The following is a 43,425-nucleotide window of genomic DNA, read 5'->3' as shown; positions in this document are numbered from 1 at the left end:
TCAACCTAAAGTTATTTCCGATTTTTTTCTTGAGCTAATTTTGGGCTCCGAAAAAATCAGAATAACTTTAGTTACACACTTTATGGGATACTACTTTACCTGGATTGTTATACTATTTTAACAAACTTCTCTTCAGCTTTTTTAATTCTTCTCAATGAAGCACCTCTGAAACTTTCAGATAACTCGTTGATGAGAGGATTATATTTTTTTAGTCTTATCAGTTGTTCCCAATCTTTATTTTTCTCTAATCTACTACTCAAAGAGGGAATGAAGTTCTTGTGTAATGGATATTCAAACTTAAAGTGTTTTTTAACAATGTTTTGACAGTTTAAGGCTTCTAGAGCTTTGTCCAAAATTTGAAATGATTCTTCAGTATTGAGTTCCTTTCCTTTGAATTCATCAATTTTCATTTTGTTTTCTAAGATGGTTTGGAAAGCTACATTCTCTTTACCCTTAAGTCCAATTGGTATATATACTTCTCCATACCAAGATTGGTTGTAGTCATCGTATCCCAAACTTCCCCAAGCAAAGGTTTTGCCATAGTGCCATTGAGATAATGATTTGTTTAACCTTTGGTTGCCTTTGGGAGTGTATCCAAGTTGCTTCCCTGATTGTGTATAAACAGCTACTGCATATCTATCATGTCGGTTGTCTTCTGTCTTAACATATCCTATAAAGTTTCCTAGATCACTTTTATTTACATTGTCTCTAAAATAGGTGCCAACAATGTTAAATGATTTTAGTCCTGGGTTTTTATAAGTTTCAATGGGAGCTGATTTTGGTGTGGTGTTATGGAAATTATGTTTGCTTTGGTGAGATGATTCTGATTCATATGTGATTTCGACTGAATCGTTAGTGCCGGATTTTATCATTGACCTAATCAAGATAATAACCAATATTCCAGTAATAATTAAAGTAATAGTCATTTTAAAGAGGTTTGAATTTTATTTAACCAAATTTACAAACATTGAATAAGTATTCAAAGAATTGTTAAATAAATTTGGAATGTGTAAAATAACAGCACGAGAGGATTTATTAGGTAGTAAAGTGTATTAATCCTTCTGCAATTGTTGGGCTTTAATGTTTTCAATCAATAATTCTAATGGATTGATAAATTCTATTACAGTTTATTGGGATAAATATTTTGTTTGGTAATAATTGTTGTTAAATTCGAGATGGTGTTTTTATTACAAGAGGTATGAACTTGTATGAGAGAAAAAGTTCTTGCAAAAAATAAAAGTTCTTTAGATATAATTTTAAAGGATAAGTGATTAATTAATAATGCAATAGAAAGACTGATAGAAAAGGTGGGTAAAGTGCATTACACTTTATCCAAATGTTACCTGCAAGCAAAAAAACAGCAACCATAAACAAAAACAATAATAGTAAATGCATATTTCAAATATCAAATTATGGAATTTTAGAAAATTTGGTAGTTCAGGAGAAATTGACCTATCCAAACCAAATCTAAACTTAAATTTAACAAAGGGATTAAATGTTTTAATTGGGCAAAATGATTCTGGTAAAACAGCAATAATTGATTCAATAAAATTAGTATTGAAAACACATAGTTATGATTGGATAAAAGTTAATAATGAAGATTTTTATAATGAATCAGAAAGATTTAGAATAGAAATAATTATTGAAAATTTCACAGATAATGAGGCTAAGAATTTCACAGAATGGCTTGGCTGGAAAGAAAATGATGATAATATAAAGCCTTTTTTACGTTTAATTTATGATGTTAATCGTAATTTAGATGATAAATATATATACCCCGCAGATGTAAAAGCAGGTGTTGACGAAAGTGGATATCAATTAACTGCTGAGGCAAGAGAATATTTAAAAACTACATACCTGAAACCTTTACGTGATGCAAAATCAGAACTGATACCACGTAAAAATTCTAGATTAGCACAGATACTACAAGGACATGAAGCTTTTAAGGGACACAATAAATCCCATATTCTTGTAGATCATTTTAGTGAATTTAATACGACCATCGAAAATTATTTTAAAGGAGTAGATAAAGACGAAAATCCATTACAAGGAGAAGATGCACTAAAAGGAAAAGAACTAAAAGAAGAGATTGATAAGTATATAAAAGCTTTTTATTCTGATTCTAAAGAATCTAATTTTAGCGTTAATGGAGGTAATCTAAAAAACGTACTTGAAAAACTAGAATTAGCAATAAAAGACGAACCAAATTTAGGTTTAGGGACATTAAATCGTCTTTGCATGGCTTCTGAGTTGTTGCATCTTCAAAAGAAAAATTGGAATGGAATACGACTAGGTTTAATTGAGGAATTAGAAGCTCATCTACATCCTCAAGCTCAAATGCATGTAGTAGAATCACTACAGCAACAAAGCGATATACAGCTAATACTAACTACTCATAGTCCAAATTTAGCTTCAAAGATAAAACTTGAGAATTTAATAATATGTAATGAAAATAATGCCTTTCCAATGGGTAGTAGTTACACCAAGTTTAAAGCAGATGAATATATTTTTCTCGAAAAATTCTTAGATGTTACAAAAGCAAATTTGTTTTTTGCTAAAGGACTTATATTAGTTGAAGGTTGGGCAGAGGAAATATTAATTCCAAGTTTAGCAAAAAGGATAGGTTATGATTTAACTGAAAAAGGCGTTTCTGTAATAAATATAGGAAATGTGGGATTTGATAATTATTCAAAAATATTTTTGAGAAAGGAAGAACCTAATATGACAATTCCTGTTGCTGTTGTTACAGATTGTGATATAAGAGAATATACTGCAAAATCATATAAGGATACTGATGATGATGGCAAGGAGAATAAAAAAACAGTAGTTACTAAAAAAGACACAACTATATTTACAAGGGAAACAACTTCAAAAGTGATTGAAATTGAGGCGAAATCAGAGAATAATGTGAGGTACTTTGTAGCGCCTCTCTGGACATTAGAATATAGCCTGTATAAATCCTCTACAGTATCTGATGATTTTCAGGAAGTAACAAAAGGTATTCACTCAAAAACAAAATGGTCAGACGGATTTGAAAAAATATTAGCAAGGAAACTAATTGACAAATCACTTAAGAAAACTGAGATAGCGTACAGACTCGCAAATAAGCTAGAAAAAGGTATAGGTGCAAGTTTTGACCAAAGTGAAGAGAATATAAAATATTTAGTTGATGCTATTAAATATGCTTGCAATGATTAAGGTAACCGATGATGATATAAAATACGCAGAACAAATATTGCTCGGAAAAAACAAGCATTTTGATGAAGAGCGAGTAGATTTTATTAAGGATTTTGATACGCTTGATTTACAGGCAGTCCCTGGTAGTGGTAAGACTACAGCATTACTTGCAAAACTCTTAATTCTTGAGAAATATTTACCTATAAAAGATAATGGAGGAGTACTTGTTATTTCACATACAAATACAGCTGTTGATGAAATAAAAGAACGTATAGGGAAATATTGTCCTAAGTTATTCTCTTATCCAAATTTTGTAGGAACAATTCAGAGTTTTGTAGATGTGTTTTTAGCAATTCCTTGCTATATGAATCAATTCAAGTCGAAACCATATCGAATAGATAATGAAATCTATGACGAGCAAGTTGAAAAATTCTATGCAAATACTCCGAATCGTGGCTTAAAAGGATTTCTTGATAAACAAATAGATGGTTTGAAATTCTTAAAATCAATTCGTCTAACAAGAGATATGAAGTTGAAATCTTATATTGATGGTAAGTCTGAGACATTTAAGTTAAAAGATCCCAATAAGCCAACTTATAAATCCTTAAGGGAATTTAAGATTAAATTATTGAGTAATGGTTACTTGCATTTTGATGATGCGTATTTTTTAGCAGAGGTGTACACAAATAAAATACCAAATATTAAAAATATCATCCAGAACAGATTTCAATATGTTTTTGTTGATGAAATGCAAGATATGGATACTCATCAGTATCAATTATTAGAAGATTTATTTTATGATAGTGGAAAGTCTTTATCTTCAATACAAAGAATTGGAGATATTAACCAAGCCATCTTTAATGAAAATTCCAATTCTTTAAATATTTGGACTAAAAGAGCGAATATTAAATATTTAAAGGGTAGCTATAGACTAAATCCCAATATTGCTAGTATTGTTGAAAAGCTAGCTCTGAGCCCAAATGATATCGAAGGTAGGTTATTAAACATAGATATTAAGCCCACAATATTATTGTTCACTGATAAAAATCGCAGCAAAGTTCTAGAGAAATATTCAGAACTAATTTCACAATATCAAGCATGTAATAAAATATCTAAAGATGCTAAAAATACCTATACAGCAATTGCATGGAGGAAAGAGCATGACGATTTAGATAAAATTGGATTAAAAGACTACTGGGGGGAATACAATAGCGAACCAATAAAAACAAAAATAGATTATAAATGCCTTGAAGACTATTTGTTAAACTATGATAAAGAAAATCGCACTTTTGAATCTATTCGAAAAAACATACTCAATTCCTTTCTAAGGATTTTAAGAATTGAAAATATTGTAGATGAAAATCAAAAATATTTTACAAAGAGAAAACTATTTAATTATATAAAAGCTTTTGGAGCAAAAGAATATGAAGATTTTAAATTAAATCTTTATAATTGGTCGTTTGGGATAATAAAGAATGATAACGATGTAATTAATAAAATACGTATTTACATTCCATCACTCTTAGGTATTTTTGGTAAAAGTATTATTCTTTCAAATGGTTTTATATCTAATAATGCATCTACCAATATTATTAAAAAACAAACAACAAAAGTTGCTAATAAATTTCAATATAATGGTTTTCAAATTGATGTAGGAACTGTTCATTCAGTGAAAGGTCAAACACATACTGCAACACTTTATCTGGAAACATTTTTTTATAAATATGAATCAGAATATTTGAAAGAAATATTTTTGAATAAATCAATAAATAGCAAAAGTTCTCGTATTATAAAAGCTATGAAAACAAGTTATGTTGGTTTTTCAAGACCTACTCATCTGCTTTGTGTTGCTATATATGAAGATAGATTTAACAAGCATTTATCTCAAATTGATAGAAGCACATGGGATATTGTTAATGTGTAAAATGCCAGCAGGTAACACGGATTTATTAACTAGAAATTATTATTGGTTATGGACGAAAAAAAAGAAATGAACAACAAAAACAACATTTTGTGGTTTGAAAATGAGTCAATGAAAGGTTTATTTGATGAACTTCAATCTTGGCAGCTGAACAACAAAAAACGTTTTCTGTCGACAGAAATTCAGAGAGACAATGGAAAATTTTGTTGTATCGCACTAACTAACCCTACTGAAGTAACACTAGTAGACGATGAGGGGTATAATCTAAGTGGGTATTCAGCAAATCCAATAAAGGTAAAAATTGGAAATTAGAACTTTTCATTCCAAGAATTCACTAAATATGGTTATCCCTTGCTGTCGCACGAAACGAATTTCGATAAAATCAATCCTTTCGTGTGGCTTTGTAGTTTGTTGGATAGTTTGTAATGATCTGTAATTTAGGGTAAAATAAATACATTAAAAAAAGTACTGATGTTGTTTAAACACACTTGTGTTAATATTTTATTTTTGGTGAGAAGAGCATGTATTGCATGGTAGCGTAAGCACAAAACAAAATCACTAATTTTACCACCAAATCACAACAAAATAGCTTCAGCAGAGAAGCTATACAGAAGAAAACAAATATCATATGAACGAAATAATTTGCCCCAATTGTAAGAAAGCCTTTAAGGTAGATGAAGCTGGATTTGCGGATATCCTAAAGCAAGTTCGAGACAGTCAGTTTGAGGAGGAGTTGAAGAAGAGGTTGTTGTTGGCAGATCAGGAAAAAGAGAATGCCATAAAATTGGCTGAGGCAAACATTAAGAATGTCTTGCAAAAAGAGCTGGCCGAAAAGGATAGGAAGTTAGCAGAACTGAAGGCGCAAAGCGATTCGCAACTTTCGGAGAAATTGGCTGAGAAGGAGAGTGAAATTTCTGCCATGAAATCGAAGATTGAAAAGGCTGAAAGTGAGAAGATGCTGGCGGTATCGGAGGCTACCAAGCAGATTGAAAAAGAACGCGATGATTTGGTTGGCAGCCTAAAAAGCAAGGAAGCTGAAAAGGAAAATGCGGTGAAACTGGCTGAGGCCAATGTGAAAAGTACATTGGAAAAGGAGTTGGCCGAAAAGGACAGGAAACTGACTGAGCAAAAGGCCCAAAGTGAAACTGAATTATCGCAGAAATTGGCTGCCAAAGAGGGCGAAATTGTAGAGATGAAATCGAAAATTGAGCAGGCAGAGACGGAGAAGAAATTGGCCGTAACAGAGGCAACCAAGCTGATTGAAAAGCAGAGAGATGATTTGGTGAATGATCTGAAAATAAAAGAGACAGAGAAGGAGTTGCTTGAAAAATCGATAAAGGAACAATTTACCAACCAATTGATTGCCAAAGATGAAACCATTAAAATGAAGGATGATGAGATTGTTCGTTTGAAGGATTTTAAGCAGAAACTTTCTACCAAGATGGTGGGGGAAACTTTGGAGCAGCATTGCGAATCGGAATTTAACAAGCTGCGTGCAACGGCTTTCCAGAGAGCCTATTTCGAGAAGGATAACGATGCAAGAGGTGGGAGTAAAGGTGATTTTATTTACCGGGAAGTGGATGAGGCAGGAAATGAGGTGATCTCTATCATGTTCGAAATGAAGAATGAGAACGATGAAACGGCTACCAAAAAGAGAAACGAGGATTTCTTTGCCAAACTGGATAAGGATCGTAAGGACAAGGAGTGTGAATATGCTGTATTGGTTTCGCTTTTGGAATCAGATAGTGAATTCTACAATACGGGTATTGTTGATGTATCGCACAAGTACGAAAAAATGTATGTGGTGCGTCCGCAATTTTTCATTCCGATGATTACCTTGCTTCGAAATGCTGCCATGAATTCAATGCAATACAAGGCCGAGCTGAACATGATGAGGAATCAGAATGTGGATATCACCAAGTTCGAAGAAAAGATTGATGCTTTTAGAAAAGGTTTTGCCTACAATTACGAATTGGCCAGCAGGAAATTTAAAACGGCAATCGACGAGATCGATAAAACCATTACTCATCTTCAGAAAACAAAGGATGCGCTTTTGTCATCAGAGAATAATTTGCGCTTGGCCAATAACAAGGCCGATGATTTGACCATTAAAAAGTTGACCTATGGTAATCCAACCATGAAGGCGAAGTTTGAAGATTTGAAATAAACCATAGATCACACCTATTTAAACCACAGATTACACAAATTTTCACGAATTATTGTGTATTGTAATATTTATTGGAGGTGAAAGTTTTCAACCACAGAGGTCACAGAGTGGCACAGAGGTGAAAGATGGAGACTTCTCTGTGTGTCTTCGTGTTCTCTGTGGTTCATTTAATTTGGGAATGAAAAGAATAAGTAATAATATTAAATACTAGTTGATTTTTCCATTTTCTCAAAACGCTGATAATGTGTGGATTGATTTTGAATGTCGTGTAAGTGTCGTGCTTTTGTAGTTGGAAAGTTACCCTAATCAGTCAGACATTTGACTCAAAATCAAAAGCGAAATGAAAATGGAAACAGGAAAACTTATCAAAGAACTAAGGGTAAAAAAAGGTTTAACCCAGGAAGACTTGGCTGAGAAGACTGAGCTTAGTGCAAGAACCATACAGCGGATTGAGAATGGAGAGGTTGACCCACGGGCTTATACACTTCAGATGATTGCAAAGGCATTAGATGTTGATTTCAGCTTATTTGTAGAGGAGACGAATGATGATAAGAAGGATCAGGAAGTGAATCACAACACTTGGCTTGGATTTTTGCATTTAAGTGGATTGTTGCCTCTTTTCTTTCCTAGCTTGATTCTTTGGCGTCAGAGAAAAAATAAAACGAAAGATATGACACATCATTTTCATGCTGTTTTGGGTATGCAACTGTGTATATTGGGAATCAGTTTGGGAGGCTTGTGGGTTTATTGGAAAGTGAATCAGTTGACACCCTTTGTTGTAGGATTACTTGTTGGTGCTTTGGTGTCAATCTTTAATGCAATTAATGTAATGAATGGAAAAGCCTTTATCAATCCATTTGTTAAGCGTGAAGAGAAAGTGAAGTGCTTTGCACAAGAAAATGTATTAAAGATTGTAGGTACATGCTCATACTGTCTACCGTTTAATACATGGCTCATTAAATATTACATTTGGTATTATTGGGAAGCAGCATATCTGAATGATCTTGATTATGAGGTGAAATTTATTAAACACAGAGCTCACAGACTAACACAGAGATGAGAAATAGTTATTTCTCTGTGCGTCTTCGTGTTCTTTGTGGAGTTTGTTAATATAGTATCCTGAAAAATAGCCATATTTAGTTATCACCGACTGAACGGTTTTAAAAAAAATATTTATGAAAGAGATTCGAGAAATAGAAGCCAACATATTGCAGTACGTATTTGCAGAAAGTGAAGATGATCCGGATATGGAGGTCAACTTAACAGTTTTATTAAGTGCTGATAAAGCATTGCTAATAGATACAGGATTTCCTTTGCATGCCAGGCAAGTAAAAAATGATCTGCTAAAAAAGAACATTGAGGTGGAAAAGGTAATTCTGACACACTATCATCCTGATCATGCAGCAGGCGCATGTGAGTTCGAAAATATTGAGCTTGCCTGTAGTTCTCATTACAAAGAAAATTATAAAAAATGCGCTGAAGTTTGGGATCCTGAAAACAGATATAAAGAAGCTGATACTGTAATCCAAAATCATACAGGCTGTCATTTTGGAGAATTCAAATTGACTTTTATTGAAGCTCCAGGTCATAGCAAATGCAGCTTAATCATCCTGATTAATGACACAATAGCACATGTTGGCGATTTGCTAATGTCGAATGCTGAAAACAAATTAATTACGCCTTACATATCAGAAGGTGGCAACTTTAAAGAGCATATAAACAGTTTGGAAAAAATCAGGGCTTTGAATGTTGAGAGATTAATTCTTTCGCATGGTAATACCATTTCCGGCAGAACTGAAATTGAAAGAGAAATCGATAAAAGAGCGTATTACTTGCAATCGGTTATCGATAGTGAGGGAAAGATTGATGTTGAGAGTGCATTAACGGGTGGAGTCAGTAATTGGAGCTATGTAGAATGGCATGATAAGAATCTGGAAAGACTAAATTAGGGCTGTAATCACTGGCACACTTTGCTCCGATATGAGTGGCACAGTTCGAGCGATTTATCCGCAGATTCTACTTTGTTATTCTTTAAGTAGCTTTGTTCCAGCTTAATTGTTTTTAAAAAAAATCCCGATCTAATTAAAGATCGGGATTTTTTATCGTTGAAAACACGATATTTTATTCTTGTATCACAATCTGAGTTGATTCCGATTGTTCAAGAGCTTCTTTGTCAATCCATTTTATCAAAACGGTGAAGCTTAAACTGACATCTGGATTCTCTTTTAAGAAAGGGCTGTAATCCAAAACCAAAGAATGATCATCACCAAGCTCAATCACTTTTGAAGGATCGATGTACTGTCCTCGCTCCATTTTAACGCCATCAATATTCCAAAAGATACGTATTTCTTTAATTGAAGAAATCTTACCCATTTTTGCCCAACGCGGACCAACCCGTTTCACATCTGTTTCAATAGCTGCCATAATATCAAAAGTTTCCTTAGCATCAACAGCAGTTCTAAACTGGATGGTATTGCTGCGGCTTACTTTTCCAAGAGGATCCTTGGCTTCAATATAAAAGCTGTAGTCTGTATCCGACTCCAGATGTGTTAATAAAATTGGGTTGTCATTTGTGTTTACACCACTCTCAATCTGCCCGGTTCCTCTTGTATTTCCACCATAGTTGATGTTCGTTTTTAGAGCTGTACCATTCATATAGTAGGTATAAACCAAATTAGAATTTTCAACATCAGTAGCAAAATTATTCTCCAACTCTAGGAAACTAAAGCCTGTTTGCTTTATTCTCAAATCGCTACTCCAAGCAGGAGCCTGATTTTCAGGTGTTGTAAAATCAGCTCTTTTTTCCAAAGCAATGCTTCCATCAGCGTATTTTATTATCAGTTGAAAATCGTAATGTGTTTGTTCCTCCAAATTCGTTACAATTTTAGATGTTACCCCTTTTCCCCATGATTCTTTTACTCCATTCCAATAGGCTTCGTAGGTCATTTCACTGAAATCATCAAATCGATCTCTGTTCTTTTCTTGAAAATCATTTAAATTGATCTCAACTCTATTGTAGGATTTTGGGTTAATTACCATATCAAAATCCAAGGCTTCAGGATAGGCTAAAGTTTTTACTTCGATTTCTTTCTGATAGGTTTTGCCCGCACGTTTACCAAGAACTTTTAACTTGTAGCTGGTGTTCGATTGCAGATCGCTGAAGGTATAAGTTAGAAAATAACCCGTTTTTATCGACTTGCCATCCAGAAAAAGTTCATAGCTGTCGTAAGATGGACTTTCCGTTAACTTCCAGTTTAATTCAAAGGATCGAATCCCAATATTTGCAACACCAAGTTGTACTTCCGGAACAGCTTCCGCTTTTGTTGTAAAACCAATCGTCTGTTCGTGAGTCGTATTGTTTTGAGATTTGGCTACAATTTTGGCTGTGTAATTGGTCTCGGCTTTCAAATTCTTAAAAACAAAAGCATTCCCGCTTGCGTTGGATGTATAAGCTATGTCATTCAAATAAGCCTCGTAGGTAATTTCACCTCCTGATGGCAATTCAGAATTGGTCCAGCTCACTTTTGCCTGTGATGCTGTAATATCCTGAACCTTTAATTCAAATTCACCAGGTACTTCGTATGCTTTGGTCGTAAATGAGATGGTTTGAGTGCGAGGCAATATTACCTTCTCACTTCGGGCTTCAACTTTGTAGGTATACTCCTGACCAGCCCGAAGCCCAGTGGCCTGATACTGTCTTTCCTCCAGTCCTCTTTTGGCGATCGATCCACTTCCATAATATACATCGTAGGTAACTTTGCTGCCATCACTGGCCACACATTCGGTCCAAGTTAAAAGGGCAGAGGTTTGTTCAACATCCTGCGAACTGATGGTAAAATCAGACAAGCTTACTGCTTCAAGAGTCTTGAACTCAGTGGTCTTTTCCAATGTTTTATTGTAGGCATTTCTCGCCTCGATCTTCAACTTATAAACTTTCCCGGCTTCCAATTGGTCTACTAAAAGCTGATTGTCGCTAAAAGCTTCGCCTTTAAAAAATCCATTGACAAATACTTTGTAACCAATCACTTCATCTTTATCACCTGTTGTTTCCCAACTAATAAGAGCCGATTCCTGACTAATATTTTCAATAAAGATCATAAAATCAGCAGGTCCTCCAGCTTCCAAAGTTTTAAATTCAATTTGCTTGCTCTTGGTTTTACCATGCTCATTTGTAGCCTCAACTGTTGCAGTATATTGCGTATTATAAGTCAAAGATTTGAATTCATATTCCAAAACTTTAAGATCTTTAGCATGTTCAACAGCATTCAGGAGAACTCGGTAAGTCAAGTTTTCAGATTCCGAAGATCCCCAAACGATTTTTGCTTCATCACCTGTCACACTTTCTACTGAAAGGGCAAAATCGCTGGGATCTGCATAGTCATTTGTAGTAAGATCAAGCTTACTTTCAACTGTTTTATTAAACTCATTTGTTCCAATTAGCTTAATATGATACAACTTATTTCCTTCCAAATCGGAAAAGGTAAAAGTCGACACTGTTAAATTTTCGGCTTTTAATTCATCGTCCAAATAGATTGCATAAAACAAGCTTTGTGTCGGATCAGAGTTTTCCCAGGAAACTGTTATTTGATCGGTGGATAATTCATCCATTTTAAGAGCTATTGCCCCAGGACTTGGGGTATCCTTTGTCGTTATAGCATACGAAACAACCACTTGAGTTTCATAAGTACTTTTTGCAATTACCTCTAGATTGTATGTTGTTACCGCTTCCAATTCTTTAAATTGATAACTTAAATTCTCCAAATTCTTAGCTTTCAGTTCATCATTCAGGTAAACATCATACACGATTTTCGATTCATCTGCAATTAACGAAGCTGTCCACTGAATTTCTGCAGAATTGTAAGTAAGATCTTTTACTGAGATATTAAAGTTCGAAGGACTCAATTTAATTTCTGCTTCAGGACCTGTCTTATCCTTGCTACAACTTACAACCACACCTAAGGCCATTACCATCAGCCATGCAAACATCAATTTTACTCGCATAATTCAATAATTTTTATTCTATAGTATACAGGACAAGTCAATTCGTACAAACACGTACTAACACATAAATTCTTTTTAAGCATTGCTTGATAAGATGACTTCTGTTTAACAATTGACAAGAATTATATTTTTAAAAAAGGATGCAAAGGAAAGTAAATTTTAATTAAGAAGCAAAGTTCTCCAATTGGGTAGTTTTTTTGTTTGAAAAAGCTTAAGTAGATTTGATCTAAATAAAAGTTTTTTAATATATTTGAATTAATATTTAAGTATGCTTAAATCTTTTATTAAAATGTCGGCATCAACAGAGAATTTTTTAAAAACCATTTACTGCTTTCAGAAGCTAGAGGCAAGAGATACCAAACCTGGCTCTATTGCAAAGGCTTTGGGCATAAGTAATGCTGCTGCTACCGACATGGCTCGCAAGTTGTCGGAGAAGGATTTGCTTGAATATCGAAAGTACCAGGCTTTACAGTTAACTCCAAAAGGAGAAAGCTTGGCGCTTCAGGTTATTCGAAAGCATCGTTTATGGGAGACATTTCTGTATCGAACTTTTGACATGAGTTTGCTGGAAATACATAACGAAGCTGAATTGTTAGAGCATGCTACATCGGATAGAATGGCGGAGATTTTATGGAATTATTTGGAGAAGCCAAGTTTCGATCCCCATGGAGACCCCATTCCCAATGTTTATGGCTTTGTTGATTTTGAAAAAGACAGCAAAGTGCTTTTTAAGACGGAGGAAGATCGGGAGTATCGAATTATTAGGCTGGTGAGCAATGATGAAGAATTTTACAGTTTCTGTTGCGATAACAAGATTGAAATTGGCAATGAAATTAAAGTGGTAAAACAGTATAGTAAAAATCAATTGACAGAAATTTCGATTCATGGAAGACAAATCGTCATTCCGAAAGAATTTTCGAACAATATATATGTGACAAAGGTTAATGAACAATGATCAGTTAACAATTAGCAATGATCAATTAATAATGAATAATAAAGAAAATAATAATATCATGAAGATGATAAGACACTTATTTGTAATCCTCTGTTTGTTGGGGATTAGTGAAACTCTTTTGGCGCAGAAAACGGATGCGAATGTTTTTGGAGATGTAAAATCGGAACAAAGTGGTGAACACATTCCTTTTGTAAGTATTTATTTGGAAGGTACCACCTTAGGAATCACGACCGATCATACAGGTCACTATTTGTTGGTGAACTTGCCTGCAGGAGAGCATACCCTTGTAGCCAAATCGATGGGTTATGAAATGGCGAAACAAAAAATAAAAGTAGAAAGTGGCAAAACCATTGAAGTGAACTTCGTATTGAAGGAGCTGGTGATGTCGCTTGACGATGTTGTGGTTACCGGTACAAAAACATTCAAGAGAAAGACCGAATCGCCGGTAATTGTAAATGTTTTGGAGAGTAAGGCCTTGGATCAGGTGCAGGCTTGTAATATTTCTGAGGGATTGCGCTTTCAGCCAGGATTACGTGTAGAAACCGATTGCCAGACTTGTAATTATACACAACTTAGAATGAATGGTCTTGGGGGTGGTTATTCGCAAATCTTGATCAATGGTCGTCCTATTTTTAGTCCATTAACAGGATTGTATGGAATGGAGCAGATTCCTGCCAATATGGTGGAAAGAATAGAGGTAGTTCGTGGTGGTGGATCGGCATTGTATGGCTCGAGTGCCATTGGTGGAACCGTGAACGTGATTACCAAGATTCCAAGTCAGCCAAGCTACGATTTTGGTGTGACTACCCAATTTATTGATGGAAAAGAATCGGATGTGATTATGAATGGAAACATCAGCATGCTGAATCAGAAGAGAAATGCAGGAGCATCCATTTATGTGAATCGAAGAACGCGTAATGCCTACGATGCCAATGGTGATAATTATTCGGAGTTGCCTGAATTGAAGAACAATTCCTTTGGTGCCAACCTGTTTTATAAGCCTAGCGAGAATCAGAAGTTGGAATTGAGCTTTACCAGTTTGCATGAGTATCGATATGGGGGCGAAATTGTTGATAGAGCAGCCCATTTGGCAAAACAATCAGAAGAAAGAACTCATGATGTATTAATGGCTGGCTTGGATTATCAAATTAATTTTAATGAAGATAATTCTTCCTTTATTGCTTATGCAGCAGGCCAGTACACCGAAAGAGATCATTATACAGGTATCTATCCTGATGATCAGGAGGAGATAGATTTGCATTTGAGCAATCCTCCTTATGGAGATACTGAGAATACGACTTTGCAGTTTGGAACTCAGATCAACCATAGGTTGAATGATTTCCTGGGAGGCAAAAATGTATTGACTGTTGGAACGGAGTATGTTTATGATGATGTTTTGGATTCGATTCCTCGTTATAGTTATGGCACAGATCAGACCACAAAAAACTTTGGAGGATTTTTCCAGTCGGATTGGGAAGTACGTAAAAATTTAAATTTCCTTGCTGGTTTGCGTGTTGATAAGCACAATTTGGTTGATAATGCCATTTTAAGCCCGCGTTTGTCATTGTTGTACAAGTACAAAACCAATACGCAGTTGCGATTAACATGGGGTACTGGCTTTAGAGCTCCTCAGGCATTCGACTCGGATATGCATATTGCCTTTGCAGGTGGAGGAATTTCCAGAATTGTTTTGGCAAATGATTTAAAAGAAGAGAGATCGAACTCCTTGAGTGGATCGATTAATTACGATAAGGCAACAGAAAAGTGGATTGCAGGATTTACTTTGGAAGGATTCTATACCAAGTTGGATGATGCTTTTTATTTGGAGCCATTGGCTGCGGATGAATTTGGCGAGAGATTCGAAAAGAGAAATGGTTCGGGAGCGAAAGTACAAGGAGCCACTTTGGAGTTAAGAGCAAATTACAATAGAGTAGCACAGTTTGAAGCGGGTTTCACCTTGCAGTCAAGCAAGTTCGATGAGGCGGTAGAGAACATTGAAGGTTTGGAAGCCAAACGTGAGTTTCTAAGAACTCCAGAAAAGTATGGATATGCGAGCTTGTCGTTTACGCCATCTTCAAAATTTAATGCTACCATTAGCAGTGTTTATACAGGGCCTATGTTGTTGGCTCATTTTGGAGGCGCACCAGAACAATCTATTGATGAGTACAAAAAATCTGATTCGTTTACTGAATTGAACCTGAAACTATCGTATGCCTTTAAGTTGAAGCAGGTAGATTCCGGTTTGGAGCTGTTCGGAGGAATTAAAAATATAACCAATGCTTATCAGGATGATTTTGATAGTGGAAAGAATCGTGATAGCAACTATGTATATGGACCTGGATCACCAAGAACATTTTATATTGGAGTGAGACTGAAAAGCTGGTAAGATTAGAAATTTATGGTTCTATATGGAACACAATAGGTAATTTACCCAATTACAAATAAAATGAATCATTTTATAATTCCTTACATTAGCTTTGTTATGCTCAAGCCGCAAGGCTCATCCTTTTCCCATCGATGGAAAAGGATGCAAAAAATCTAGGGCGTATAAGCAGCTTGATCTTCCAATGCCCGTTAAAATAGCTCAAATAAACTAAAGGTAATTATAAAAGAGTATCCACTATAAACATACAGAGCTAAATTTATTAAGAGAAATGGCAATGATTCGCAATGTATTATTGCCATTACTTTTTTGTGAATTCTATGGTGGCAATTGTACAATTATTATTAATTTTGATTACACCAATCTGATTGAACCCCTATGAAATCGAAACTAGATCAACACATATTAGACGAAATGCACAAGGACCTGGGAAATTGGTATGGACCATTTTATTGTAACCGAAAGGATCCTCGATTAATCGTTCCCAAATATGATCCGATGTTAGGATACACTTTCAATTTTGCCAGTAAATATTCTCTGCTGGCGGCAGTGTTCATTATACTGTTGATTATAGGGTACAAATTTTTCCTTTAGTAAAATATTGGGTAGGATACATCAAAGCTTGAATAAAAATTAAATTCAAATTCTATTTTTGTAAGCTGTATCATTCATTATAGTCTGACTTAAATGAAATTCTTAATCGTTATGCATATGCTGTGTAAGCGACTTATTGTCACGTGCGTATTATTCTTCTCAACTATTCTGATTTGTTTTGGTCAGTCGGGTGGTAAAACTGTGGATCAATTGTTCACGGAAAAGACTGTTTCGGAAGAAATAAAAAGGTTGACAGATGAATGTTGGCGATTGAGAGAAGTGAATTCAGATTCGGCACTTGTACTGGGAAAAAGAGCTTTGGGTTTGGCCATTAAAAACAATATCCAAAATGAGTTACCGAGAATTTATGGCTTTCTGGGCGTAATTCAATTGCATTACCTTTATCAAACCAAAGCATCCATTCCTAATCTTCAAAATGCATTGAAGTATAGTTTGCAGCAAAAGGATTCAGTAGAGTTGGCTTATTCTTACAACAATCTGGGTGATTTGTACCTAATGACAGGTAATGTTCCTTTGTCATTAAGATATTCCGAATATGCGGTGGCCATGTTTGAACAGTTAAATCATCCGACAGGTAAATCTTATTCATATGCCAACATTGGTTTGGTATATCGTGAGAAAAAGGAGTTTGATTTGGCTCTCAGTTATTTTAATAAAGCGGTGGATTTATGGGATGAATTGGGAGAACAAGTTGGTATTGGATCGGTTTACCGGGAAATTGCTCGTACCTATGCAATGAAAGGTGATTTGGATTCAGCAATGAATTATTATCAAAAATCGTATAGCATGGGTGTTAATGCAGAAAATGGCAGATATGCTGCTTTCTGTTTGAATGGGATGGCCAATATTTATTATCAACGCAAAGAGTATGACAAGGCGAGGGAGTATTACACAAATGCAATTGAGCTGAATAGAAAGCATAATCATGATTTCGGACTTGTAGATAACTACACGGGAATTGCTTTGGTAAACGCTCAGAAAGGAAAGCAAAAGGAGGGAGAAGAATATCTTCAACTTGCAATGAATACAGCCCTTGAGCTGGGTGTTACCAAGCAAATTATTGAGGTTTCAAAAATTTACATTGATTTTTATAAAATACTTGGAAATTTCGAGCTGGCTACTTTAAGTTTCCAGAAGTTTCATATTCTGTATGATTCAGTATTAACTGTTCAACAGTTCGAGATCATTAAAGAAATGGAGCGGAGTTTTGAGGTTCAGTCCAATTTGACTGTAACTGAACAAGAGTTAAAAAATCAACAACTATCCGAACAAAATCTTTTGATTATCATTCTATTGATGGTTGTGATCATAGCAGTAATGGTTTGGCGATACAGATACAATCAAAAAATGAACCGGAAGCTTGAAGAGATGAACCAAACCAAGGATAAATTGTTTTCGGTAATTTCACATGATTTAAGAAACCCATTTAATTCATTGATAGGATTCAGTGAGCTTCTTATCACCGAGATAGAGCAAAAAGATTGTGTGAAGTCAAAAAAATATGCAAAATTTATAAACCAAGCGGCTGTTGAAGGCTTGAAATTGCTTACTAGCTTGTTGTATTGGTCCATGTCTCAGTCTGGTAAAATTCATTTTCAACCAGAAGATGTACAGTTGGATGAAGTTATCAGTGAACTAAAAGAGTTTTACGCTGCGGATTTGAATAAAAATCAGATCGATTTGCAAATACAAAATAAAGTTGAAAAGGTTTTTATTGATTCAAACATTGTAAGAATTGTACTGATGAATCTCATTTCAAATGCATTGAAATATACTGAAACCAATGGTACAATAACCTTATGTGCCTTTAAGAATACCTCTGCTATTCATATTAAGGTGAAAGATTCAGGAATTGGGATGTCCGAATCATTAATCAACAAGTTGTTTAATGAAAAGAGCTTTACACAAAGTAAGACAGGACTAAGAGGAGAGCAAGGTACAGGACTTGGTTTGAGTGTGGTACAAGAATTGGTGCAGATTCACAAGGGCAAGATTAAAGTAGAAAGCCAGGAAGGACAGGGAACCACTTTCGAATTAGAGTTTCCCTGTAATCATTCAGGTGAATAGAATCCCTATTGCATAATTGTTGAATAGAATTCCGGTGCTCTTCTGTGCATGGTTTTTTGTTCGTACGAATAGGCCAACTGAATTAATTTTTCTTCAGAAAAAGCTTCTGCAAAAAATGATAGCCCAATTGGAAGACTGTGAACAAATCCTGCAGGAACAGTAATATTTGGATAACCAGATACCGCTGCAGGTTGACTGCTTCCTCCGCCGAAGTGATCACCATTTACAAGATCGATATTCCATGCAGGACCATTGGTAGGAGCCATTAGAGCATCTACATTGTATTTCTTTAGTGTGTAATCAATGCCAAATTCACCCGATAATTTTTTACTCTTTGCCAATGCTTCCAGGTACTCTTTTTCATTCAAATCACCCTTTTGGTTGGCCATTTCTAATATTTCCTGACCAAACCAAGGCATTTCACGATCCTTATATTGCTCGTTGAATTTGATAATATCATCAAGACTTTTCACAATAGGGAATTTACATTTACTCAGGTATTCGTTTAAGTCATGTTTGAATTCGTAGAGCAATACTTCATATTCCTCATCGCCATATTGGTTGAGGTTTTCAAGTTCAACATCAATTACTTCTGCTCCTGCCGATTTGATATCTTCAATGGCCTGTTCTATAATTTTATCCACTTCAGAGTGAAATCCCATCAATGCTCGAACAATTCCAATACGTTTTCCTTTTAAGGCATCTTTTTTTAGGTTTGCACTGTAATTTAATGCCTGGTTCTTATCGTTTAGTGTGATTTTATCATTTTGATCTGCTCCGCACATTATTTCCAAGAGAATAGCAGCATCGCTTACAGATTTCGCCATAGGGCCGGCAGTATCTTGTGAATGAGCAATAGGAATAATGCCAGTTCTGCTTAGCATTCCCAAAGTAGGTTTGATGCCAACAATGCCATTATGTCCGGAAGGACAGACAACAGAACCATCGGTTTCTGTTCCTACGGCTGCGACGCATAAGTTGGCAGCAACGGCAACTCCTGATCCGGAACTTGAACCACAAGGCGATCGATCGATCACATAAGGATTGTGAGTTTGTCCACCTCGTCCACTCCATCCACTCGACGAACGTGTGCTCCTAAAGTTGGCCCATTCGCTTAAATTGGTTTTGCCCAATATTAAAGCACCTGATTTTCTAAGTTGTTTTACAATAAAAGCATCTTCATCAGCAAAATTTCCCTCTAAGGCAAGGGAACCTGCAGTTGTCATCATTTTATCTGCAGTTTCAATATTATCTTTTAGTAGGATGGGAATTCCATGTAATGCACCACGCAGATGACCGCTTTTTCTTTCTTCATCAAGCTGCCTGGCAAGTGGTAAAGCATCGGGATTGATATCAATAACCGAATTTAAACCAGGGCCATTTTTATCAATTTTATCAATTCTATCCAGGTATTCAATTACCAACTCTTCACAAGATAATTTCTCTGCAGCCATCAGTTCTAGAATTTCTGAGATGCTTTTCTCGTTGTATTTAAAATTGTTAAAATTTGGATATTCTGCAGCTTCATTACTCGAAGAGGTAGTATTGCAGGAAGAAATTCCTAGTCCGGTTAACATTGGCGCGGCAAATGCGGATAGTGATATAAAGTGGCGACGTTTCATAGTTAAATAGGTCTTAGGAGCTTACAAGTATAAAGAATCATCAATGGGTGAAGGATCATTCAATTTATTGCTCGCTTGGTGTGTTGTTTCTTGATTAGAACAATAAATGTATTAAAAAAAGAATAATTTCAAGATTTGTGAGATTAAAATCTTTATGAATAAAAATGAATGTTTGTCATGAGATTATTGCCCTATTATTAGGTGGTTAAGAGGGAAATTTGGATACACAGAACAAAAGAATATTTAATTCATAGAAGTGCTAAAAGCCTAAAAAAGATAGCTCGAATGATATTTTTTATAACTTGCATGGGAGCAAATCATTTAAAAAGCCTATACACAGTGCTGGAAATTGCTCAAACCTTAAGACCAGAAAAATGGAAAATAACAATAAATTTACATTCCCTTCTCTCTTTGAAAATTCAGTTCAAAAGTTTGGTGATTGTAATGCAATGGCTTTAGTCGGACAAAAACCTTTTACCTATAAGGAGGTTGATGCTACGATTAAATCATTAATGGCATTTTATGAGAAACTTGGAATAGAGCCGGGAGATAAAGTAGCACTTTTAAGTACCAATATGCCCAATTGGGGGATGGCCTATTATGCAACGGTTTTTATGGGAGCTGTTGTAGTGCCTATGTTGCCTGATTTTAGTATTGGTGAAATTGAAAATATTCTGAAGCACTCAGAGGCAAAAGCCGTATTGGTTTCCAAGGGACTTCTTCCAAAATTGGGAAAAATAGAAGCAGAGAATCTACAATATAAAATTGCAATTGAGGATTATTCATTGATTGGGGAAGATGTGGTAGATTTTAAATTTGATGCTAATATTCAAATTGAAAGGGAATATGCAGTTGAAGAAAATGATTTGGCTGCCATTATTTATACTTCGGGAACAACAGGTAACTCCAAAGGGGTAATGTTATCGCATAAGAACATTTGTTCGAATGCCGCTCGATCTAAAACCATTCATCCTATTGATGAAACGGATCGATTTCTGTCAATACTTCCTTTATCGCATACCTATGAAAATACTTTGGGCTATGTAATTCCAATGATTGCTGGAGCATGTATCTATTATTTGGGAAAAACGCCAGTTCCTTCTTTGCTAATTTCGGCACTTAAGGAAGTTAAGCCTACTGTGATGTTTTCAGTTCCATTGATTATTGAGAAGATTTACCAGGGTAAAGTGCTTCCATTTATCAATTCGAAAGCCATTACAAGGGTTTTGTATAAAGTTCCTTTCTTTAGAAAGAGATTGAATGCCATTGCAGGTAAAAAGTTAATGCAAACTTTTGGTGGGGAATTAACTTTTTTTGGAATTGGTGGAGCCAAGTTGAATTCGAATGTGGAAAGATTCTTGCGTGAGGCCAAATTTCCTTATGCAATTGGTTATGGATTAACGGAAACGGCTCCTTTGTTGGCTGGGATTGGTCCATCGAAGACCAAATACCAATCTACAGGACCAGCATTAATGGGGGTAGAGCTGAAAATTCACAATCCAGATCCTGTAACTCAAATTGGTGAAGTTTGGGCTAAAGGAGATAATGTAATGATGGGATATTACAAAGAACCAGAGAAAACCAAAGAGGTTTTGACCGAAGATGGTTGGTTTAAAACTGGTGACTTGGCTAAAATGGATAAGGACAACTACTTATACATAGAAGGTAGGTTGAAGAATATGATTGTTGGTGCAAGCGGGGAAAATATTTACCCGGAAGAGATTGAATCGGTAATCAACAACTTTAAACATGTTGTTGAGTCGATTGTAGTGGAGAAAAAAGGCAAGTTGGTGGCGATGGTTCACTTTAACTACGAAGAGCTTGAGCAACAATACAGACACCTGAAAAAAGAGGTGGAAGACTATGTAGACCATACTGTTGATGAACTAATAGAAGAATTGCAGGTTTATGTGAATTCACGTGTCAACAAATTCTCACAGGTTCAGATGGTGGTTGCACATGTTGATCCATTTCAAAAAACAGCAACGCACAAGATCAAACGATTTTTATATCATTAGAAATTGATTTCACGCAAAGGACACAAAGAATAATTATAATAAAAGAACGCAAAGTGGTAATGCTTTGCGCTCTTGTTTTTTATACCATTTTTTAAAAATAGAGAGCTATTTTACGCTCTCGAATAGTTTGGGTATAATGCCGATATATAATTTGTTAGGCATTAGAAGTGAAGCGCACTAATGGCTTGTACAAATTAACATTCGGTATTATTTCTTAGCTACATAGAGCAAATCTCTTTCTTCGATCATTTGAAATGGATATAGCGATTTAAATTCTTTTCAATTGACTGTAAATGTTCAGCAGGTTTTGTGTTTGATTCGCGATGTTGAATTCATTTTCCACACCACTTCTACAATCTAAGGAGAGTTGTTTCAGTTGATCCTGATCTCTCAACAAGCTTTTTAAAGCATCGCAAAGTTCTTCTTTACTATTGTTGTCGTAAATGATTCCACCTTTCGATTTGTCAACAATTTCAGGGAATGCTCCCAGCTTGGGTTGCACTACTGGCACACCAGAAGCCATGCTTTCCAGAAGATATAGGCCAAAAGCCTCGCCATTACGTACCGGAACAGAAATCATTTGCACTTTGCTAAAGAAATCGTGACGTCCGCTTCCATCGAAATCTTCATGGAATTCCACATCATTCCAAAGTTTCACATTTTTAAGCTTTTTCTCTGTTTTTTTCAATATGTCTTTATCATCTCCGGTAGATCCACCCGTTAAAATGAGTTGAACATCATCAAACTCTTTGTCTTGTTTCAATAGTATGAATGCGTCAATCATGATGTCGAATCCATTTGCTTCACACATTCTGGAGATGTATCCTATGTTTCTTGCTTTTTCTTCGAATGCTTTTACTTGGTAATCGTTTGGTTCAACACCCAGGTGATTAATGAAGACTTTGCTTTCAGGGATATCCATCTTCTCCAATGAAACTTTTGCGTAAAAATCGGAAACCGCTATAAAGCCATCAATCGCTTGAGCTTTCTCACTCATTAATTTCCAGATTTTCTTTCTGAACGAATCGTTCATGGCATCTACCCATACATCTTCATCCTGTAAGGAACAAACAATAACAGCATCGGGAAATACTTCTCGAAGCTTTGGAGCCAAACCTAGCAACAAAGCATTTGATAAATGCAGTACGTCTGGTTGCAGGTGTTCTGCCATCCAACTTACCATTCGGTGTAGCTCTTCTTTCTGCTTGCCTTCTTCACCCATTAGCATGGATATGGTCATCTCTTCCAATCCTTTCGCACTGGTAGAGCCCGCCATACTCGCAGCCAATTTAAGCATGGGTTTCGAGTTGAGAAGTTTGTCTACCCAGGCAGGAGCTTTCTGGAAAATAGGGTAGAGTTGTTTCAAATAAATGCTGATGGCTCCATAAAAAACAGGAATTTCATTCAGATCATGCTCATCGGAAAACAAGGGAAGGTACATGGGCAATTTGGTTACCTGATGTCCTTGTTTTTTCATTGCCAAATAGAATTTGTCGTCGCGCAAGCAATTGCCGCAATAAAAGCTGCCACCCGAGCCTGGTATAATCTGAAGAATGTTCATAGAGAAAGTTAAAAGTGTTGAAGTCTAAAGTTAAAAGTTTTAAAACAAAAAACAGCGCTAAATTGTTAATTCAATTCAGCGCTGTTTTTCTTGTATCTTACACTTGAAGCTCTTATTTATCAAATTGCTTCGCCTCTTCCCAAATCTCATCCATCTCTTCCAGATTCATCTCTTTTAAGTTTCGCCCCTGTTTAAGTGTCTTACTTTCCAGGTAATTGAATCGTTTCATGAACTTCTGATTGGTTCTTTCCAAAGCATTCTCAGGATTAACCCCATACAAACGTGCAGCATTGATAAGAGAGAAGAACAAATCGCCAAATTCTTGCTCCATTTGATCCTGATCGCCTTTTCGGATTTCGCTTTCCACTTCATTAACTTCCTCTTTTACCTTTTCCCAGACTTGTTCTTTTTCGTCCCAATCGAAACCAACACCGCGCACTTTATCCTGAATGCGGTTTGCTTTTACCAAGGCAGGCAGAGATTGTGGCACTCCTTCGAGTACCGATTTGTTGCCACCTTTTTCTTTTAGCTTCAACTGTTCCCAGTTTTCTTCCACTTCTTTGGCATCGGCAACTTTGGTATCGCTAAAAATATGTGGGTGACGATAAATCAGCTTTTCGCTAATGCCATCGCAAACATCGGCAATGTCGAAATCATTGGTTTCCGAACCAATTTTTGCGTAAAACACGATGTGTAGCAAAATATCGCCCAGTTCCTTTTTAATTTCTTGCTTGTCTCCTTTTAGGATGGAGTCTGCCAACTCGTAGGTTTCTTCAATGGTAAGGGTTCTAAGACTTTCGAATGTTTGTTTTCTATCCCAGGGACAACCTTCGCGAAGTTGATCCATTATATCCAATAAGCGCTCAAAGGCTTTTAGTTTTCTGTCCATACTTGAGTATTTGATAATCGAAATCAAAGGTAAAAAATATAAGTATTTTAAAGTAGATATTTTACCACGAAGTGCACACTAAGGTTTTTCACAAAGTAACCAAAGCTGTTATCCTTAAATACTCCGACTGAGTTTGTGTGATGATGTTAATTTCTAGTTTTATTCTCTTTGTGTGCCTTTATGAAACTTCTTTGTTCTCCTTTGTGGTTAACTCTTCGGAAATTTTAATTCCAATCCCAATTCTACTGCAATTTCTTTTGCCATGGGTTCCAATTTTTCCTGTGTGTCTGATAGCAGAACAATTCTTTCGTGTGGCATCATAAGCAGAAGTTTTTGTACCACATTGGTTTCGTTTCGGGCTATGGAAAGTACTGCCATTCCTTTGGTTTCGCGAGTGTGAATAATTTGAAGGTGCGTGGCTCTCGATAAATCGCACCAAGAACCAAGACGAAAACCCAACAAACCTGTGTATTTTTTGTATCGCTTATTTTCTGCATCTATCAACAAACCCGAATGGGTAAATAAAAAAGGAATGGAGAGAATAATAGCCGCGATTCCTTGGTAAGCTTCACTAATGGTTAAGGCAATTCCGACTAAAAGTAAGGTTATGCCCAGCATAAAAAAGTTAAGGGGAAGGCGTTCGGTTTTGTAGGTTAGTATCATTGGGTAAGGGTTAGTTTAGCTGATCTAAGATATAAAAAGAATAGTTAAAATGTGCTTCCTTAACTTGGGAAAACGCAAATTGAAAAAATAAAGTGCTTTCCCAAGCTGGGGAAGCACTTCTAAAGTAGGGCGGGGTTTCCCCAAGTTGGGGAAGGCCTGAAATGGACTAGTGAAGCCTTCCCCAGAATAACAAATTAGTTATTCAATCTTAAGTTGAATTCCCCGATTAGAATAAATAGCTAATACGAAGGGGAGATTGGTCCTCAAAACAAAACAGGTACTTTCATACAATCGCTTTGTTTTTACTCATTTTCTTTTCTAAGCTCAATGGAGTGTGTGCTTACATTGTATGCAGCAAATATGCCATATCCATTTTCGATGTTGTTGTAAACTGATGTGGCTTCGGCATGAAAATTTTCGTAATTGTTTTTTCTTTGTTCTAGACTTGAGCTTACGTAATCGTAGTACTGTTTGCTTACCGATTGTAAGTGAATGTTTAACAAATCAGGCAAACTAAAATATTGAGAAAAATCAAGTGAGATGGTGTATTCGATACCATTAAAATACTTGTCAGATAGTATGTAGCACCACGTATTAGAAATTATTGATTTGTTATTGTAAATATATTCAATTGAGGGATCAGAACTTCGCATATCCATTCCTCCATCCATAAATTTATTATTACTTTCCGGTCCATGATATGATGTGGTTCTGTAAATAACATAGTAGTTATTTTCTGTCTTTGGATCGGAAAAAGTGATATTGCATCGAAATACTTTGTCTTGTGAATTATTTGTAGTTGTAAGAGTGTCAGAAATGGTAAAGTCAACTTTGGTTGGCATAATATCCGAGGCGGTTATGGTTCTACCATCATGTTTAAACTCCACTTTGTAAGTTTTTCCGCCTTTAGGATTAAAGCCAGGTAAAGTATAGCCTGCAGGGATATAAGTGTAATATTCATCATTAATATGTGCTTCCTGAAATATTAATTCGCCCAAGAATTGGTCATCTTCGTATAATATGCCTTCCATATCTTTTATATTGTGGTAGGTAACAGTATCGAAAATCGAAGCTGTTTTTGAAGTTTCAATAATGAATGGGTGAGCGTTCGAAAAAAATGAATTGATGACGTAATGATCCGTATTAATTTCACCTTCTTCAACACAGGAATTCAATCCCGTAAGAGTAAATAAAATTAAAAGTATATATGTAATACGCATGTTTTTAGAATTTAATGGAGTATGAAACTGATGGTAATCTTTGGAACAAGCTTTCTTTGTAAATTTTGTGATTGTTATAGTAATTTCCATTACCATCTTGAAATTGTATATGATTCAATCTAACCTTGTATGTATTTTCTTGGTTGTATACATTGTATAAGCCAACACTTAACATGTGTGCAAGTTTTCCGATTTGTTTTTTCCAGTTTATTGATAGATCCAATCGATGATAGGCTGGCATACGGTAATCATTTCTTTTTTGTGAAATAATATCAAAAGAATCACTTCTATTACCTAGTTGTATGGTTTGGTGGATGGTTGGATATTTTATCACTCCCAGAGTTTCTGCATTTCCGGTTTTATAAATCCAAATGGCATTTACCGACCAGTGTTTTGTAAGTTTGTAATCCAGAACAATGTTTAGATCGTGACGTCTATCGTACTTGTAGGGAAATTCTTCTCCGCTATTAATATTGTAGAATGTACGTGTACTTTCGGCCAATGTGTAGGCAACCCAACCTGTAAATTTGCCCTTGCTTTTTTCCAACAAAAATTCCAAACCGTAGCTTTTTCCATCGCCTTGTACAACGCGATCTTGCCACGAATTACCTTCGAAATACGAAGAACCTTCGGAGTATTCCAACAAATCACTCATTTGTTTGTAATATCCTTCTACCGAAAAATCCCAGGAAGTATTAATGGCATAATATGCTCCCAACGAAGCTTGCTTCGATTTGGCAGGTGCAATGTTTTTGGTAGTAGGCACCCAAATGTCTGACGACAGATTTATTTTTGAAGAGTTTAAAAGTTGGGAGTATTGTTGCATGATGGCAGTACCCACATTCAATTGTATTTTATTATTTAGATCATATTTTACCGATAAGCGTGGTTCCAAAGAGGAGTAGCTCTTGTTTCCCGTCATGAAAAGGGAGTAATGCATACCAATATTGGCGCTTAGTTTATTGCTGATTTGATAATCGTCTTCAACAAACAGATTGATTTCATCAGCATAAGCTATTTCATTCTCGTTTACTTCTGCGTTTTCGTTACCTGATACAATATATTTTTTCGATTCCATTCCGGTATTGAACTCGTGGTAAAGGTATTTACCTCCGAAGCGAATCTGGTGCTTTAGCCAAGGGTTCCAGTTAAAATTTAAACCTGCAGAAAAGATGTTAATGCCCGACTCTAGTTTTGTAGAGTATTTTTTATTGGTCCAATTGGCATCAGTTCTGAATTGGTTTTTGAAAATTTCATTGCTCATGTAATCGTAGGAGCTGTAGGATAACGTGGAGTTTAAAAACAAATTAGGATTCATTAGCCAGTTCCATCGTAATCCGTAAATTTTGTTTCCCCAGGATAATTCACTTGAATCTTCTGTTTTTAAATTGGTATCTTCATTCCCGCCTTTCGAATCTCCATTGTCACGTCCGGTGTAATAACTAAGGTACAAGCGATGTTTATCGGAAAACTTGTGGTTGATTTTGGCATTAACATCATGAAAAGAGTAGTTGTTTTCATCAAAATCAGATACATCTTTAATCAATTCATTGGTAAAAAAATCAATATAGGTTCTTCGAGCCGATACAAAAAAGGAAGTTTTGTCCTTAACAATGGGGCCTTCCAAATGGAATTTACTAGATATTAAACCAACAGAAATACCACCGCTTAGCTTTTTTGTATTTCCTTCTTTCATGCGCAAATCAACAACCGAAGAAAGACGGCCTCCATATCGAGCAGGGAATCCACCTTTTATCAGTTTCATGTCTTTAATTGCATCGGTGTTAAATACCGAATAAAACCCGTACAAGTGGTTTGGATTGTAAACTGGGATACCATCCAATAAAATCAGGTTTTGATCGGGACTTCCGCCACGAACATGCATGCCACTATTTCCCTCACTTCCTGTCGATATTCCTGGCAATAATTGGGCGGTTTTTAATACATCGGTCTCTCCGTAAATTACAGGCAATTGTTCCACCTTTTTCAATGGAATTTTTATCGTTCCTATGGGATTTTTTTCATCAACCACTTCATCTTTTGAATCAAATACGGTAACCTCTGCCAGTTCTAGTGATGGTTGCAATGCAATATTTAAAATAGTGTCTTTCGAAAAATTTACAGGAATAGTTACCGTTTGGTATCCCACGTAAGAACAAGTCAATTGATTGATTGTTAAGTTTACAGGAATGGAGAAAAAACCGTAACTGTTAGTGCTGGTTCCCTGGTAAGTTTTAGGAGAATAGATATTGGCACCAATCAGGCGTTCGCCTGTTGTGGCATCCTCCAAATAGCCACTAATGGTTATCGATCCTTTTTGCTGTCCTTTTTGAATTGGAAACAAAGAAATGTTTCGCCCAATTAATTTGAAATCGATATTGTAATTCTTGCGAAGCTCCTGTAATAGCTGGTTTACATTTTTGAAATTGCTATTTTTAAGCTTTTGTTTTACATTGATTTGTGATTCGCTATAGGCAAATTTAATTTTGCTTTGCTTGCTTACCATCGATAGAATTTCTTTTATTGTGCAATTATTGCAATTGATTGTGATGCTTTTTTGCAATGGGCTTTCTTGTGCATTTGCTGTACTAAAACAGAATAGTACCATAATAAACAATATCAGCCCGGAGCTTATTTTATTCATTCTTACTTATCGTTAGATTGTTTGACTCAAGATTAATTCGCACTTGGCAACTTAGCTGGATAATCTCGATAATGTCATTTAAGTTTTCGCCGTTAAATTCGGCGGTTAGTTCTCTTAATTTAAGTTCTCTGTCAGCAAAGTGAAAGCTAAAGTGGAAACGTCTTTCCAATAAAGTCATCACTTGCAACAATGATTCGTTTTTAAACAGGTACTTACCCGTTTTCCAACCAATAAAATTTTGTGCCGATACAGTATTTTTTTGCAGACTATTACCATTTTGAATGGCCTGTTCATTTGGCAGTAATTCAACAAAAGAGTTTTGATCGGCTTTATTTGAAACTTTTACTTTTCCACTTGTAACAGTTACCATGCTTTTGTTGACTGAGGCATCTACATCGAAAGAGGTACCTAAAACCTGGACCATAGATATTGGTGTTTCAACCCTAAATGGTTTCGCTTCGTTGCGAGCTACATTAAAAAAGGCATTCCCTTGCAGTTTTATTTTTCGTTCCTTACGGCTAAAATGCTTGGGGTAATGTAAACTCGCCATATAATTTAACGAAACCGTGCTACCATCATCAAGTGTGATGGTCTTTACCTTATTTTTCCATTCATTTTTTACATATTGATACTCTGGTTTAAAAATCGTGTAATCGGAGAACCAGTATACACCAAAGGCTATTACTAAAATGGCCGCAATTCTTAAAGCATATGTAATGGCTTTATTTAGCAATTTTGGTTTACCATTCGCTATACGCAGGATAAGATTCCAATCGTGATCCATGTTTAAATTATGAAGCACTTTGCTTTGCTTAGCAGCCAGCCAAAGACTTACATACTGTTCGTATTCTTTTTCATTGCTTTCCGATTCTGCCAGCCATTTTTCTACTTCGCGATTTTCGCTTTCGTTTAGCTTTTTTTGATGATACTTAATTAAACGATACTGATTATCCATAGTGTTGCCTTTTTTATAAAGATGAATTCAAGTGGGCGAACACATATTCGAAAAACGATTTTTTTTGAAAAAAAAGAATGAGCCTGCGTAAGAATGTAGTTATGAGGCTAGAATAGTAAGTATAAAAATTGAGAGAAGTTGTGATTTTTATCCCGAGACTTGATTAATTCCTGACGAAGATGCTTTAATGCATTGCTAATTTGTAATTCAACAGTTCGTTTAGAGATCTTTAACTGATCGGCAATTTGCTGATTACTTAAGCCTTCAAATCGATTTAATTTAAAGATATTTTTGGTGGCAGGAGGGAGCTTGTCTATTAAACTGAATACGTAGGCTTCAAATTCAGCTTGTTCAATAGGGTCGTTAAAATACCCCAAAACGCTTTGGTCTAATTCCTCTATACTATTTTGTGGTGAGTTTTTTCTAAAGTACTGAATACATTCGTTTCTAACCGATTTAAAAAGATAGGTCCTATAATCTAAAATCCTTTTATTTTCTGATTTCTCAAGCAGGTTTACAAATACAGCCTGAACCAAATCTTTTGCAAGATCTTCGTTTTTCATCCACTTTAAAGCATATAGTATTAGTGAAGGATAATGATCTTTAAATGCATTTGAGATGGCAGAGAAATTGGACATAACAAAAAATTAAGCTACAAAAGTAAAGAAATCTTATTAGCTCAACCTTTCAATAAATAAAAAAAATGAGTATTAGTTGTCATTTGTTTAATTATTGGCTGCCTAGATTGTCCGTTTGCAGTTACACTTCAAACTGTAATTTTTGTTGTTGATCTTTTTCGAAATCAACATTTTGTAGAGGAATCCAGAAGGTAAATTTACTGCCTCTGTTCACTTCCGATTCAACTTTTATTTGTCCGTGTAGCAGGTGTATAATTCCTTTGGTAATGGATAAGCCCAAGCCTGTGCCATCGTAAATGCGAGTGGTTTCCTGTTCGATTTGGGTAAATCGGCTGAATACATTCTCCAGGTCTTTTTCAGGGATTCCAATGCCGGTATCTTCAACATGAAAGTATATTCTATCTGCTGAAAGATGATAGCCAATGGTGATGCTTCCTTCCAATGTAAATTTAAAGGCATTGCTAATTAAATTGGAAAATACCTGTTTTAGTCTTCCTTTGTCGCTGGTAAGAATAATGTTTTCGCTATCGAAGCTTATAGGGGATATTACATTAATATGGAATTTCTCGAACCTGCTTTGTAGAGCTTGAGCCACATCTTGTACTTCGTCGAGTAGAGCGTTTAAATCGAACTGTTCGAGATGCAATTCTACTTTTTCCGATTCTATTTTTGAAATGTCAAGCAAATCGTTAATGATGCCAAGTAAGTCATTTCCCCTCTGATTGATAATCTCGGTGTATTCCTTTAGTTTTTCTTTATTGTTGAACTCGCTTGGAATTAAAGATGAAAAGCCAAGAATGGCATTCATTGGAGTCCTGATTTCGTGACTCATATTTTGCAGGAAAATGGTTTTTAAGCGATCGCTTTCTTCAGCTTTTTCTTTTGCTTTACGCAACTCTTGGTTTTGTATTTTCAATAGCCTTTCGTTTTTACGAATAATTTTCTGCGATTCGATTCTTGCTTTAACCGAGTATAATGTTCTGCGATAAGCCAACCAACCTAGGAGTAGTCCTATGCCCAAAATAAAAATGTGAAAGAAAATTAAACCGGATATTTTCGATTTAATGATTGTTTCATATTTGTCCATTGGTATTGCTACGCTAAGTCCTCCTCGAATGTCGCCCAATTGATATCCTTGATTGGTATGACATTTTAAACATCTTTTCTCGACATGCATAGGGCGCATGTAGCGCAAATATTTTTTGCCATTAATGGTTTCGATGCTACTGTGTTCTTTGGCTCCCGATTCAAACCGTTTTAAAGCATTGGTTTCCCACTCATCGGCCTTGTTTTCAGGACGTATGGGATTCAAGCTGGTAATATGACCAATTTTTCCCGATATTTCCAGTTCCAATTCGTGAGCAAGTCGGGTCATATAGGCTGGATTGATTAAGGTTAATTTTTGGCCATCGGTAGTGGTCACATCTCTATTTGGAATAAAATCCATGTATTCGTTTGGTGTAATTTTGTCAGTTATGGGAACATATACGCCACCATGTAGGGTAGACCATCGCCGAAAAGTTAAATCCTTGTTTTGGTTTCCAATGGCTTCAACTTTTGCTAGTTTATAGGTTGTTCTTTTTTCGTTTTGTATGTTCCAAACCAAAGAGCTGGCAACTAAAAATACAAATCCGATGCTTGCAGTAACAAAAAAATGTTTAATGTGTTGTATGTCTTTATTCATAAGAAGTATAGTAGTACAATGTATTAGAGTTTTAAATCTAATTTACGATATTAATTAAATAATGGAAAATTTTATGATTCCTATAGATTTCTTTACGAATAGAGTTGTTAAAAGTTATGATATGTGTTAAAAATTTATCTTAATGATGTGTTATTTGACTTGTTGATTTGAATAAAATAGTGTGGAGTTGTGATTAAAACTCAAGTATAGAGTCGTGTAGGGGCGTGGTAGGTTGTATCGAAAAGATTTCTCTGAGTGAAAAAATGGAGGTGTGTTGTGTGTTTTTGATGTGTTTTATGTCTTCTAGTCGTCAGATGCTATTGGTGTCTTTCATGCTCCAGGCTTCGGGTTTATTGGCAAACCATTGTTTTACCTGGCTCCAATTGCCACGGAAAAAATCTGATTCTCGATATTTATTTAAAGCTGTTTCAGACTCCCAATGACTCACTGTAAAGAATATGGAAGGATTGTTTTGATCCTGTAAAACTTGCAGGTAGGAACATCCTTCAAAGGCCAAAATATCATTTTTTTCGTTTTCGGTTAGCTTTTTAAAAGCGTTGGTGTGTTTGGGAAGAATTTCAAGTTTCACAAAACGAATAATCATTGGAATTTTATTTGCTAAATTTTCACATATAATCAGTTCACAAATCAGAATTAATAACTAATTTGTGAGCTCAAATGTAATGAATATTGAAGGAACTATATGATAGAAAAGAGTATATCTTTAGGGGTAATTGACCCTCTTGAATTTTATGGAATTAACAATGCAAAGTTTGAAGTTGTAAAAGAGATGTTTCCAAAGCTTAAAATTGTTGGCAGAGGAAATGAAATTATTGCAAGTGGAGAGGAAAAAATACTGGAAGTATTTGAGGATAAAATTAATTTGTTGATTCAGCACTACAACCAATACAATGTTCTTACTCTTTCTAATATAAAAAGAATAATTCTTGAAAATACTCCAGGAATTCAAAACCCAGATGATCCTGAAAGTGTAATAATTTTTGGAAATAACGGGAAAATTATTCGCGCTAAAACAACCAATCAGCGCAAGCTGGTAGAAAAATCAGCCAAAAACGATATGGTGTTTGCTGTAGGTCCGGCAGGATCGGGTAAAACCTACACGGCAATTGCTTTGGCGGTTAAAGCGCTGCGCAATCAGGAAGTAAAACGTATTATTCTGAGTCGTCCGGCGGTTGAGGCAGGAGAAAATCTAGGATTCTTACCTGGCGATTTGAAGGAGAAAATTGATCCGTATTTGCAGCCGCTTTACGATGCTTTGCTCGATATGATTCCACCAAGAAAATTGGCAGATTATTTGGAAGCGGAGGTCATTCAAATTGCTCCTTTGGCCTACATGCGTGGTAGAACTTTAAATGATGCTTTTGTAATATTAGATGAGGCTCAGAACACAACTACCAAGCAGCTGAAGATGTTCTTAACTCGTATGGGTACCAGCGGCAAGTTTATGATTACAGGTGATATTACCCAAATTGATTTGCCACGAAAGCAACAATCAGGTTTGATTCAGGCATTCCGAATTCTTCGAAAGATTAAAGGAATTGCAATGGTTGAGTTCGATAGCTCGGATATCATTCGTCACCGATTGGTAAAAGAAATTGTTGCTGCTTACGAGAAAGAAGATGAAAGGGTAGAACAAAAAATAAAAGAGAAGAAACTGGAGGAGAAGAAGAAGGAAGAGTAGGCAATGATCAATTAACAGTTAACAATTATCAATATAGGTTGGATTGTGTTTTTTGCATCAACTTATTGAAAAATTAGGGTTTTCCCTATTGGGTATATTGAAGGTGATTTTCTGCAACAAATTCAACATTTGTTCTTTTTTACAATTTTACTTTTATCTATCTTCGCAACTAATTGAAATATCTATTGGCTAATGGCTAGCAGCTTTTTGGCTTTTAGCTTAATTTAAACCGTTTTATAAATTATTTGAATTTTTTGGAGCAATGAAAGAAGCTATTGTTAAAACAGATTTTAATTTTCCGAATCAGAAAAATGTTTACAAGGGTAAGGTAAGAGACGTTTATAATATCAACGACGAATATCTTGCAATGGTTGTTTCTGATCGTATTTCGGCATTTGATGTTGTATTGCCTAAGGGAATTCCTTTTAAAGGTCAGGTTTTGAACCAAATTGCAGAGCGCTTCTTGGATGCAACTGCAGATATTGTTCCAAACTGGAAAATTGCTACTCCAGATCCAATGGTTACTGTTGGTCACTTGGCTGAGCCATTCATGGTTGAAATGGTAATTCGTGGCTACCTTACAGGACACGCTTGGAGAGAATACAAAGCTGGAAAAAGAACCTTATGTGGTGTGCCTCTTCCGGAAGGAATGGTTGAAAACCAAAAGTTCGAAAAACCAATTATTACACCTACAACCAAAGCTTTAGAAGGTCACGATGAGGACATCTCAAGAGAAGAGATCCTGGAGCAGGGAATCGTAAGCAAAGAAGATTACGAAGCTCTTGAAAAGTACACAATGGAATTGTTCCAGAGAGGTACTGAAATTGCTGCTGAAAAAGGTTTGATTTTGGTGGATACAAAATATGAGTTCGGTAAGAAAGATGGTAAGATTTACTTGATCGACGAAATTCATACTCCAGATTCATCTCGTTATTTCTACACTGAAGGTTACGAAGAGCGTTTGGCAAATGGCGAAGCTCAAAAGCAATTGTCAAAAGAGTTCGTTCGTGAGTGGTTGATGGAAAATGGATTCCAGGGTAAGGAAGGACAAGAAGTTCCTGAAATGGATGAGGCGAGAATTAATCAAATTTCTGAACGTTACATCGAGTTGTACGAGCAAATTATTGGTGAGAAATTCGTTAAAGCTGAAGCTACTAGCGTTAAAGATAGAATTGAAAAGAATATCGAAGCTTGTTTGAAAGAAATTTAAGCTTTGTAAAATGATATAAGAAAACCCCGAAATCCAAGGATTTCGGGGTTTTTATATTTGCATGATGTACAGACGCACGGCCGTGCGTCTCTTTCAATTTTTCAAATCATCCACCAACACGTTTTGCCTGGTAACCTTCTGATTTTAGGATATCCATAATCTTATCACGGTGATCGCCTTGAATCAAAATTTCTCCATCCTTAACAGAACCACCAACACCACATTTCGATTTTAGCATTTTCCCCAATTCTTTCAGATCATCAGGATCACCCACAAAACCTTCGATTAAGGTAACTGCTTTTCCTTTGCGTTGCTTTTTGTCAAGCATTACCTTTAATTTTTGCTGATTAGGAGGAAGAGTTTCTGCTACAAAATCTTCTTCGTATTCGTAATCGTAGTCTGGGTTCGTGGAATACACGATATTTTTTTTCTTTTTAGCCATAACAAAAAGGATAAAATTTAAAGTAATAAGTATAAAGCTTTCTGGAGGTTTATTCATCTCCGAACTTTATAGCTGCTAACTGCAAAGATATCTATTTTCGGTTTCTATATTTGTATCTATCGTAAAAATAGATAATGGAGCCAATAATCGGTAGGAAGATTACCAGTAGAATCCAAATCAATTTGTCGATTCCCAATAATTTTCTCTTGAGGATGTCTATTATTGCAACAATTGGCAGAAGAATGGCTACTATTTTAAGTAGCAGCCAAATATTAAATAGAACTGAAGTTATCATGTATTATTTTCTAATCTTTTGTTTCAGTCCAAATATAAAATAAAGTATTGGACCAAAAAATGGGAGTAGCAGTACTACCAGAACCCAGATTAGTTTATTGTTATTTGTGAATTCACTTCTTAAAATATCAATTATTGCAATTAAAGGAAGAAGGAGTGCCAATAGGCTAAATAGAATGATGATTAATTGCCAAACACCAATAATACCACAAATTTTGATCATAGTAGATTTGTTTTATAAGAATTTAATATTAAAAATAATTAAATATAATCAAAGTTATATACTTGTACAACGAATACGCTTTTTACTTTTGGGCTTAATCATGATTCTACCCATTGGAATTTCAGTGCTACATTTAATACAGGTTGCAAATTTTGGATCATATAGATTTATCACACGAATCTAAAAAGAAGTTTCATCGCTCAATGATGAAGAGGATAGGGCGTTTTTTAATAAACACTTCCGATGATTTGTTTTATTTTTTTTGTCTTTTGTTTTGAAGAAAAGTGTATAAACCATTTTGATAAAAATCTTTTAATGAATACGGCGATAAAGAAGGTTGTTTTTTGCTTTCTAATCTCGATTTATTCTTGATTGGAGATAAGGAATGGAATTACCTCCTTATTTTTTGCATAAGTAGTTGTAATGCTATATTTTACAAATTCATTAGATGCAAGAAGAGGTGATTGTCAAAAACGCTGAGAATCTAAGGGTTTAATTACATTTATCCTAAAGTAAAAAACTGTTTAAAAATACTTTTTTAGTTTAGGTAGGTATGCCACTTCTTTTTACATTTGGAATAGAAATAAGTACTGATTATTAAGCTTGGAAACGATTGCGAATAAGCTAGTTCCATTTATTAATAAAACAGTTTTTGTTTTGTTTTTTCATTCATTTATTAAAAAACGTAATGAACAAGATCGTTGAAAAAGAAAATTTTTCAGAAAAAGTAGTAAAACTTGTAGTTGAAGCTCCTTTAATTGCTAAAGCACGCAAACCAGGTAACTTTGTTATTGTAAGAGTTGGTGAAAAAGGAGAGCGAATCCCTCTGACCATTGCAGGTGCAGACGTTAAGAAAGGAACCATTACCATGATCGTACAGAAAATGGGGGTTTCTTCGAAAAAGTTATGTGCTCTTGAAGTGGGTGACTGCGTAACGGATTTGGTTGGTCCACTAGGTAAACCAACCGAGATTCACAATGTAGGTACTGTACTTTGTTGCGGTGGTGGTGTAGGAGTTGCTCCACTATTACCAATTGTAGAAGGATATAAGAAAGCGGGAAATAAGGTAATTACTGTTCTTGCTGCGCGTAATAAAGATCTTTTGATTTTAGAAGATGAAATGCGCAAACATTCCGATGAGGTAATCATCATGACTGATGACGGATCATACGGAAACAAAGGTTTGATTACAGAAGGTATGGAAGAGGTAATACAACGTGAAAAAATTAACGAGTGTATTACAATTGGTCCAGCTATTATGATGAAATTCTGTTCGCTTCTTACCAAAAAGTACGAAATTCCAACTATGGCAAGTTTAAATAGCATTATGGTTGATGGTACAGGAATGTGCGGTGCATGTCGTGTTACTGTTGATGGTAAAACCAAATTTACTTGTGTAGACGGGCCTGAGTTCGATGCTCATAAAATCGATTTTGATGAAATGATGTCGAGACTTGGTGGATACAAGTCTGAAGAGCAGGATAAAATGGATCACTTTCAGGAATAATCAAATAACAACAACAAAATCAGGACAATGGAAAGGTCTGAAGAGTATATAAAAAACGAGCGCAAAAAAGAGTGGAGAGTTGAGCTCCAAAAGAAAACAAAAGCCAAAGATCGTATGGCTATTGAAAGGGTCGAAATGTCAGAACAAGATCCTAATGAGCGTATCAAATCACAAAGAATTGAAGTAAATAATGGACTAACAAAGGAGCAGGCAGTTAAAGAAGCTATGCGTTGTATGGACTGTGTAAATCCTACTTGTATGGAAGGTTGCCCGGTAAGCATTAACATTCCTAAGTTCATTAAAAATATTGAAAGAGGTGAGTTTGGAAAAGCCGCTTCTGTATTAAAAGAAACAAGTGCATTGCCTGCAGTTTGTGGTCGTGTTTGTCCACAGGAAGTTCAGTGTGAGCAGAAATGTTTCTATGTTGAGAAATTGAATCAACCATCAGTAGCTATTGGTCACTTGGAGCGTTTTGCTGCTGATTGGGAGAGAGAGTCTGGTGAAATTGCAGTTCCTGAATGTGCAGAAGCAAACGGTGTTAAAGTTGCTGTTATTGGTTCAGGTCCATCAGGATTGTCATTCGCAGGCGATATGGCAAAATTAGGATATGATGTAACTGTATTCGAGGCATTGCACGAAATTGGTGGGGTGTTGAAATATGGTATTCCTGAATTCCGTTTGCCAAATGCAGTTGTTGACGTTGAAATTGACAACTTACGTCAGATGGGAGTGAAGTTCATCACGAACTTTATTGTAGGACAAACTGCAAGCCTTGAAGATTTAAAGGAAGAAGGATTCAAAGCATTTTATGTAGGATCTGGAGCTGGTTTGCCAAGATTCATGAATATTCCTGGTGAAAATGCTAATGGTATCCTATCATCAAACGAATACCTTACTCGTGTGAACTTGATGGGTGCTGATTCTGAAGAGTCGGATACACCTGTACTTCGCGGTAAAAACGTAGTTGTAGTTGGTGGTGGTAACACTGCAATGGACTCGGTACGTACAGCGAAGCGTTTGGGTGCAGAAAATGCCATGATTGTTTACCGTCGTTCTGAAGAAGAAATGCCTGCGCGTGTTGAAGAGGTTCACCATGCAAAACAAGAAGGTGTTGAGTTCTTAACGCTTACTAACCCTATTGAGTACATTGCTGACGAAAACGGTCGTGTGAAACAGGTTAAAGTTCAGAAAATGGAATTGGGTGAGCCAGATGCATCAGGACGTAGAAGACCTATTCCAATGGAAGGTTCGGAATATACTATTGATGCAACCGTTGTGGTTGTAGCTGTGGGGGTATCTCCAAACCCATTAATTCCAAATTCTGTTGAAGGATTGGAAGTTTCTAAATGGGGAACTATCGAAGTGGTTAAGGATAAAATGCAATCGTCCATTCCAGAAGTGTTTGCAGGTGGTGATATCGTTCGTGGTGGTGCTACTGTGATTCTTGCTATGGGTGATGGTCGTAAGGCTGCTGCCAACATGGATACTTATTTAAAAGAGAAATATTTGTCTCAAAAAGTGGAACAATAAAGAATAGATCATTATGAAAGAATTTAATTCACTTGAGGATATTTTAGATTTTGCCATTAACGAAGAACAAATGGCAGCTGATTTTTATACTGCACTTGCAGAAAAAATGGAGCATCAGGAAATGAAAGATACTTTCGAGCAATATGCTTTGGAAGAAATCGGACATAGAACTAAGTTGGAAGCCATTAAAAATGGTAAAGAATACAAAGTTTCTGAAGAGAAGGTTGCTGACTTAAAAATTGGTGATTACTTGGTAGACGTTGATACAGAAAAAACAAACATCACTTACCAGGAAGCTTTGACTATTGCAATGAAAAAAGAGAAGGCTGCATTCAAATTGTATAATGATTTGGCTGCTGCAGCTTCTGATTCTGCTTCACGCGATATGTTTTTAATGTTAGCTCAAGAAGAGGCAAAGCATAAGCTACGTTTTGAGGTTGAGTATGACAACAACATTCTTACTGAAAACTAGAATTTGTTAAGATAAAAGTATGAAAGCCGTGGCGTCTGCTACGGCTTTTTTTATTGTATAATTAAGGGGTGATTTTATTCGAGAAGGAAAATTTAAGTTATTTTTAAATTGATTTAGTTTTAACGATGATTGGAAATTACGTTAGCTCCCACTATAGTTTCCACAACCTTCCCTTTAACCTAAGATCAGAAGTTAGTCATTTACAGGAAACATATGAGTTTTTCAGCTGAGGAATAGGAGTAGGATTATAAATCCTGGTATCATTGCTTCTTAAAAGCAAATAATCTTTTTGATATCGAAACAATTATTTTGTAACTTATTGATTTAATACTTTTTAATAGTAATGTGATTGATTGAATTAATGGGGTGTAAACATCAAAATAATAGGTTAGATGAAAATTTTTAGAACTTTTGAGGAAATAATCGATTATGCGATTGATAGTGAAATGAACGAAATTGAGTTTTACTCGAATCTGGCTGAGCGAATGGATAGGAAGAATGTAAAGCAATTGTTTATGAATATTGCACTTGAAAAAACTGCAAGAATGTTAAGACTTGAAAAAATGAAGGATCTTAAGATAGAATTCGATGTGGATGAAGTGCAGGATATGAAAATTGCCGGATCGCTAGAGGATATTGATTGTAAAAAAAACGATCTATCATATCAGGAGGCATTGATTCTTGCTATGAAAAAGGAGAAAGATAAATTCAAATTCTATTTGGAGATGTCTGAGGTAGCTGTAAATAAGGAGTGTAGAAATACGTTTTTAGCATTGGCAAATGAGGAAGCGCGCCAAAAATTGAAGTTTGAGATTGAATATGATGAATTTGTTCTGGTAGAAAATTAATTTACAGATACTTTATGTGCTAATTTTATAATCGAAGTTGATGTATTCAGCTTCGATTTTGTTTTTTCTGTGGCTCAATTCTTGTATATATTTTGTTTTCAAAGCATACTTTAGTATTTTTGTTTGCAATTTGAATAAACTATAAACGTTTGAAAAACAAATATTTAATGAATTGTTTTCTTCGCATTTTTCTTTTGATTGGTCTTTTCTTAGGGACTGTTAATTTTGTTCATTCCCAGAATGCTACAATTGAAATATCTAATAATAAGGTAGTTGTTGGTGGAAAAACTTTTCTTTTGCATGTTGTAAAAGAAAAACAAACTTTATTTTCTATTTCTAAAGCTTACGGTGTCGCGCTTAGTGAAATTATGAAAGTTAATGGTAAAAGTCAGGCAACAGTAAGTATTAATGAAGTATTGCGAATACCTTTTGTAGAAGGGAAAAAGGCTATTTCACCTATTATTGTAAAGAAAGAGGATGACAGATACATCTATCATGTTGTAAGGGAAGATGATACGGTTTATTCACTATCGAAAAAGTATCAAGTTTCAATGTCTTCCATTGAGAATGAAAATCCTGGAAGTAAGAAGTCTTTACCGTTGAATTCAGTGGTAAAAATCCCTAAAAATCAGCAACAAAAAGAAGTAAAGGAACCAAGCGTTCCTCAGCACGATAAAAAATATTACTATTACGTTATTAAACCAGGCGATACGCAGTTTTCTATTGCTAAAGAGTTTAATATGAAGCAAAAAAAACTTCGAAAATTAAATCCGAAAATAAAAAACAAAATTTTACAACCTGGTGATTGGGTAAGAATTCCACGTTATTTGGTACCACCTGAATATTTTGAGGTGAAAAAAACACCTAAGGATACAATTAAAGAGGAGTTGATTGTTCAAGATACCATGCAGTTTGAAAAGGTGAAAGAGGAAATTTCAAAGACAAAAGTAAGTGTTGGTTTGTTTCTGCCTTTGTATCTTGAAGCCAATGATACAATTAATCAGATTGTAACTTATAAGGATACCATTGAAATTGTAACGGAAAGAGAACCACGTGTAATTTATCGCAAGTCACGCGAATTTATTCGATTTTATCAAGGAGTATTGCTGGCTATTGATTCCTTGCAAAAGGAAGGGTTATCGGTAGATTTGCATGTTTTCGATACGGAACGCAATCCTGAAAAATTACGAAGAACTTTATCGCAAATTCAATTTATTGATTTTGATTATTGGATTGGACCTGTGTATCCAAGAACATTCGCAGTTGCTGCTGATTTTGCAAGAACCAAGAAAATTCCTATCATTTCACCTTTGTCTGTAAAAAATCCTCAAATCAATTCAAATCCTTTTGTGATACAATTGAATACATCGTTGAATTCAATTTGTAGACAAATTTCAAACTATGTTAGCGAAGATTTTGAATACAAGAATATTGTTGTTGTCCATCCTGAAAGATATAAACATTTAAATGAAGCAAAATTGATTAAGGATATTGAACATCAGCTGTTCGAAAAAGGATTGTATTGGCAAACTGATGAAGTATCATATAAGAAAATTTCATTTGATGAATATGGTCGATATGGTTTAGAGGCTACCATGTGTGATTCATGTGAAAATATAGTGGTTTTGCCATCGAATGATCAACCTTTGGTGGAGAATATCATTACCAATTTAAATGTATTGAGCCAAAGATATGCGATCCGTTTGGTAGGATTCTCGAAATGGCAAAGATATACCAGTTTGGAGGCGGACTATTATTATAATCTAAATTTCTCATTGTTTAGTCCTTATTTTATAGATTACAAAGAAGCAAAAATCGAAAAGTTTGTAAATAAATTTAGAAATAGATTTATGTGTGAACCCAGTGATTTTAGTTTTAGAGCATATGATATTTGTAGATTCTTTTCGTTAGTAGCAAGTAAGTTTGGAACCGATTTTCCAGAAAAGATGAATGAAATGGATGTGGAGCTACTACAATCTGCTTATCATTTTGAGCGAATGTCTGCATTTGGAGGATTAGAGAATAGGGGAACTCATTTGATTAATTATTGCAGAGATTTCAAAATCAGACACAAAGAGATGAAGTTGAAAGAAGAAGAAATGGAGAAAGAGCAGGAATTGGATTTATTGCAAAAATCATTTGAATATTAAATAGCGTAAATTCAAACTAAAATATAAAGAGGCTTCTCTTGCTTTATAGCACGGAAGTCTCTTTTTTATTTGCGTATAATAATTAGCCGATTTCTATTAAAATGGTAACCGGGATTGATCCTAAAAGTTTTGACCTGGTGGTCAAAAAAATATTGTTCTTTATTTCTTACTAAAAAATATTTTGATTTAGATCTTTTGCTTATCCACAATCGGATAATTCTTCCAAAAAAGGAATTTATTAAGAAATGTTAAAAGAAAATAGTGAATTCAATACTTTCAGCATTAATGCATCCTATTTTCTCCAAAAACGTAGATGAGTTCTATAAATGAGTGATAGTGCTTAAGTAGCAAGAAGATAGATATATAGGAGGTTTGGTATATGCTTTGGTGTATTCAAGTTGTTAGTTATCAAAAGTCCTTTGCTATGAAAAAATATTTACTCTTGGGATACCTATGGGTACTTACTTCGTTTACCCTTTTCGCTCAAACTAATCCACCAGCCTTAACACCTGCCTCAGGTGCAACCGTTGACAATACATTTATTGTTTCATATGTTGACGAAACTACTTGGGAGACTAGTATTGATTCTATTTTTTACAATAGTGTTAAACTAGATGCTGTAGGTGTATACACTGTGGATGCAGATGCCAATACGATTACTTTCGATCCTTCTCTTCAGGCTATATTGCAAACGCCTGCTACTGCAGATTTGATAATTTATGCAACTGGTTATAACAATGCAACTGTTTCACAGACCATTGGTCATGGAGCGGCTGCAAAATTCACCATTACCACTCAGCCAGCAGCGCCTGCTACAAATGGTGCAACACTGGCAACACAGCCTGTTCTTCAACTGAAAGATCAGTA

Annotated in this window: 33 protein-coding genes; 18 read left to right on the top strand and 15 right to left on the bottom strand. The window is 35.4% G+C overall.

Translation table 11 applies throughout. The features are described from left to right. Positions 1-107 precede the first annotated feature (107 nt). Positions 108-926: an HIRAN domain-containing protein gene (locus M0051_RS17450; protein WP_306742828.1), complete on the bottom strand. Its 819-nt coding sequence runs from the start codon at positions 924-926 to the stop codon at positions 108-110. 463 nt (positions 927-1,389) lie between these two features. Between M0051_RS17450 and M0051_RS17445 the strand changes: the two genes are divergently transcribed. From M0051_RS17445 to M0051_RS17420, 6 genes are all read left to right on the top strand, one after another. Beyond that, positions 1,390-3,198: an ATP-dependent endonuclease gene (locus tag M0051_RS17445; RefSeq protein ID WP_306742827.1), complete on the top strand. Its 1,809-nt coding sequence runs from the start codon at positions 1,390-1,392 to the stop codon at positions 3,196-3,198. Continuing rightward, complete coding sequence (locus M0051_RS17440) at positions 3,191-5,101, top strand: UvrD-helicase domain-containing protein (RefSeq protein ID WP_306742826.1); 1,911 nt, start codon at positions 3,191-3,193, stop codon at positions 5,099-5,101. Before M0051_RS17445 ends, M0051_RS17440 begins: the two co-directional genes overlap by 8 nt. 48 nt (positions 5,102-5,149) lie before the next feature. Beyond that, on the top strand, positions 5,150-5,410 hold the full coding sequence (locus M0051_RS17435; protein ID WP_306742825.1) for a hypothetical protein: 261 nt from the start codon (positions 5,150-5,152) through the stop codon (positions 5,408-5,410). Between the two features lie 316 nt (positions 5,411-5,726). Next, a complete protein-coding gene (locus tag M0051_RS17430) occupies positions 5,727-7,265 on the top strand; it encodes a DUF2130 domain-containing protein (protein ID WP_306742824.1) in 1,539 nt (512 codons plus the stop codon). Between the two features lie 340 nt (positions 7,266-7,605). Beyond that, the gene (locus tag M0051_RS17425; RefSeq protein WP_306742822.1) at positions 7,606-8,325 is read left to right on the top strand and encodes a helix-turn-helix domain-containing protein; all 720 of its coding nucleotides are present in this window, start codon (positions 7,606-7,608) and stop codon (positions 8,323-8,325) included. Between the two features lie 115 nt (positions 8,326-8,440). Next, positions 8,441-9,214: an MBL fold metallo-hydrolase gene (locus M0051_RS17420; protein WP_306742821.1), complete on the top strand. Its 774-nt coding sequence runs from the start codon at positions 8,441-8,443 to the stop codon at positions 9,212-9,214. 172 nt (positions 9,215-9,386) lie between these two features. Here M0051_RS17420 and M0051_RS17415 read toward each other — a convergent pair whose 3' ends face one another. Beyond that, positions 9,387-12,266 (bottom strand): fibronectin type III domain-containing protein, encoded by a 2,880-nt coding sequence (locus M0051_RS17415; protein WP_306742820.1) that lies wholly within the window; start codon positions 12,264-12,266, stop codon positions 9,387-9,389. Between the two features lie 289 nt (positions 12,267-12,555). On the opposite strand from M0051_RS17415, the gene M0051_RS17410 reads away from it, so the two are divergent. From M0051_RS17410 to M0051_RS17400, 3 genes are all read left to right on the top strand, one after another. Continuing rightward, complete coding sequence (locus tag M0051_RS17410; protein WP_306742819.1) at positions 12,556-13,221, top strand: metal-dependent transcriptional regulator; 666 nt, start codon at positions 12,556-12,558, stop codon at positions 13,219-13,221. A gap of 58 nt (positions 13,222-13,279) precedes the next feature. Further along, positions 13,280-15,607, top strand: coding sequence for a TonB-dependent receptor (locus tag M0051_RS17405; RefSeq protein WP_306742818.1), 2,328 nt, complete (start codon positions 13,280-13,282; stop codon positions 15,605-15,607). A gap of 684 nt (positions 15,608-16,291) precedes the next feature. Beyond that, positions 16,292-18,286, top strand: a complete 1,995-nt coding sequence (locus M0051_RS17400; RefSeq protein ID WP_306742817.1) for a tetratricopeptide repeat-containing sensor histidine kinase — start codon at positions 16,292-16,294, stop codon at positions 18,284-18,286. Between the two features lie 5 nt (positions 18,287-18,291). Here M0051_RS17400 and M0051_RS17395 read toward each other — a convergent pair whose 3' ends face one another. After that, positions 18,292-19,908, bottom strand: a complete 1,617-nt coding sequence (locus M0051_RS17395; RefSeq protein ID WP_306742816.1) for an amidase — start codon at positions 19,906-19,908, stop codon at positions 18,292-18,294. A 374-nt stretch (positions 19,909-20,282) separates the two neighbouring features. On the opposite strand from M0051_RS17395, the gene M0051_RS17390 reads away from it, so the two are divergent. Further along, positions 20,283-21,926, top strand: a complete 1,644-nt coding sequence (locus M0051_RS17390) for an AMP-binding protein (protein WP_306742815.1) — start codon at positions 20,283-20,285, stop codon at positions 21,924-21,926. A 268-nt stretch (positions 21,927-22,194) separates the two neighbouring features. Here M0051_RS17390 and M0051_RS17385 read toward each other — a convergent pair whose 3' ends face one another. From M0051_RS17385 to M0051_RS17345, 9 genes are all read right to left on the bottom strand, one after another. After that, a complete protein-coding gene (locus M0051_RS17385; protein WP_306742814.1) occupies positions 22,195-23,487 on the bottom strand; it encodes a glycosyltransferase family 4 protein in 1,293 nt (430 codons plus the stop codon). 112 nt (positions 23,488-23,599) lie between these two features. Continuing rightward, complete coding sequence (gene mazG, locus M0051_RS17380) at positions 23,600-24,376, bottom strand: nucleoside triphosphate pyrophosphohydrolase (RefSeq protein WP_306742813.1); 777 nt, start codon at positions 24,374-24,376, stop codon at positions 23,600-23,602. A gap of 207 nt (positions 24,377-24,583) precedes the next feature. Then, positions 24,584-25,039: a hypothetical protein gene (locus M0051_RS17375; protein WP_306742812.1), complete on the bottom strand. Its 456-nt coding sequence runs from the start codon at positions 25,037-25,039 to the stop codon at positions 24,584-24,586. Positions 25,040-25,341: 302 nt separating this feature from the next. After that, positions 25,342-26,259: a DUF4249 family protein gene (locus M0051_RS17370; protein WP_306742811.1), complete on the bottom strand. Its 918-nt coding sequence runs from the start codon at positions 26,257-26,259 to the stop codon at positions 25,342-25,344. Between the two features lie 4 nt (positions 26,260-26,263). After that, entirely contained in the window at positions 26,264-28,903 is a 2,640-nt protein-coding gene (locus tag M0051_RS17365) for a TonB-dependent receptor (protein WP_306742810.1), read from the bottom strand. Continuing rightward, entirely contained in the window at positions 28,896-29,858 is a 963-nt protein-coding gene (locus tag M0051_RS17360) for a FecR family protein (RefSeq protein WP_306742809.1), read from the bottom strand. The genes M0051_RS17365 and M0051_RS17360 overlap by 8 nt, the downstream gene beginning before the upstream one ends. Before the next feature lie 107 nt (positions 29,859-29,965). After that, a complete protein-coding gene (locus M0051_RS17355; protein ID WP_306742808.1) occupies positions 29,966-30,496 on the bottom strand; it encodes an RNA polymerase sigma-70 factor in 531 nt (176 codons plus the stop codon). Between the two features lie 121 nt (positions 30,497-30,617). Beyond that, positions 30,618-32,180 (bottom strand): ATP-binding protein, encoded by a 1,563-nt coding sequence (locus M0051_RS17350; protein ID WP_306742807.1) that lies wholly within the window; start codon positions 32,178-32,180, stop codon positions 30,618-30,620. A 310-nt stretch (positions 32,181-32,490) separates the two neighbouring features. Beyond that, positions 32,491-32,784: a putative quinol monooxygenase gene (locus M0051_RS17345; RefSeq protein ID WP_306742806.1), complete on the bottom strand. Its 294-nt coding sequence runs from the start codon at positions 32,782-32,784 to the stop codon at positions 32,491-32,493. A gap of 99 nt (positions 32,785-32,883) precedes the next feature. On the opposite strand from M0051_RS17345, the gene M0051_RS17340 reads away from it, so the two are divergent. Both M0051_RS17340 and M0051_RS17335 read left to right on the top strand, forming a co-directional pair. Next, complete coding sequence (locus tag M0051_RS17340; RefSeq protein ID WP_306742805.1) at positions 32,884-33,882, top strand: PhoH family protein; 999 nt, start codon at positions 32,884-32,886, stop codon at positions 33,880-33,882. A gap of 262 nt (positions 33,883-34,144) precedes the next feature. After that, positions 34,145-35,092, top strand: a complete 948-nt coding sequence (locus M0051_RS17335) for a phosphoribosylaminoimidazolesuccinocarboxamide synthase (protein WP_306742804.1) — start codon at positions 34,145-34,147, stop codon at positions 35,090-35,092. A 106-nt stretch (positions 35,093-35,198) separates the two neighbouring features. Here the strand turns inward: M0051_RS17335 and M0051_RS17330 are convergent, their stop codons facing one another. The 3 genes from M0051_RS17330 to M0051_RS17325 all read right to left on the bottom strand — a co-directional run bounded on the left by M0051_RS17330 (position 35,199) and on the right by M0051_RS17325 (position 36,051). Then, on the bottom strand, positions 35,199-35,534 hold the full coding sequence (locus M0051_RS17330) for a translation initiation factor (protein WP_306742803.1): 336 nt from the start codon (positions 35,532-35,534) through the stop codon (positions 35,199-35,201). Between the two features lie 91 nt (positions 35,535-35,625). Next, the gene (locus tag M0051_RS19820; RefSeq protein ID WP_373568322.1) at positions 35,626-35,829 is read right to left on the bottom strand and encodes a PLDc N-terminal domain-containing protein; all 204 of its coding nucleotides are present in this window, start codon (positions 35,827-35,829) and stop codon (positions 35,626-35,628) included. Between the two features lie 3 nt (positions 35,830-35,832). Further along, complete coding sequence (locus M0051_RS17325; RefSeq protein ID WP_306742802.1) at positions 35,833-36,051, bottom strand: PLDc N-terminal domain-containing protein; 219 nt, start codon at positions 36,049-36,051, stop codon at positions 35,833-35,835. A gap of 688 nt (positions 36,052-36,739) precedes the next feature. Here M0051_RS17325 and M0051_RS17320 point away from each other — a divergent pair. From M0051_RS17320 to M0051_RS17295, 6 genes are all read left to right on the top strand, one after another. Continuing rightward, entirely contained in the window at positions 36,740-37,558 is an 819-nt protein-coding gene (locus M0051_RS17320; RefSeq protein WP_306742801.1) for a sulfide/dihydroorotate dehydrogenase-like FAD/NAD-binding protein, read from the top strand. Between the two features lie 27 nt (positions 37,559-37,585). Beyond that, the gene (gene gltA, locus M0051_RS17315; protein WP_306742800.1) at positions 37,586-39,088 is read left to right on the top strand and encodes an NADPH-dependent glutamate synthase; all 1,503 of its coding nucleotides are present in this window, start codon (positions 37,586-37,588) and stop codon (positions 39,086-39,088) included. 13 nt (positions 39,089-39,101) lie between these two features. After that, positions 39,102-39,560 (top strand): ferritin family protein, encoded by a 459-nt coding sequence (locus tag M0051_RS17310; RefSeq protein WP_306742799.1) that lies wholly within the window; start codon positions 39,102-39,104, stop codon positions 39,558-39,560. Positions 39,561-39,952: 392 nt separating this feature from the next. Continuing rightward, on the top strand, positions 39,953-40,408 hold the full coding sequence (locus tag M0051_RS17305) for a ferritin family protein (RefSeq protein WP_306742798.1): 456 nt from the start codon (positions 39,953-39,955) through the stop codon (positions 40,406-40,408). 167 nt (positions 40,409-40,575) lie between these two features. Beyond that, on the top strand, positions 40,576-42,558 hold the full coding sequence (locus tag M0051_RS17300) for a LysM peptidoglycan-binding domain-containing protein (protein ID WP_306742797.1): 1,983 nt from the start codon (positions 40,576-40,578) through the stop codon (positions 42,556-42,558). Between the two features lie 424 nt (positions 42,559-42,982). Next, positions 42,983-43,425, top strand: a 443-nt coding sequence (locus tag M0051_RS17295) for a hypothetical protein (protein WP_306742795.1), incomplete at its 3' end; no start/stop codon positions are given.

Origin of the sequence: Marinifilum sp. D714 (assembly GCF_030851345.1) — a bacterium.
GTDB lineage: Bacteria > Bacteroidota > Bacteroidia > Bacteroidales > Marinifilaceae > Marinifilum.
The sequence above is the reverse complement of the archived record's forward strand: the minus strand, read 5'-3'. Positions and strand labels throughout refer to the sequence as shown.

Bases quoted from the DNA above. Each gene is read 5' to 3' on its own strand.
- M0051_RS17450 (WP_306742828.1), bottom strand. From the start codon at position 926: ATGACTATTACTTTAATTATTACTGGAATATTGGTTATTATCTTGATT.
- M0051_RS17445 (WP_306742827.1), top strand. From the start codon at position 1,390: ATGCATATTTCAAATATCAAATTATGGAATTTTAGAAAATTTGGTAGT.
- M0051_RS17440 (WP_306742826.1), top strand. From the start codon at position 3,191: ATGATTAAGGTAACCGATGATGATATAAAATACGCAGAACAAATATTG.
- M0051_RS17435 (WP_306742825.1), top strand. From the start codon at position 5,150: ATGGACGAAAAAAAAGAAATGAACAACAAAAACAACATTTTGTGGTTT.
- M0051_RS17430 (WP_306742824.1), top strand. From the start codon at position 5,727: ATGAACGAAATAATTTGCCCCAATTGTAAGAAAGCCTTTAAGGTAGAT.
- M0051_RS17425 (WP_306742822.1), top strand. From the start codon at position 7,606: ATGAAAATGGAAACAGGAAAACTTATCAAAGAACTAAGGGTAAAAAAA.
- M0051_RS17420 (WP_306742821.1), top strand. From the start codon at position 8,441: ATGAAAGAGATTCGAGAAATAGAAGCCAACATATTGCAGTACGTATTT.
- M0051_RS17415 (WP_306742820.1), bottom strand. From the start codon at position 12,266: ATGCGAGTAAAATTGATGTTTGCATGGCTGATGGTAATGGCCTTAGGT.
- M0051_RS17410 (WP_306742819.1), top strand. From the start codon at position 12,556: ATGTCGGCATCAACAGAGAATTTTTTAAAAACCATTTACTGCTTTCAG.
- M0051_RS17405 (WP_306742818.1), top strand. From the start codon at position 13,280: ATGAAGATGATAAGACACTTATTTGTAATCCTCTGTTTGTTGGGGATT.
- M0051_RS17400 (WP_306742817.1), top strand. From the start codon at position 16,292: ATGAAATTCTTAATCGTTATGCATATGCTGTGTAAGCGACTTATTGTC.
- M0051_RS17395 (WP_306742816.1), bottom strand. From the start codon at position 19,908: ATGAAACGTCGCCACTTTATATCACTATCCGCATTTGCCGCGCCAATG.
- M0051_RS17390 (WP_306742815.1), top strand. From the start codon at position 20,283: ATGGAAAATAACAATAAATTTACATTCCCTTCTCTCTTTGAAAATTCA.
- M0051_RS17385 (WP_306742814.1), bottom strand. From the start codon at position 23,487: ATGAACATTCTTCAGATTATACCAGGCTCGGGTGGCAGCTTTTATTGC.
- mazG (WP_306742813.1), bottom strand. From the start codon at position 24,376: ATGGACAGAAAACTAAAAGCCTTTGAGCGCTTATTGGATATAATGGAT.
- M0051_RS17375 (WP_306742812.1), bottom strand. From the start codon at position 25,039: ATGATACTAACCTACAAAACCGAACGCCTTCCCCTTAACTTTTTTATG.
- M0051_RS17370 (WP_306742811.1), bottom strand. From the start codon at position 26,259: ATGCGTATTACATATATACTTTTAATTTTATTTACTCTTACGGGATTG.
- M0051_RS17365 (WP_306742810.1), bottom strand. From the start codon at position 28,903: ATGAATAAAATAAGCTCCGGGCTGATATTGTTTATTATGGTACTATTC.
- M0051_RS17360 (WP_306742809.1), bottom strand. From the start codon at position 29,858: ATGGATAATCAGTATCGTTTAATTAAGTATCATCAAAAAAAGCTAAAC.
- M0051_RS17355 (WP_306742808.1), bottom strand. From the start codon at position 30,496: ATGTCCAATTTCTCTGCCATCTCAAATGCATTTAAAGATCATTATCCT.
- M0051_RS17350 (WP_306742807.1), bottom strand. From the start codon at position 32,180: ATGAATAAAGACATACAACACATTAAACATTTTTTTGTTACTGCAAGC.
- M0051_RS17345 (WP_306742806.1), bottom strand. From the start codon at position 32,784: ATGATTATTCGTTTTGTGAAACTTGAAATTCTTCCCAAACACACCAAC.
- M0051_RS17340 (WP_306742805.1), top strand. From the start codon at position 32,884: ATGATAGAAAAGAGTATATCTTTAGGGGTAATTGACCCTCTTGAATTT.
- M0051_RS17335 (WP_306742804.1), top strand. From the start codon at position 34,145: ATGAAAGAAGCTATTGTTAAAACAGATTTTAATTTTCCGAATCAGAAA.
- M0051_RS17330 (WP_306742803.1), bottom strand. From the start codon at position 35,534: ATGGCTAAAAAGAAAAAAAATATCGTGTATTCCACGAACCCAGACTAC.
- M0051_RS19820 (WP_373568322.1), bottom strand. From the start codon at position 35,829: ATGATAACTTCAGTTCTATTTAATATTTGGCTGCTACTTAAAATAGTA.
- M0051_RS17325 (WP_306742802.1), bottom strand. From the start codon at position 36,051: ATGATCAAAATTTGTGGTATTATTGGTGTTTGGCAATTAATCATCATT.
- M0051_RS17320 (WP_306742801.1), top strand. From the start codon at position 36,740: ATGAACAAGATCGTTGAAAAAGAAAATTTTTCAGAAAAAGTAGTAAAA.
- gltA (WP_306742800.1), top strand. From the start codon at position 37,586: ATGGAAAGGTCTGAAGAGTATATAAAAAACGAGCGCAAAAAAGAGTGG.
- M0051_RS17310 (WP_306742799.1), top strand. From the start codon at position 39,102: ATGAAAGAATTTAATTCACTTGAGGATATTTTAGATTTTGCCATTAAC.
- M0051_RS17305 (WP_306742798.1), top strand. From the start codon at position 39,953: ATGAAAATTTTTAGAACTTTTGAGGAAATAATCGATTATGCGATTGAT.
- M0051_RS17300 (WP_306742797.1), top strand. From the start codon at position 40,576: ATGAATTGTTTTCTTCGCATTTTTCTTTTGATTGGTCTTTTCTTAGGG.